57 protein-coding genes and 1 tRNA gene (1 of these 58 only partly in view) are annotated in these 55392 nt (G+C 60.6%); 15 read left to right on the plus strand and 43 right to left on the minus strand.

The window, feature by feature from the left end; translation table 11 throughout:
- Positions 1-172 precede the first annotated feature (172 nt).
- The 3 genes from ABI546_RS12470 to ABI546_RS12480 all read right to left on the minus strand — a co-directional run bounded on the left by ABI546_RS12470 (position 173) and on the right by ABI546_RS12480 (position 2575).
- On the minus strand, positions 173-445 hold the full coding sequence (locus ABI546_RS12470) for a hypothetical protein (RefSeq protein WP_348046909.1): 273 nt from the start codon (positions 443-445) through the stop codon (positions 173-175).
- Positions 446-828: 383 nt separating this feature from the next.
- On the minus strand, positions 829-1482 hold the full coding sequence (locus ABI546_RS12475) for a glutathione S-transferase family protein (RefSeq protein ID WP_348046910.1): 654 nt from the start codon (positions 1480-1482) through the stop codon (positions 829-831).
- Positions 1483-1681: 199 nt separating this feature from the next.
- The gene (locus ABI546_RS12480) at positions 1682-2575 is read right to left on the minus strand and encodes a LysR family transcriptional regulator (protein ID WP_348046911.1); all 894 of its coding nucleotides are present in this window, start codon (positions 2573-2575) and stop codon (positions 1682-1684) included.
- 125 nt (positions 2576-2700) lie between these two features.
- Between ABI546_RS12480 and ABI546_RS12485 the strand changes: the two genes are divergently transcribed.
- The 3 genes from ABI546_RS12485 to ABI546_RS12495 all read left to right on the plus strand — a co-directional run bounded on the left by ABI546_RS12485 (position 2701) and on the right by ABI546_RS12495 (position 5234).
- Complete coding sequence (locus ABI546_RS12485; protein ID WP_348046912.1) at positions 2701-2967, plus strand: DUF1127 domain-containing protein; 267 nt, start codon at positions 2701-2703, stop codon at positions 2965-2967.
- A 68-nt stretch (positions 2968-3035) separates the two neighbouring features.
- Positions 3036-4124: a PLP-dependent cysteine synthase family protein gene (locus ABI546_RS12490; protein ID WP_348046913.1), complete on the plus strand. Its 1089-nt coding sequence runs from the start codon at positions 3036-3038 to the stop codon at positions 4122-4124.
- Positions 4125-4139: 15 nt separating this feature from the next.
- The gene (locus tag ABI546_RS12495) at positions 4140-5234 is read left to right on the plus strand and encodes a carotenoid 1,2-hydratase (protein WP_348046914.1); all 1095 of its coding nucleotides are present in this window, start codon (positions 4140-4142) and stop codon (positions 5232-5234) included.
- Between the two features lie 50 nt (positions 5235-5284).
- Here the strand turns inward: ABI546_RS12495 and ABI546_RS12500 are convergent, their stop codons facing one another.
- Positions 5285-5686 carry a hypothetical protein gene (locus ABI546_RS12500; protein ID WP_348046915.1) on the minus strand — a complete coding sequence of 134 codons (402 nt, stop codon included), beginning with the start codon at positions 5684-5686 and terminating at the stop codon, positions 5285-5287.
- Between ABI546_RS12500 and ABI546_RS12505 the strand changes: the two genes are divergently transcribed.
- The 3 genes from ABI546_RS12505 to ABI546_RS12515 all read left to right on the plus strand — a co-directional run bounded on the left by ABI546_RS12505 (position 5685) and on the right by ABI546_RS12515 (position 7691).
- Positions 5685-6587, plus strand: a complete 903-nt coding sequence (locus ABI546_RS12505; RefSeq protein ID WP_348046916.1) for a LysR family transcriptional regulator — start codon at positions 5685-5687, stop codon at positions 6585-6587. The genes ABI546_RS12500 and ABI546_RS12505 overlap by 2 nt on opposite strands.
- 78 nt (positions 6588-6665) lie before the next feature.
- Entirely contained in the window at positions 6666-6959 is a 294-nt protein-coding gene (locus tag ABI546_RS12510; RefSeq protein WP_348046917.1) for a YciI family protein, read from the plus strand.
- 120 nt (positions 6960-7079) lie between these two features.
- Entirely contained in the window at positions 7080-7691 is a 612-nt protein-coding gene (locus ABI546_RS12515; RefSeq protein ID WP_348046918.1) for a hypothetical protein, read from the plus strand.
- Positions 7692-7757: 66 nt separating this feature from the next.
- Here ABI546_RS12515 and ABI546_RS12520 read toward each other — a convergent pair whose 3' ends face one another.
- From ABI546_RS12520 to ABI546_RS12555, 8 genes are all read right to left on the minus strand, one after another.
- Positions 7758-8474 (minus strand): hypothetical protein, encoded by a 717-nt coding sequence (locus ABI546_RS12520; protein WP_348046919.1) that lies wholly within the window; start codon positions 8472-8474, stop codon positions 7758-7760.
- Positions 8475-8608: 134 nt separating this feature from the next.
- Positions 8609-8881 carry a hypothetical protein gene (locus tag ABI546_RS12525; protein WP_348046920.1) on the minus strand — a complete coding sequence of 91 codons (273 nt, stop codon included), beginning with the start codon at positions 8879-8881 and terminating at the stop codon, positions 8609-8611.
- 186 nt (positions 8882-9067) lie between these two features.
- Entirely contained in the window at positions 9068-9457 is a 390-nt protein-coding gene (locus ABI546_RS12530) for a GNAT family N-acetyltransferase (protein ID WP_348046921.1), read from the minus strand.
- 65 nt (positions 9458-9522) lie between these two features.
- Positions 9523-10077, minus strand: a complete 555-nt coding sequence (locus tag ABI546_RS12535) for a GNAT family N-acetyltransferase (protein ID WP_348046922.1) — start codon at positions 10075-10077, stop codon at positions 9523-9525.
- 90 nt (positions 10078-10167) lie between these two features.
- Positions 10168-10866 carry an enoyl-CoA hydratase/isomerase family protein gene (locus ABI546_RS12540; RefSeq protein ID WP_348046923.1) on the minus strand — a complete coding sequence of 233 codons (699 nt, stop codon included), beginning with the start codon at positions 10864-10866 and terminating at the stop codon, positions 10168-10170.
- A gap of 552 nt (positions 10867-11418) precedes the next feature.
- Complete coding sequence (locus ABI546_RS12545) at positions 11419-11871, minus strand: DUF3592 domain-containing protein (RefSeq protein WP_348046924.1); 453 nt, start codon at positions 11869-11871, stop codon at positions 11419-11421.
- Positions 11872-11947: 76 nt separating this feature from the next.
- Positions 11948-12214, minus strand: a complete 267-nt coding sequence (locus ABI546_RS12550; RefSeq protein ID WP_348046925.1) for a hypothetical protein — start codon at positions 12212-12214, stop codon at positions 11948-11950.
- 427 nt (positions 12215-12641) lie between these two features.
- The gene (locus tag ABI546_RS12555; RefSeq protein ID WP_348046926.1) at positions 12642-13070 is read right to left on the minus strand and encodes a DUF3806 domain-containing protein; all 429 of its coding nucleotides are present in this window, start codon (positions 13068-13070) and stop codon (positions 12642-12644) included.
- 514 nt (positions 13071-13584) lie between these two features.
- Here ABI546_RS12555 and ABI546_RS12560 point away from each other — a divergent pair.
- Positions 13585-14028 carry a PaaI family thioesterase gene (locus tag ABI546_RS12560; RefSeq protein WP_348046927.1) on the plus strand — a complete coding sequence of 148 codons (444 nt, stop codon included), beginning with the start codon at positions 13585-13587 and terminating at the stop codon, positions 14026-14028.
- Positions 14029-14038: 10 nt separating this feature from the next.
- Here ABI546_RS12560 and ABI546_RS12565 read toward each other — a convergent pair whose 3' ends face one another.
- The 5 genes from ABI546_RS12565 to ABI546_RS12585 form a co-directional block, all read right to left on the minus strand.
- The gene (locus tag ABI546_RS12565; RefSeq protein ID WP_348046928.1) at positions 14039-14170 is read right to left on the minus strand and encodes a hypothetical protein; all 132 of its coding nucleotides are present in this window, start codon (positions 14168-14170) and stop codon (positions 14039-14041) included.
- Positions 14171-14243: 73 nt separating this feature from the next.
- On the minus strand, positions 14244-15812 hold the full coding sequence (locus tag ABI546_RS12570; protein ID WP_348046929.1) for a DHA2 family efflux MFS transporter permease subunit: 1569 nt from the start codon (positions 15810-15812) through the stop codon (positions 14244-14246).
- Between the two features lie 78 nt (positions 15813-15890).
- Positions 15891-17303, minus strand: a complete 1413-nt coding sequence (locus ABI546_RS12575; RefSeq protein ID WP_348046930.1) for an HlyD family efflux transporter periplasmic adaptor subunit — start codon at positions 17301-17303, stop codon at positions 15891-15893.
- Between the two features lie 42 nt (positions 17304-17345).
- Positions 17346-18875 (minus strand): efflux transporter outer membrane subunit, encoded by a 1530-nt coding sequence (locus ABI546_RS12580; RefSeq protein WP_348047140.1) that lies wholly within the window; start codon positions 18873-18875, stop codon positions 17346-17348.
- Positions 18876-18963: 88 nt separating this feature from the next.
- Positions 18964-19497 carry a MarR family transcriptional regulator gene (locus ABI546_RS12585; RefSeq protein WP_348046931.1) on the minus strand — a complete coding sequence of 178 codons (534 nt, stop codon included), beginning with the start codon at positions 19495-19497 and terminating at the stop codon, positions 18964-18966.
- A gap of 79 nt (positions 19498-19576) precedes the next feature.
- Here ABI546_RS12585 and ABI546_RS12590 point away from each other — a divergent pair, with 79 nt between their 5' ends.
- Both ABI546_RS12590 and ABI546_RS12595 read left to right on the plus strand, forming a co-directional pair.
- Complete coding sequence (locus tag ABI546_RS12590) at positions 19577-21361, plus strand: ABC transporter transmembrane domain-containing protein (protein WP_348046932.1); 1785 nt, start codon at positions 19577-19579, stop codon at positions 21359-21361.
- A gap of 191 nt (positions 21362-21552) precedes the next feature.
- Complete coding sequence (locus ABI546_RS12595) at positions 21553-22869, plus strand: Glu/Leu/Phe/Val dehydrogenase (protein ID WP_348046933.1); 1317 nt, start codon at positions 21553-21555, stop codon at positions 22867-22869.
- 242 nt (positions 22870-23111) lie between these two features.
- Here ABI546_RS12595 and ABI546_RS12600 read toward each other — a convergent pair whose 3' ends face one another.
- The 25 genes from ABI546_RS12600 to ABI546_RS12720 all read right to left on the minus strand — a co-directional run bounded on the left by ABI546_RS12600 (position 23112) and on the right by ABI546_RS12720 (position 47271).
- Positions 23112-23624: a DUF1178 family protein gene (locus ABI546_RS12600; RefSeq protein WP_348046934.1), complete on the minus strand. Its 513-nt coding sequence runs from the start codon at positions 23622-23624 to the stop codon at positions 23112-23114.
- A 20-nt stretch (positions 23625-23644) separates the two neighbouring features.
- Positions 23645-24259 carry an NUDIX hydrolase gene (locus ABI546_RS12605; protein WP_348046935.1) on the minus strand — a complete coding sequence of 205 codons (615 nt, stop codon included), beginning with the start codon at positions 24257-24259 and terminating at the stop codon, positions 23645-23647.
- Positions 24256-24558, minus strand: coding sequence for a DUF2818 family protein (locus ABI546_RS12610; RefSeq protein WP_348046936.1), 303 nt, complete (start codon positions 24556-24558; stop codon positions 24256-24258). The genes ABI546_RS12605 and ABI546_RS12610 overlap by 4 nt, the downstream gene beginning before the upstream one ends.
- A gap of 8 nt (positions 24559-24566) precedes the next feature.
- On the minus strand, positions 24567-26069 hold the full coding sequence (gene nuoN / locus ABI546_RS12615; RefSeq protein ID WP_348046937.1) for an NADH-quinone oxidoreductase subunit NuoN: 1503 nt from the start codon (positions 26067-26069) through the stop codon (positions 24567-24569).
- A 30-nt stretch (positions 26070-26099) separates the two neighbouring features.
- On the minus strand, positions 26100-27575 hold the full coding sequence (locus ABI546_RS12620) for an NADH-quinone oxidoreductase subunit M (protein WP_348046938.1): 1476 nt from the start codon (positions 27573-27575) through the stop codon (positions 26100-26102).
- Positions 27576-27605: 30 nt separating this feature from the next.
- On the minus strand, positions 27606-29630 hold the full coding sequence (gene nuoL, locus ABI546_RS12625) for an NADH-quinone oxidoreductase subunit L (protein ID WP_348046939.1): 2025 nt from the start codon (positions 29628-29630) through the stop codon (positions 27606-27608).
- Between the two features lie 144 nt (positions 29631-29774).
- Positions 29775-30083: an NADH-quinone oxidoreductase subunit NuoK gene (gene nuoK / locus ABI546_RS12630; RefSeq protein ID WP_007864437.1), complete on the minus strand. Its 309-nt coding sequence runs from the start codon at positions 30081-30083 to the stop codon at positions 29775-29777.
- Complete coding sequence (locus ABI546_RS12635) at positions 30080-30733, minus strand: NADH-quinone oxidoreductase subunit J (protein WP_348046940.1); 654 nt, start codon at positions 30731-30733, stop codon at positions 30080-30082. Before ABI546_RS12635 ends, nuoK begins: the two co-directional genes overlap by 4 nt.
- Positions 30734-30777: 44 nt before the next feature.
- Entirely contained in the window at positions 30778-31275 is a 498-nt protein-coding gene (gene nuoI / locus ABI546_RS12640) for an NADH-quinone oxidoreductase subunit NuoI (protein ID WP_348046941.1), read from the minus strand.
- Between the two features lie 139 nt (positions 31276-31414).
- A complete protein-coding gene (gene nuoH, locus ABI546_RS12645) occupies positions 31415-32488 on the minus strand; it encodes an NADH-quinone oxidoreductase subunit NuoH (protein ID WP_348046942.1) in 1074 nt (357 codons plus the stop codon).
- The gene (gene nuoG / locus ABI546_RS12650) at positions 32485-34641 is read right to left on the minus strand and encodes an NADH-quinone oxidoreductase subunit NuoG (RefSeq protein WP_348046943.1); all 2157 of its coding nucleotides are present in this window, start codon (positions 34639-34641) and stop codon (positions 32485-32487) included. The genes nuoH and nuoG overlap by 4 nt, the downstream gene beginning before the upstream one ends.
- Before the next feature lie 19 nt (positions 34642-34660).
- Complete coding sequence (nuoF, locus tag ABI546_RS12655) at positions 34661-36055, minus strand: NADH-quinone oxidoreductase subunit NuoF (RefSeq protein ID WP_348046944.1); 1395 nt, start codon at positions 36053-36055, stop codon at positions 34661-34663.
- The gene (nuoE, locus tag ABI546_RS12660) at positions 36052-36546 is read right to left on the minus strand and encodes an NADH-quinone oxidoreductase subunit NuoE (protein WP_348046945.1); all 495 of its coding nucleotides are present in this window, start codon (positions 36544-36546) and stop codon (positions 36052-36054) included. The genes nuoF and nuoE overlap by 4 nt, the downstream gene beginning before the upstream one ends.
- Positions 36547-36563: 17 nt before the next feature.
- Positions 36564-37817 (minus strand): NADH-quinone oxidoreductase subunit D, encoded by a 1254-nt coding sequence (locus ABI546_RS12665; RefSeq protein ID WP_348046946.1) that lies wholly within the window; start codon positions 37815-37817, stop codon positions 36564-36566.
- A 129-nt stretch (positions 37818-37946) separates the two neighbouring features.
- Positions 37947-38558 carry an NADH-quinone oxidoreductase subunit C gene (locus ABI546_RS12670; protein WP_348046947.1) on the minus strand — a complete coding sequence of 204 codons (612 nt, stop codon included), beginning with the start codon at positions 38556-38558 and terminating at the stop codon, positions 37947-37949.
- Positions 38559-38560: 2 nt separating this feature from the next.
- Positions 38561-39040, minus strand: coding sequence for an NADH-quinone oxidoreductase subunit B (locus tag ABI546_RS12675; protein WP_092126779.1), 480 nt, complete (start codon positions 39038-39040; stop codon positions 38561-38563).
- Positions 39041-39088: 48 nt separating this feature from the next.
- Positions 39089-39448, minus strand: coding sequence for an NADH-quinone oxidoreductase subunit A (locus tag ABI546_RS12680; RefSeq protein WP_348046948.1), 360 nt, complete (start codon positions 39446-39448; stop codon positions 39089-39091).
- Between the two features lie 98 nt (positions 39449-39546).
- Positions 39547-39631: transfer RNA gene (locus ABI546_RS12685), tRNA-Leu, on the minus strand.
- A 115-nt stretch (positions 39632-39746) separates the two neighbouring features.
- Positions 39747-40163 carry a preprotein translocase subunit SecG gene (gene secG, locus ABI546_RS12690; RefSeq protein ID WP_348046949.1) on the minus strand — a complete coding sequence of 139 codons (417 nt, stop codon included), beginning with the start codon at positions 40161-40163 and terminating at the stop codon, positions 39747-39749.
- A 33-nt stretch (positions 40164-40196) separates the two neighbouring features.
- The gene (tpiA, locus tag ABI546_RS12695) at positions 40197-40955 is read right to left on the minus strand and encodes a triose-phosphate isomerase (RefSeq protein ID WP_348046950.1); all 759 of its coding nucleotides are present in this window, start codon (positions 40953-40955) and stop codon (positions 40197-40199) included.
- A 7-nt stretch (positions 40956-40962) separates the two neighbouring features.
- Positions 40963-41949 (minus strand): NAD(P)H-quinone oxidoreductase, encoded by a 987-nt coding sequence (locus ABI546_RS12700; RefSeq protein WP_348046951.1) that lies wholly within the window; start codon positions 41947-41949, stop codon positions 40963-40965.
- Positions 41950-42032: 83 nt separating this feature from the next.
- Positions 42033-44150: a polyribonucleotide nucleotidyltransferase gene (gene pnp / locus ABI546_RS12705; RefSeq protein ID WP_348046952.1), complete on the minus strand. Its 2118-nt coding sequence runs from the start codon at positions 44148-44150 to the stop codon at positions 42033-42035.
- 220 nt (positions 44151-44370) lie between these two features.
- Positions 44371-44637, minus strand: a complete 267-nt coding sequence (rpsO, locus tag ABI546_RS12710) for a 30S ribosomal protein S15 (RefSeq protein WP_348046953.1) — start codon at positions 44635-44637, stop codon at positions 44371-44373.
- Between the two features lie 134 nt (positions 44638-44771).
- Positions 44772-45959 carry a pyridoxal phosphate-dependent aminotransferase gene (locus tag ABI546_RS12715; protein WP_348046954.1) on the minus strand — a complete coding sequence of 396 codons (1188 nt, stop codon included), beginning with the start codon at positions 45957-45959 and terminating at the stop codon, positions 44772-44774.
- A gap of 46 nt (positions 45960-46005) precedes the next feature.
- Positions 46006-47271, minus strand: a complete 1266-nt coding sequence (locus ABI546_RS12720) for a branched-chain amino acid ABC transporter substrate-binding protein (RefSeq protein ID WP_348046955.1) — start codon at positions 47269-47271, stop codon at positions 46006-46008.
- A 141-nt stretch (positions 47272-47412) separates the two neighbouring features.
- Here ABI546_RS12720 and ABI546_RS12725 point away from each other — a divergent pair, with 141 nt between their 5' ends.
- On the plus strand, positions 47413-47814 hold the full coding sequence (locus tag ABI546_RS12725; protein WP_348046956.1) for an Hsp20/alpha crystallin family protein: 402 nt from the start codon (positions 47413-47415) through the stop codon (positions 47812-47814).
- Positions 47815-47964: 150 nt separating this feature from the next.
- Here ABI546_RS12725 and tsaD read toward each other — a convergent pair whose 3' ends face one another.
- On the minus strand, positions 47965-49008 hold the full coding sequence (gene tsaD, locus ABI546_RS12730) for a tRNA (adenosine(37)-N6)-threonylcarbamoyltransferase complex transferase subunit TsaD (RefSeq protein WP_348046957.1): 1044 nt from the start codon (positions 49006-49008) through the stop codon (positions 47965-47967).
- 84 nt (positions 49009-49092) lie between these two features.
- On the opposite strand from tsaD, the gene ABI546_RS12735 reads away from it, so the two are divergent.
- The 5 genes from ABI546_RS12735 to nirB form a co-directional block, all read left to right on the plus strand.
- Positions 49093-50304, plus strand: a complete 1212-nt coding sequence (locus tag ABI546_RS12735; RefSeq protein WP_348047142.1) for a nitrate- and nitrite sensing domain-containing protein — start codon at positions 49093-49095, stop codon at positions 50302-50304.
- A gap of 385 nt (positions 50305-50689) precedes the next feature.
- Positions 50690-51946, plus strand: coding sequence for an ABC transporter substrate-binding protein (locus ABI546_RS12740; protein WP_348046958.1), 1257 nt, complete (start codon positions 50690-50692; stop codon positions 51944-51946).
- Between the two features lie 45 nt (positions 51947-51991).
- Positions 51992-52963: a nitrate ABC transporter permease gene (gene ntrB / locus ABI546_RS12745; RefSeq protein WP_348046959.1), complete on the plus strand. Its 972-nt coding sequence runs from the start codon at positions 51992-51994 to the stop codon at positions 52961-52963.
- 107 nt (positions 52964-53070) lie between these two features.
- On the plus strand, positions 53071-53883 hold the full coding sequence (locus ABI546_RS12750) for an ABC transporter ATP-binding protein (RefSeq protein WP_348046960.1): 813 nt from the start codon (positions 53071-53073) through the stop codon (positions 53881-53883).
- Positions 53884-53932: 49 nt separating this feature from the next.
- On the plus strand, positions 53933-55392 hold the 5' portion of the coding sequence (nirB, locus tag ABI546_RS12755) for a nitrite reductase large subunit NirB (protein ID WP_348046961.1). It continues 988 nt past the right edge of the window; only the first 1460 of its 2448 coding nucleotides appear in the window; its start codon is at positions 53933-53935; its stop codon lies beyond the right edge, outside the window.

A 55392-nucleotide genomic window follows, 5' to 3' on the forward strand; every position in this document is an offset into this window, starting at 1 on the left:
TGACTCTTGAGGTAGCGAGACAGGCGTTACTTGGTCGTGTTGAATTGACATGGATAGGCACTCCGTGCGTCGTCTGAGGTCTAACGTAAAAATGACCGGGCCACCACCATTCGCGGCGAAGCCGCTTCCTGCAGGTGTGGGTCCGTGTCGATTGACATGTTAAGCCTTGCGCTCATTCGCTTGAACTTGGCTGGCGGTTGTGGCCACACTTCAACTCAAGGGTCCCTTGCATTACCTTGAAGATTGCAGTGTCCTCGCAGTACACCTGGGAAGACCCGTCCCACTCAACTAAATTGAACCACGGAGTCGCCGCATCACCTACGGCGATGATCTCAAGCGCTTCTCCCGGTAGCAACGTGAAATCCTCGCCCCAGGGTTCTACGGCTACGACATGGCATACACCTCTGTGGTTTTGAACGCCAATCTTTGAAGTGATAACTGCCATGGACGTCTCCGAGGTTTAACGTGATATCAAAGTCGATTCCACTACGTATGGCGGGTCAACCTTGGCGCTGTGAAAAAACTGTTTCTGCATGTTGTTGATTTATAACCGGTTTTTCCACTCCCGCCGTTGCGAGGTCGGTCAACGGTCCCTGATACGCAGCAGAATCAACCGATAACATGGCAGCGGTGCTGAGTATCAGATTCTGAAGATTGATCTGAAACGCGCGTGTCTAGGGCATTCATCGATAAAAGTCCAACTTTTTTCAGATGTAACAGCCTTGGCAAACGCAGCAAAATTCCAATCCCTACGTCAACTTGGAGTGACGTTCTGAACGGCTGCGAAGGACCGAATAGGACCCAGAGCAAGCCTTTGTCAGTCGGCCGCTAGCTGCCAGTAAAAACCGCCAATTGCGCATCGAAAGCACGCTGGTAGGCGGGCCGCGCCTCGCCGCGGGCGACATAGGCACAGAGGTTGGGATATTTCTCCAGCAAGCCTGATCCGTTCAGCCTACGCAGCACCGTCACCATCAGCAAATCACCGGCGCTGAACGCACCGTCGAGCCAATCGGCGCGCCCGAGCCGGCTGGAAAGTTCACTCAGCCGGACATGAACACGATCTTCGAGAACAGGCAGGCGCTCTGCATGCCAGGGCTTGCCTTGCTCCAGGACAACAGCCATTGAGCGGTCGACGATGGGCGGCTCCACCGTGTTGAGCGCCGCAAACATCCACGTGATCGCCCGTGCGCGGGCATTCGCCTCGTCAGGCAGCAGGCCTTTATGGCGCTCTGCGATATGGAAGACGACCGCCCCCGATTCGAACAGCGCCAGGTCGCCTTCTTCATAGGTCGGAATCTGCCCGAACGGATGAAGCGCACGATGCGCGGCCTCCTTCATCGCGCTGAACGACACAAGACGAACCTTGTAAGCCTGGCCCACTTCTTCAAGCGCCCAGCGAACGCGCATGTCTCGCGCCAGCCCTCTGCCGCGATCGGGCGAGCGTTCAAAGGCCGTAATGGTTGGGGTTGTCGGAAGGGACACGGTGATTTCTCCTTTTACTGGATGTCTGGCTAACTGCTTGGTTAAGTGCATGGTGATGGCGGATAGGCAAATTACCGCTTATCTACCAGACGACGTTCGGGGCGGGTCGAAATCGACATCTCTGAAACATTTTTTTGCTAACTTTCAAAGGTCGCACCTCAAACGACGTGGCTGCGACCGGTCGGCGCTCTCCCCCAGCTCAAGCCTGGCGAAACTTCCCAAGCGTCTTGAGCAGGTTGCGTGTAGCGCCATCGAGCACGGCAAGTGGCCGGTGGACCATGGCGGTATGACGAACTAGCGCGGGTTTCAGCGGAACCAGCTGCACATCGTGCCTCACATTGGACTCCTCCAAAGACTGCTCCCTGGGCAACACCGCGGCGCCGTAACCGGCCGCCACCAGGCTCTTGATCGCTTCGGAATAGTTGAGCTCGATGCGCGCACGCGGCGAGAAACCCGCATCGGCAAACCAGGCCATGGTCATGCGGTACATGTGGGTGGGCGTCTCATTGAAGATCAAGGGGCGCGTGGCCAGCCAGGCGGGGGTGGCATGTTTGGGCGCCTTCCAGCGCTTGGGTACAAACGCCATCATCGGGTCGCTGCGCCAGTGTGTGATCACCATGCCGCGCTGCGCGGGCGGGGGCGTGGCGACGAGGCCGACGTCGAGCGTGCCGTCGGTCAGCCGCTGCAGGGTGTCTGCCGAGCCGAGGATGCTGACCTCGACATCGATATCGGGATGCGCCTGCTCCATGGCCTTGAGCACCTGCGGCAAAAAGTACACGAGCACCCCGGTAGTGGAGCCCAGGCGCACGCGCCCGGTGCGGCCCTCGACGTGGCGCTTCACCGCATCCACGGCCTCGTCGGCATCACGAAGCAGGCGGCGGGCCCGCTCAACCAGCATGGCCCCGGCCGGCGTGGGCTCAACACGCCGGCCACCGCGTACCACCAGGGGCGTACCCAGGCGGCTTTCAAGCTCGCTCACATGCAGGCTCACGGTGGGCTGCGCCAGGTGCAGGCCCTGCGCCGCCGCAGAAAAAGTGCCCAGGTCGGTGATGGCCACCAGGGTGCGTAGCTGGTCCAGATTCAGTTCGCGCATAAAAACCACCTTATCAGTAATCCTGATAGTTTTTATCAGAAAACTCAACTTCCACAATACCGGAATAAATTGCACCATGGCGCCTGACTTGATTCATCGCGTTCACCCCACCCAAGGAGCACCCCATGCCTTCCGCCGCCATTCCCACCGTCACCTCTGGCTTCAGCCTGCGGGCAGGCAGCCTGGCCGGCCTGTCGGTGGCCATGCGCGGGTTGATCCGACGCCTGAGCGACGCCTGGTTCAGGGAGGTGCCGTCAGATGGCGCACCACGCGAGCCAGCGCCAACCCGCCTGCAGCGCGATGAACTGATGGCCATGAGCAGCCATGAGCTGAACGACCTGGGCGTTGGCCGCTGCGAAATCCCGGCGCTGTTTGGCGAAACCTCGCTGTAGCGTGCCCGCCGCCTGGCGCCCGGCCGCGCGTTTTGGCACGCACCGGTCTTGCTGCGAGAATCGGACGGATGAACGCCCCCACCGCATCGCACACACCCGACGACTCCTGGCTGAGCGCCGCGATCGCCCGCATCGAGGCCGACTACCAGCGCAGCGCTGACACGCACCTGATCCCGCTGCCCCTGCCAGCCTTTGCCGCGCGCGGCATCGACTTCTACCTCAAGGACGAATCGACCCACCCCACCGGCAGCCTCAAGCACCGGCTGGCGCGGTCGCTCTTTTTGTATGCACTGTGCAATGGCCTGATACATCAGCGTTCTACGGTCGTTGAAGCGTCCAGCGGTTCCACGGCCGTCAGCGAAGCCTACTTTGCGCGCTTGCTGGGGCTGCCCTTCATTGCGGTGATGCCGCGCAGCACCTCCCCCGAGAAAGTGGCACAAATTGAGTTTTACGGCGGGCGCTGCCACTGGGTGGAAAGCGCGGTGCAGGTGTACGACGAGGCACGCCGACTGGCGGCCGAAACCGGCGGCCACTATATGGACCAGTTCACTTACGCCGAGCGCGCCACCGACTGGCGCGGCAACAACAACATCGCCGAAAGCATGTTCAGCCAGATGGCGCACGAACGGCATCCGGTGCCGCGCTGGATTGTGGTGGGCGCCGGCACAGGCGGCACCAGTGCCACCATTGGGCGCTATGTGCGCTACCAGCGCCACAAGAGCCAGCTCTGCGTTGCCGACCCGGCCGGCTCGGTGTTTGGCGACTACCACCGTACCGGCGACGCAAGCCTCACGGGTGCGGGCTCACGCATTGAAGGCATTGGCCGCCCGCGCGTGGAGGCCAGCTTTATCCGCACGGTCATAGACCGCATGATTGAAGTGGCCGACGTGGACTCGCTGGCCGGCATGCATGCGCTGTCGCAGTTGCTGGGCCGCAAGGTCGGGCCGTCGACCGGCACCAACCTGGTGGGCATGCTGACGTTGGCCCACGAGATGCTGGCGCGCGGCGAACAAGGTTCCATCCTGTCGCTGCTGTGTGACTCAGGCGAGCGCTACCTGCCCACGTACCACAACGCCGCCTGGGTCAGCGAAAAGGTGGGTGACTGCACGGCGGCGAACGAGCAGATCAACCGGCTGATGCGGCCTGCGCAGGCCTGAGCCACCGAACCTGCCATGCACACGCCGCCCCTATTGCCCGCCGGGTTAGCAAGGCGCCATTTGCTGCTGGGGGGTGCTGCCGGACTGGCGGGCTTGGTTTCTGCGGCCCATGCCCTGCCGGCCCAAACGCTGGTGTTTCCGCGCGACCGCGGCGCGCACCCCGGTTTTCGTACCGAGTGGTGGTACATCACCGGCCAGGCCACGGCCAGCCATGACAGCAAACGTCTGTTCGGCTTTCAGCTTACTTTCTTTCGTTCACGCGTGGACGGCACCCAAGACATGGCATCGCGGTTTGCCGCCAAGCAACTGCTTTTTGCGCATGCCGCAGTGACGGACGTCCAGGGCAAAAAGCTCTGGCATGACCAGCGTATCGCGCGGGATGGGTTTGGCATCGCGGCGGCCAGCGAAACGGACATGGCCATCAAGCTGCGCGACTGGTCCCTGACGGCCGATGGCACGCGCTACACGGCAGACCTTTCTGCCAGCGACTTCGCGCTCAAGCTGCAATTTGAGGAAACGCAGGACGTGCTGCTGCAAGGCAACAAAGGACTGTCGCGCAAAGGCCCTGAGGACAAGCAGGCCAGCTACTACTACAGCCAGCCGCAACTCGCCACGCGTGGCAGCCTGCAAGTCAAGGGCCAGGCTTTCGACGTGACCGGAAAAGCGTGGCTGGACCACGAATGGAGCGAAGAAATCCTGCATCCCGACGCATTGGGTTGGGACTGGATCGGGATGAACCTGCTGGACGGAAGCGCGCTCACTGCGTTCAGGCTGCGGGGCAAAGACGGCAATGCGCTGTGGGACGGGGGTTCTTTTCGCTCCCCCAAAAGCGGGCTCTACACCTTCAGCCGGGGCGAAGTGATCTTCAAGCCCGTACGCCACTGGAAAAGCCCGCTGACCCAAGCCACCTACCCGGTGGAATGGATAGTTCGCACACCGGCAGACTTCTACACGGTCAGGGCCGTCATTGACAACCAGGAGCTGGACAGCCGCCAGTCAACGGGTGCCATTTATTGGGAAGGTTTGAGCGAGCTGATCGACAGCAACGGCAAGCTTGTGGGCATGGGCTACCTGGAGATGACGGGCTACGCGCAGCGCCTGAAGATCTAGCGCGAAAAAACGGCGCTGGCCGCAGTTGCGGCGCAGCGCCTTTGGGCGTATCAGTAGTCAGCGCGAATCAAACGCTGGGCGCGCGCACCCATGTTGCTGCGGATATGCGCCGGCAACCACGGGTAGGGCTGAGCGGCCGAAGGCTTTGCCGCAGCGGCGCCAAAAGATGCGTTTGCCAACAGGATACGCGCGCCATCCACCACATTGCGAATGAAAGAAGAAGCCGGCAACGCGCGGTTGTCGATCGAGGCGTTGGCTGAATTGGCGAAAAGTGCAGTGCGTGTCATGGAAGGTCCTTTCAGAGTGACATGACCGGCAGAAAGAAAGATCGCCGAAACAGAGGTCATGGCAGAAATATAGGGTTTACGAGTATAAAAGTAAAATGACTTATATTCAGTTTGAGTGCAAAAATTTTGCTCTCTGAAATACCACCGAAACGGAAATGCGCTCATGGACATCAACCTCGCCCGTACCTTTCTCGAGATCGTTTCCAGCCACAGCTTTGTTCAGGCCGCGGAGCGGCTGCATGTGACCCAGACAGCCGTCAGCGCGCGCGTCAAAACGCTGGAAGACCTGCTGGGCCGAAAGCTTTTTGTGAGGAACAAGGCCGGCGCCTCACTGACGGCGGCGGGTGAGCAGTTTGTCCGGCATGCCATGACACTGGTGCAGGTATGGGAGCGCGCCCGACACCAGATGGCGGTGCCGACCGGGCGGCGGGCATTGGTCACGGTAGGTTGCGAAATCAGCCTCTGGCATCCGTTGATGCTGGACTGGCTGTTATGGATGCGCAAAAGCGCGCCCGACCTGGCCCTGCGGACCGAAGTCGGCGTTGCCGAAGACCTGCTGGAGCGTGTGGCCCATGGAACGCTGGACATCGTGATTGCCTACGCACCGCGACAACGTCCGGGCCTCAGGATCGAGCTATTGATCGAGGAAAAACTGGTGCTGGTGACCACATCCCCGAAACTTGAGACGCCGCAGCCGGCCGACTATGTGTACGTGGACTGGGGACAGGAATTTTCGGCACAGCACAGCCTGGCGTTTCCCGAACTTTCAAGCGTCGGCGTGTCGTCCAGCCTGGGGCCGCTGGGGCTGGAGTATCTGCTTGCCGTGGGCGGGGCCGGCTATTTCCGGCAGAACGTGGTGCGCAACCACATCAAGGAAGGCCGCCTGTTCAGGGTGCCCGGCAAACCCGAGTTTCTGTACCCTGCCTATGCCGTCTATGCCGCGAATGCGGACATGAAGGTGCTGGAGCCTGCACTGGCCGGTTTAAGGCAGGTGGCGGCAGGCGGCCAAAGCGGCAAGGCACGGGCTGCCCGGCTTCCAAAGGTAGCCCGTAAAGCCAAGCCCTGATCGGCCTGAGACGTCGCCATCACGTTGCGACAGCCCCGTAAACTTGTTCATCAATTGATTTTGCAAAGGAAGACGCCGATGCGCTGGATAGCCCTGTTTGACGACACGCCCGACATGCTGGCCATCCGGCAGGCGCGAGAACCTCTTCATCTGGCCTACCTGCGTGAGCACCAGGATGAAATTTTGGTGGCGGGCGGCTTGCGTGAGGCACCCGGTGGCGGGTTTGTCGGCGGGCTCTGGGTGATGGAGGTTGAATCCAGGGAACGCGCTGCGACGCTTGTGGAAAACGACCCGTACTATGTTCCGGCGCATCGCAGTTATCGCCTGTTGACCTGGGGCAAAGCCTTGGCCGAAAGACAGGTCATTTTGTAAGCCAGCGTACCGGGGCACCGCCATCGACAAGAATGGTGTCACTACACTCAGCTACGCTGGCAAAGCTTTTCGCTCGCTTCCCCGCTTACACACGCACTCACTCACGCAACCAGGTTTGCCATGGAATTCTTTACCTTGGTGGTCTTTACCACCATCGCCCTCTTCGCCCTCAAATGGAAAGAGGAACGTCAACGCATCGCACTGCTGGGCAGCCATCTGGGCCACTACCAGATTGAAAAGCTCATGGAGACGCTGGCCGGCGGCTACCTGCGCGCACTCGGTGAAAAAGAGCCGGCGCGGCGCGAACAGGTCTGGCAGCAACTGGCCAATTCCGAAGGGCAACTTGCGGCCCAGTTCAGCAAATTTGCGGCAGAGTTTGCCAAAGTGCCCGAGCCGGCGGCCCGGGTCAGCCGCCTGCCCATAGGCCTGCCATTCATTACCCAGGCCCTGCCGGCCATGACATTCGACATGCGCCAAGCCCTGGCGATCCACGCTGCCGGTATCGCGCGTGTGGCCCAAAATGCCGCAGAACTCAGCCCCAAGGCCAAGGCGTTCACGATGTCAGCAGAGCTCTTTTTGATGCAACACACTTGCCACTGGTTTTGCAAATCGAAAGCCATCGCATCGGCCCGCGTGCTGGTGCGGCACCAAACACCGCATACGCAGCTGGTGGAGTCGGTGTCGCCTGAGACGCGTGAAGCTTATAGGGCGCTCACGGGTGGCGGCAGATAAACACAGGGCGGCGCTGCGCTTCCCGGAGCATGCCTTCCTATAAGCTAATAAACCACTTCATGACGCCTAGGGTCTCGCAACAATGGTCCTCACCTCTTCATTGAGACGAAGAACTTCCGAGCTTGTTGTCGCTCCGACAGATATCGCATCCAGGCCCTCGACCATCTTGCATTTGAAAGTCGTATCCGCCTGCCTGTTGCACTCCATGACACCGCGAAGATTGCCATCTGCCTTGAAGCGCGCAGGATGAAAGACATAAGTGAAGTCTGAGGGATCTTTCGGGTAGACAGTTCGATCCAGGAGATCATCCGGAAATTTCTTCTCGGTCATTTCCCTGATGAGATAGGCCATACGAGCCCCAAGTTGCGGCATCGCTTGTTTGGTATCTTTGTTGTGTGCACCGTGCAGGCCAATCATCGTTTTGGCCAGCGGGCTGCCGTCACTGTAGTAGCGGTTTACCCCTCCAAGAAAAACCAGTCCGCATGCAGACTCACATCTGCCTGACACCGCAGTGTCGAGACCGGCCTCTCGAATGCGCCGGGCAAGTTCTTGCCCATTCCAGAGATCACCGCCGGGGCTGTTGTGAAGCAAAACCAGTTTCACCCGATTCGTAGCAACCTGGTCCTTGAAGTGGGCAACGTCATCGCCGAGCACAGGTCCCGACATGATCAAGGTATCACCAATGAGATTGAAGTCCATGGCCACAGCCGACGTGACTGCGAGCTGAAACGCCATTACTGCGAGCCACTTCTTGCGGTTGAACGCCATTCTTTTTGTCTTCATGGATGGACTTAGTTTAAAAAATGACCGGGCAACGTGAAAGTGATCGGCGACCAAGAAGAAGAGACGGTGCAGCCAGTGAACGCCCATGGCCGTCCATGTCGATCATGCAGTAATTGGATAGTCAGCATAAGTGATCAGCTACCGAGAACCCCCAGAAATACGAGAAGTGCAGCCAAGCCTAAGGCGGCGGAAATGGAGCGCACAGGCAGCGACACAAGCCAATAGAGCGGCGCGCAAGCTCGAAACAATGCACCTCGAAGGCCACCCGCATGAATCTCCTCACGAAGTTCAGCGTCTTTTCGAGAAATCTCATCGCGCTGCTGGTCGGTGAACCAACCGATACACCAAACGACATACGCACCGTAGGTAAATCCGCACACCGAAAGGAATAGGAAGACCTGAGTCATAGCTGCGCCTTACGCAAAAATAACCGGACCGCCACCGCTTGCGGCGAAGCCGCCTCCTGCAGGTGTAGATCTGCCACTTCCGCTATTTCCAATAATCACGATGCGCATACCACTCAACTTGAAAATGAGTACACCAACAGCCTCCGCCAAATGGCCGCGTCAATTGGCATGCCAGGTCCTCGCGCGCTACTCACGTTGACGTTCCATTGCGGCAGAAGACAAGTTAAAACCCAATTTTGAGAAGAACTCGGGAGCGTCCGGACGTCCGGCACGAAGCACCCACGTGATGCCGCTCTCCTCACCGAGAACTAGGCGTACCAAGGCCGCACCAACGCCCTTGCGCTGATGCTCCGGAGCGACCACGACCATAGAGAGATAGCCATTCGACAAGCCGTCCGTGATGCCGCGGGCAAAGCCCACAACTTCGCCGGCGACGACCGCTACGGCCACACGCTGGGAATTGGCGACTAGCAGAGAGAACCACTCAGGCGAACCGATACGATGCTCCCAACCGTTAGCGCACAAGAACTGACGGATCGGCTCAATTTCAGACGGTAGCGGCGCGCGTATTTGCATGAGACTTAAGGTCGAAGTTGAGCCGCGGACCGAGCTTACCAAGAACTACTCGCTCGAGAAACAGGTTAGAGCGCATTTTCCTCCGCCCGACACTTGGCATACATGAAGCACGCTCTTGGTTCCAAAGAGATATTCGGATGGATGGTGTGACGCTCAAGGCGGCCCTCCCGATCGAAACCAGATTTCTCCAGCGCGCGCTGCGACGGAATGTTCTCGGTGTCACACGTTGCTTGAATTCTAAACAAGCCGGGTACCTGAAGCGCGGCACTCGCCAATGACTGGATTGCCTCCGGCATAAGGCCCCGGCCCCAGTGCGAAGGCGCCAAAACGTACCCAATGTCAACGGTGGCGTCTTGTATTCGCGCCTCAAGCATTCCAATCGCTACGTCAGAGTGCTGCTCGGTGATGACATATGGCAGACGAATTCCTGTCTTCCAAGCCGTAATGCACGAGGCAATAAATTCACGCGTAACAGATTCCGACGCATGAGGCCGCCAGATCATGAATCGGCAGACCTCCGGGTCTTGGGCATACGACCGGAACACGGTGCCTGCATCGGCCATCACGGGGCGACGCAATTGAAGCCGTGGCGTTTCTAGCGTTTGTGGCAAAAGAGACATCAATGCGATTTAACGTAGGAATGACCGGATCACCGCGATTCTCGGCAAAACCGCCGCATGCAGACATGGGTCATGTGTCGATGGTAGGCGTCATTGAGGGCCGAGAAGACGCTGGGCTCCATTCTCTTCTTCAATAGCTCGATCAAATGCAGCCAGTCCAAGCAGATTGAAGACACGCTTGAACTGAGCAGCGACAACGGGTTTCAGTGTCGCCAATTTCACTGCGGCATTCCACGATGCTTCATCCAGGCCTGAGTCTTCTACGACCTTCCACACGAGACCCCAGGCCAATGCCTGGTGAGCGGTGAACTCTTCACCCAAGAGGGTAAGCGCCTTCGCGCGAGCAAGTCCGACCGCCGCCGGCAGTGTGACACTGAGGCCCCCGGTGACAAAAACGCCGAGGGACGCCTCAGGCAGCTTGAAGCGAGTCGTCTCGGCAGCGATGACGACATCGGCGTCGAGCATCCACTCGAACCCGGCTCCAACGGTCCAACCGTGCACTTCAGCCAGGACCAGCTTCGGATTTCGGACAATGGACTGAGCCACAGCTTGAACAAGCACCAGGTCGTCTTCGGTTGGAGGGGCGCCCACATCACGCCCAGCGCAGAACGCGCGACCATTGCCGCGCAGCCGTATTACCCGCACTGTTTCGTCTGTAGCTCCGGCCTCAAGCGCTTGAAGCAAGCTCCTGGATAGGTCGTTGTCGACCGCGTTGAGTTTTTCCGGGCGATTCAGCGTCAAGGTCAGGACGCCATCGCGCGAATTCGTGAGAAGTTTCGGTTCGGACATCGGGTTTGGTGTGAGGTGATTGATCTGCAAAATTCGGAATGATGCCTAACTGGCCAGCTTCTCAATGTTGTACACCATGCAGCACAGATTCCACTGCATGCTCACCTTATCACTCCACCGGTGGTTCAGGCGGCTCAATCGCTTGTTGTGCAACGCCTTAGCTTTGGCCTCGCACGCGAACTGCGACAAGAGGAGCGACGAATGTGACCACCAGAACCAGGGGCCAGAGATTCCCATTCTTGAACGTGTACGCCTCAAGAAGCTCAGACCAACTGCGGTGCTGCAGGAGCCGCCCGAAGCCGAACTCGAATACAAGCGTAAGGCAAAGCCAGAATAGGCCGAGATACAAGCAATGTGTGACTTGAAGACTGCCGAGCCGCGGAACAAGCATGAATGAAACGGCAAGGATGCAGGCCGACAAGAGTAAGCCACTTAGTACCAACGCGACGGGATTACCAAAGTTCGGAATCAGGACTGCCTCACGAACAGCGCCGTTAAGTACGGCGCAGATCAAGATGAGTACCCAGATGCCGATTGCTTTGAAGATGAGCATCAGCTCACACGCTTTGAAAAGAAGAAGCGAAGAACCAACATTGCCAGTCCCGCAAGCAACATATAGCGACCAACTCCTTTCTGAGCATCAGAGGAGTCATCTTGGTTGATGTCTTGAAGCGTGCTGGGCGCTTCGGGAAGATAGCGGACCGTCATAGCCCCTGGGCCTGGTTTGTTTCTCAAGGTACGCCCAAGGTCTGCAGGAACGCCTACTTCGGTCCGAATTTCGCGACCATCTTCCGTGGTAAAGCGGACGTGCGCTGTGTACTGGCTATCAGCGTGGTTAGTCTTCTTCTCCTTCCACTCCAGCTTGGTGATATCGGCCTTGGTCGTCTTGCCGTGATCACGCAAGGCCGCGAATTTGACTGCGTTCTTGTGGCCGGCATACGTGAGAAAAATGCCGAACACAACAAGACAGATCGCGACAATTGGGCTAAAAAAGATGCGGAACATAGGTGATTCTCCGAGGCTTAACGTTGGAGCCAAGAGATGCCGCAGGCATCCGACTTGGGCGAAATGTTAAGTTGCATTAGTACGCGCCTCCTTCGGGAACTTCACCACTCTCATTCGGGACTTTACCCTCAGCAATCCGCAATTGCTCCTCGTGTGGAAATGGCCATACGTCGATAGCGTCCCCCGGTTCCGTTTCTGATTCGAGGAACTCCAAGAACTTTTCAAAATCTCCGAAACCCAGCGGCGTCGGTGAACGGGAGCCAAAGTAGTGCCAGTGGAGAACCGCGATGTGGCCCACCGTATCAAGGTGCTCGCGTATCGCATTTAGTTGCGCAGCACTCATGATGTTCACCCCAACTTTGGACCACTTAGGCGCTTCCATCATTGCAATTTAACGTTTGACGTGAGGGGCAGCGCAAAGGGCGCGGAGGGGCCTTTGTGATGTCCCCTCGGTGGAGGGGTTAGAGCGCATTTTATGATTCACGGAACATCCTCCAGACTCGGCGTGCGGCTAGTACCCACAGCAAGGACCAGAAGTACTGGGCCAGGCACGCAATGACAAAACCAACCAAGCCAAGCCGATTAGCCAGGGCGTCAAATACGTACAGAAACGGTGCAATGCCGAATAGCCCAACAAAGTGGAGTGCAAGCGAATCTATCCCATAAGGGATCCAAAGAGCTCCGAATGCAAGGAACTGTGGCAAGGCTACCAAGGCGCCCACCCACGCGGAGGTTTTCAGCTCCTGCCTCACGATTCGCGCCCAGGCATGTTATGCATCTTCATCGATTTCCCGTCTGATCTGATCCAGTTGTTCGAGCAACCCGTCGTAAAGAGCGCGCACATTCACTTCGATCTGATCTTCCACGCGTTTCGAAATCATCGTTTGGGGAAACACGCGTATGGACGTCTCCCCATAGCGGATCGCTGGATCGCGCCCATACTCGTCTTCGACCATCCACCAGTCGTAGTTCTCGTTTGCATTGACAAATACTTTGCCGAATGCCAAACCAAGCGCTTGAAGCGAATATGTGGCTTCGCGCTCGACCAGATTTCTATCGATCACCTGCTGCAACAACGCAAGATCCGACAATTGCCCTTCGAGGTGTTTTCCCAAGGCCGAGTAGACAAGATCGTCGGCATGCACAAGCCGTTCAGCAATCCATCTCACGTCTTTCTTGTTCGGAGGCTCAATCTTCATTTCGGAGCGCCTGATGCATAACGTAATTCAGACCGCGAAACTGCGGTTTGACTTGGCGACTGAGGTTTAACCCGGACATACAAATTTCCCAAAAACTCTTTATCTACTGGGTTGCCAACGTGCATTCTGTATACAGCCACAAATGCTTTTTATGAGACCCGATGAAGCCTCCGCTGCAATCAATCCGTTTGCTTCGCCAAGTCAGGGAACGGATTTGTTACCTGCACTATAGCCTCGGCATTGAAAAGCTTTGTGTGTACTTGATTCGTCTTTTCATACGCTGGCATGGCTTGACGCGTCCGCGCGACATGAATGCCATAAACCGAGGATCAACAGCAGAAAGACCAGTGCCGAGATACAGAGCACTTCACAAGCCACCAGCATCCAGGCCCGCCAATCGACCAGACGATTGATGGCATCCAGACTCGATCACGTTCCCAGCGCCCTCCCCTGCCGCATCGGGTTGTCGCTCACGCTACAGCGCACAGCTGCAGCCCGTCCTATATTTCCATTCATGAGCGAACAAACACTCCTTAACACCCTGCAGGCCGTGAACCAGAGCGCATCGTTCAACCGGTGGGCGGGCTTCCAGGTCACGCATGCTGCAGCCGGCGAAGCTGAGCTGCGCATGGACTGGCGAAAAGACGACATGGGCCAGTACTCGGGCTACCTGCACGCAGGCCTGATCGGTGCAATGCTGGATACGGCCTGTGGTTACGCTGCAGCCACTGTGGCTGGCCGGGTTCTGGCGTCAAACTTTTCGGTGAACTGCCTGGCGCCGACCGTGGGCCGGAGCTTTGTGGCGCGCGGGCGTGTAGTGAAGGCCGGGCGCAAGCAGGTGTTTGCCAGCGCGGAGCTTTATGCCGAGCAGGATGGCGGCGAGTTGTTGCTGGTGGCCACCGGCAATGCAATCCTGGTGCCTGTAGAACCGCAGGGAGTACCCATTTCGGGCGCCTGATCAGGGGCTATCAGCCCTCATATGAGAGTACTGCCAAACCAAGCGCAGGAATCACGATCAGGCCGCTTTCCTGGCTGGCGGAATAGAACGAGCCCCGGGTGCTCATGGCCTTGCCGATGCCGTTCCTCAGCGCCTCGTCCATGCTCGGCCACTAATTTGATAGCAATCGAAAAGGGCGCCCATGGCGCCCTTTTTTTCGCAAGCTCATCGCCGCCTCAATGCGCCCCAGCCGCCGCGTCCGCACTCCCCGCCCCCGCCTTGGTGTGTCTTGTCAAAAACACCAGCGGAATCAGCAACAGAAAGATCAGCGAGGACGCATAAAACACGTCATTGGCGGCGAGCATGTAGGCCTGCTGGTCAACCAGGCGGTTGATGGTGCCCAGCGCCTGGTCGGGCGAAAGGCCGGCGCCGGCCAGGCCGGTGAGCGCGCTGTTGGTGGCGCTGCTGCCCTGGTTCACGTACTCGCTGATCTGGGCGTGGTGCATGGCGGCGCGGTCTTGCCAGATGGTTGTGGCGATTGAGGTGCCGAAGGATCCGGCGGTGATGCGCACGAAGTTTGACAAACCCGAAGCCGCAGGAATCTTGTCTGGCGAGATGCCCGACAGCGTGATGGTGACGAGCGGGATGAAGAAGAACGCCATCGCCACACCCTGGATGATGGTGGGGATCATGATGGTGCGGAAATCAGCCTGCGTGTTGAAATTGGACCGCATCCACAGCACCAGCGCAAACACCATGAACGCAAACGCGGCGAAACGGCGCGGGTCGACCTTGGCGATATTTTTTCCGACCACGGGCGACAGCAGCAAGGCGAACAGCCCCACGGGCGCGAGCACCATGCCGGCCTGCGTGGCGGTGTAGCCCATGTATTGCTGCAGCCACAGCGGCAGCAGTACGACGTTGCCGAAAAAGAGGCCGTAGCCCACCGACAAGGCCAATGCACCGGCCCAGAAGTTGCGCTTCTTGAACAGCGTCAGGTCCACCACGGGGTGCTCTTCGGTGAGCTCCCAGATCACAAAGGCAATCAGGCCCACCAGCGCGATGATGCCCAGGGCGATCACTTCACCGGAATGGAACCAGTCGAGCTCCTGCCCCTTGTCGAGCATGATTTGCAGCGAGCCGACCCAGACCACCAACAGCGCCAGCCCCACCGAGTCGATGGGCAACTTCTTGGTGGGGCTTTCCCGTTTTCTGAAGATGCTCCAGGTGATGAAGGCGGCGGCAAAGCCGACGGGAATGTTGATATAGAAAATCCAGGGCCAGGAAATGTTGTCGGTGATCCAGCCGCCCAGCAGCGGCCCCATAACGGGCGCGACTAGCGTGGTCATGGACCAGAGCGCCATGGCCAGCCCCGCCAGCGCTTTCGGGTAGCTTGAGAGCAGCAGCGCCTGCGACAGCGGGATCATGGGCCCGGCAACCAGGCCCTGCAGTACGCGCAGAAAAATCAGTGTCGTCATGTTGGGCGCCAGGCCGCACAACCACGACGTGAGCACGAACAGCATGACGCTGGCCGTGAACAGACGCACCTGGCCGAAGCGCTGCGACAGCCAGCCGGTGAGCGGTACGGCGATCGCGTTGGCCACGCCAAAGCTGGTGATGACCCAGGTGCCCTGGTTGGGGCTCACGCCGAGGTCGCCGGCAATCGCGGGCAGTGACACGTTGGCGATCGAGGTGTCGAGCACGTTCATGAAGGTCGCAGCCGACAGGGCCAGCGTGCCCCACAGGCGCGCCGAGCCTGTCAGCGGCGGCGGTTGGATATAAGCAGAAGCGGGTGCGGAAGCCATGAAAGCCTTGCGAATAAGGGGCTGGTGGAAACCGCTGCGGGAAATAATCGCTGCGGTGACGCGTGCTGGGTGTGTGGCTTACGGTGCCGTACGGCCGGCCAGCGACAGCGTGTGGCTGAACGCGAGGTGCTGCGCATCGCTGCCAGCCTGGGCAGGCGACACGGCCCCGCCCGGCGCAGGGGTGGGCTTGGCCACGCTGGCGGCCTTGGCCAGTTTCACGGTCTTGCCGATGTTGGCGCTGATCACGCGTTGCACGTCCTTGTCGGCGGAATCGTCCTGTGCGCCGTAGGTTTGCGTGTGCGCGACGGCAGCGTCGCGCGGCGCATCGGCCAGCGTCTTGCCGTCCTTGTTGCTCACGTCTACCTCCGCGTCCATCGACAAACCCACGCGCAGCGGGTTGTCGGCGAGCTGTTTGGCGTCGAGCGCGATGCGCACGGGCACGCGCTGCACGACCTTGATCCAGTTGCCGGTGGCGTTTTGCGCGGGCAGCAGCGAGAAAGCCGCGCCGGTGCCAACACCGAGCCCGGCGACCTTGCCCTTGTATTCCACCTTCTTGCCGTAGAGGTCGGCCACCAGCGTCACGGGCTGGCCGATACGGATATTACGCAGCTGGACTTCCTTGAAGTTAGCGTCGACCCAGACCTGGTTGAGCGGGATGATGGACATCATCGGCGTGCCGGCGGCCACGCGCTGGCCGAGTTGCACCGTGCGCTTGGCCACATAACCATCTACGGGCGCGAGCAAACCGGCGCGCTGCGTGGCCAGGTAGGCCTCACGCACCTTGGCTGCGGCCACCTGCACGCTGGGGTGTTGCTCGACGCTGGTGCCTTCTGTCAGGGCCTGGTTGCTGATGAGCTGCTCGCGCGCAGCCACCACACCGGCTTGCGCAGCGGCCAGCGCGCTTTTGGCGGTGGCCAGCTGCGTCTGCGCGTGGTTGAGTTCTTCTTTTGACACCGCGCCGTTGCCGGTGAGCGATTGGCGGCGGTTCAGGTCGTCGCCGGCGCGGGCAATGTCGCTTTGCGCCTTGACCACATCGGCATCACGCAGGGCGATCTGGGCGGACAAGGTGCCGTTGTTGGCATAGAGCGTGCGCACCTGGCGCACGGCTTGCGCCAGCGCAGCCTCGGCCTGCTCCAGCGCGACCTTGGCGTCGGCCGGGTCGAGCTGCACCAGCGGCTGGCCGGCTTTCACAAAGTCGGTGTCATCAGCCATGATGGCCATCACGGTGCCGCTGATCTGCGGCGTGATCTGGATGACGTTGCCCTGCACATAGGCGTTGTCGGTGGACTCGTAATGGCTAGCCACCAGGTATTCGTACGCCCCCCAGCCCAGCCCGGCAACAACCACCACGGCCGCCAGTGCCGTCAGCGCTTTTTTGCGTTTGGGGTTTCCGGCGGGCGGCTGCACTGGGGGCGTGGCGCCGGTAGGGGCGGCAACCGGCTGTCCGGTCACATCAGAGGCGGGGGAACTGGTGGATGGTGTGTCGTTCATGATGCGTTTCTTGTGGAAGTTGATGCAGTAAACCGTGTCGGATTAATGCGTTGCTGGCTGATTTTTTGAATCAAAACTGGCCGCAGCCCAATCAGGACCTGCGCCAGCAGCTATTGTTTTTGTAGCGCCTTGTACCTGCTTCGCCTGTGCCGGGGCGGCGCTGTAGCCGCCGCCCAACGCGCGTATCAAGGCGACCTGTGTGTCGAGCGCGCGGGCCGAGAGGTCTACCGCCAGGCGGCGCTGTGCCAGCACGCTGGTTTCGGCGGTCAGCACATTGAGGTAAGTGCCAAGGCCCGCCTTGTAGCGCTGCACGGCGATGTCATAGGCGCCTTCTGCGGCTTCCTGCGCAGCGTGCTGCTCGGTTTGCTGGCGCGTGATGGCTTGCGAAGACGCCACCTGGTCAGCCACATCGCGCACCGCGTCGATCACGGCGGCGTTGTAGCTTTCCACAGCGGCGTCGAGGTCGGCGGTTTTGCCGCGCAGGTTGGCGCGCAGGCGGCCCGCGTCAAAAATTGGGAGGCGCAAGGCCGGCCCGACGCCCCACTGCTGGCTGCCGGAGTCAAGCAACCGGCCCAGGCCAATGCTGGAAAAACCGGCGAAGGCGACCAGGTTGACGTTGGGATAAAACTGGGTTTTGGCGTTGACCACGTCTTTGGTCGAGGCCTCGACGCGCCACCGCGCGGCGGCGATGTCGGCGCGCCGGCCTAGCAAGTCGGCAGGGATAGCCGTGGCAGTTGCTACGTTTTTAATAGCTGCTTGCGCTGGTAGCGTAGGGGCTGCAGTGCCATTTGGCTTACCAATCAGGGCATCCAGCGCATTGCGGGTAAGGGCCATTTGCTCCTGCAGGGTTTCAAGCTGCAGGCGCGCTTCAGGCAGGCCGCCTTCACTCTGGCGCAGTTCCAGGCGGGTGTCCAGGCCGGCGTCAACGCGGTCGCGCACCAGCTTGAGGGTTTCGTCGCGCTGGGCCAGCGTCCGGCGGGCCACATTCACCTGCTCGTTCAGGCGAACCAGCTGAAAGTAGCTGCGAGCCACATTGCTGGCCAGAAGCAACCGGGCAGCCTGGGCATCTGCCGCGGCCGCACTGGCAGTGCCCAGGGCGGCATCCAGCGCTGCGCGGTTCTTGCCGAAGAAATCAAGCTCCCAGCTCACCGCGAGCTGCGCCGTACCGCTGTTGCGGATGGAGCCTGCCAGCGGCGCGGGCACGGCCCCGTTGGCGGTGTATTGCTGCCGTGTCAGGTCGAGTTGCCCGGTGACTTGCGGCAGCGTGGCGGCATCTGCGACCTCGGTGACTGCCAGCGCGCGCGCCAGGCGGGCCTGGGCCAGCTTGAGGCTGGGGCTGGTTTGCAAAGCCTGGTCGACGAGGCTGTTGAGCTGGGCGTCGCCAAATTCCCGCCACCAGTCGGCAGCCAGCGGCGCCTGGGCTGGCGTTAGGCCGGCGTCGGCAGGCAGGCCGAGCGAAGGTGCGTCACGCAGGCTGGACTGCGGCGCGATGCCCGACATGTCGGCACAACCCGTGAGGCCGGTGGCCATCAAGCCCACAGCCACCACGCTGGCTGCAGCGACAAGGGCCATCTGAAAAGAAGCGCGCCAGAGCGGCAGGCGCGGCGCGGCGTCCTCGGGTTGGCTAGCGGAAGCGGAAACGCTGCAAAGGGCGTTGTGGTTATTTGTCATTTTTTTCATTCACTGCTTGAAGGGTGTGCGCAGTAGCAAGGATGCGGCGCAGGTAGCCCTTGAGGTTTTGCCACTCCTCGACCGAAAAGCCGGCCAGGTGGGCGTTTTGCACGCGGCTCAGCGCGGCGGGAATTGCCTTGGCGGCCTCGCGGCCTTCAGGCGTCAGTTCGATGTTGACCACACGCCTGTCGTCACTGGAGCGGATGCGGCGGCAAAAACCCTTGGCTTCGAGCCGGTCCAGCAGGCGCGTCATGGAGCCGGCGTCAAGCTGGCAGACACGGGCCAGTTCTGCCACCGTGGAGGCTTTTCCGAGGTAAAGCTTGAGCATGGGCACCCACTGCGCGTTCGTCAGACCCTGCGGCTCCAGTTCACGTGCGACTTCCTGCGAGACGCTGTTGAGAATCTGGCGCATCAATGCGCCGGTGCTCTGTCCGGCGTCGTAATCCGCCGCGCAATAAAACTCCGCCGGCAACCCGCACAGGGAAGTTTCAGGCGCTTGCGGAGGGGTGGTTTTCGATTTCATGGACACGAATAATACATGCCTAGACAAACATTGTCAAGGCTGTCTTTGTGCAGACATCTTTTATGGCTAAACTCCCCGCATGGCTACCTCCTCCCTTTCCAATGCGCCCAAAGGCGCACCCCGCTCGCTCTCCGGCCTGGTTCCTTTCTTGCGCCCCTACTGGGGGCGAATTGTTCTGGCGATGTTTTTCCTGGTGATGGCGGCAGTTGCCACGCTGGTGTTTCCGCTGGCCCTGCGCAGCCTGATTGACGGCGGGCTCAGCGCGGCGGACAAGGGCCAGCAACTGATGGCGCTGCGCACCCATTTCTTTGAACTGTTTGGCGTGGCGGCAGCGCTGGGTCTCTTTTCCGCAGGTCGTTTTTATATGGTCAGCTGGCTGGGCGAGCGCGTGACGGCGGACTTGCGCAATGCGGTTTATGCGCACGTGGTGCGGCAAAGCCCCGAGTTTTTTGAAACCACGCAAACCGGTGAAGTGCTCTCACGCCTGACCGGCGACACGACGCTGGTGCAAACGGTTGTGGGGTCATCACTCAGCATGGGCCTGCGCAATGCCGTGATGGGTGTGGGCGCACTGGGCATGCTGGTCTACACCAACCCCTACCTCATGGTGCAGGTGCTGGTGGTACTGGTGTTGATCGTTGCGCCCTCGGTCTGGTTTGGCCGGCGTGTGCGCAAGCTGTCGCGCGCCAGTCAGGACCGCGTGGCCGACTCCAGCGCCATTGCGGCCGAAGTGCTGAACGCGATTCCTGTGGTGCAAAGCTACACCGCCGAAGGCCGCGAGGCCGCGCGCTTTGACGCGTCCACCACCAACGCCTTCAACACCGCGATCCGCCGCACCAAGGCCCGCTCGGTGCTGGTGGCCTTCATCATCATCGCCACATCGGCAGCGCTGCTGTGGGGCCTGTACCAGGGCACGCAGGCAGTCATGCGGGGTGACATCACGGCGGGGCATCTGGGCCAGACTGTCGTTTACGTGATCATCCTGGCCAGCGCAGCGGCCGTGCTGGGCGAGGTCTATGGCGACCTGCTGAGGGCGGCCGGTGCCACGGAACGGCTGATGGAGCTGCTGACGTCGCGCTCGCCCGTGACCTCGCCGGCGAACCCGGTTCCCGCCCAGCTCACGCAAGCGGGAAGCGCCGTCAAATTTGACGCCGTGACGTTTCACTACCCGTCGCGGCCCGCACAGGCTGCCCTGACAAACTTCTCCCTCAGCGTGTCATCCGGCGAAACGGTGGCCATCGTGGGGCCCAGCGGCGCGGGCAAGAGCACGGTGTTTCAGTTGCTGCTGCGGTTTTATGACCCGGCCTCTGGCCACATTGAACTGGATGGCGTGCGAACGGCCGACATGGCGCTGCACGATTTGCGGCAACGCATCGGCATCGTGCCGCAGGACGCGGTAATTTTCTCGACCAGTGCGCTGGAAAACATCCGCTACGGTAAACCCGGAGCCACTGACGAAGAAACCCGGGCGGCGGCCAAAGCGGCGTTCGCGCACGAGTTCATCACCGCCCTGCCCGAGGGTTACGACACCTTTCTCGGCGAGCGCGGCGTTCGGCTCTCGGGCGGCCAGCGCCAGCGCATCGCAATTGCGCGGGCGATGCTGAAAAACTCCCCGCTGCTGCTGCTGGATGAAGCCACCAGCGCGCTGGATGCCGAAAGCGAACGCATGGTTCAGGCGGCCCTGGAGTCGGCCATGAAAGACCGCACGACCCTGGTGATTGCGCACCGGCTGGCCACGGTGCAGCAGGCCGACCGCATTCTGGTGCTGGACCACGGCCAGCTGGTGGAACAAGGCACCCACGCCGAACTGGTGAATCGCGGCGGTGTGTATGCGCGGCTGGCGGCGCTGCAGTTCTCGGTGTAAATGACTTTTGGGGGCCGTCTCAGGCGGTTCCGCATCATCAGCGCGAATCTGGCGCCAAATCCAGACTATGCATTTTTTGCATAAACATGGATCAACAATGCCTTGGACTATTTGAGCAGAGGCTCTTAAGCTCCGTGCACTGATCTTCCCCGCAGATTTTTCCCGCAAGAAATCCCACCAGGAGTTTTTCAATGTCACACGCAGCTGCTTCGTCGTCCCCCTCCCCCGCCGGATCCCATCCGCTTCCGTCCTACCTGCAGGCCGACAACCTCGGCCCCTGGGGCAACTACCTGCAGCAGGTCGACCGGGTCATTCCGCATCTGGGCAGCCTGGCGCGCTGGGCTGAAACCCTGAAGCGCCCCAAGCGCGTCCTGATCGTGGACGTGCCCATCCACATGGATGACGGCACGGTCGCGCACTTTGAAGGTTATCGCGTGCAGCACAATGTTTCGCGCGGTCCCGGCAAGGGCGGTGTGCGTTTTCACCAGGATGTCACGCTGTCTGAGGTGATGGCCTTGTCGGCCTGGATGTCGGTCAAGAACGCGGCAGTGAACGTGCCTTACGGCGGCGCCAAAGGCGGTATCCGTGTCGACCCGAAAAAGCTCTCACGCGGCGAACTTGAGCGCATGACGCGCCGCTACACCAGCGAGATCGGCATCATCATCGGCCCCAACAAGGACATCCCCGCACCGGACGTCAACACCAACGACCAGATCATGGCGTGGATGATGGACACCTATTCGATGAACACCGGTTCGACATCGACCGGCGTCGTCACAGGCAAGCCAGTGGACCTGGGCGGCTCGCTGGGGCGGAGGGAAGCCACCGGACGCGGCGTGTACACCGTGGGCGTCGAGGCGGCCAGGCACATCGGCATGGACATCAGCACCGCGCGGGTCGCCGTGCAAGGCTTCGGCAACGTAGGCGGTGTGGCGGGCAAGCTGTTTGCCGAAGCCGGCGCGCGCGTGGTGGCGGTACAGGACCATGGCGGCACCATCTACCGCGAAAGTGGGCTGGATGTACCCGCCCTGCTCAAGCACGTGGAAGCCAACGGCAGCGTGGCCGGGTTTGCACCAGCCGAGGTGATCGCCAATGACAAGTTCTGGGACGTGGAGTGCGACATTCTGATTCCGGCGGCGCTTGAGCAGCAGATCACCGCAGAAAACGCAGGCCGCATCAAGGCGCGCATGATTATTGAAGGCGCCAACGGCCCGACGACACCAGCTGCCGACGACATCCTTCATGACCGCAACGTGCTGGTGCTGCCGGACGTGATCGCCAATGCCGGCGGCGTGACGGTCAGCTACTTTGAATGGGTGCAGGACTTTTCAAGCTTCTTCTGGGACGAAGAAGAAATCAACGCACGCCTGGTCAAGATCATGAAAGATGCGTTTGCCGGCGTATGGGCCGTGTCACAAGACCAGAAGGTCAGCCTGCGAACAGCCACCTTCATCGTGGCCTGCAAACGAATCCTGCATACACGCGAGTTGCGCGGCTTGTACCCCTGAGTTGCTGTACGGAAGCGCTGCATCAATGCGGCTCTTTCTTTCCCAGCAAGGGCCGCGGGACTGGCTTAGCCAGACCGCAGGCGCAGCGGCCCCCTCGGGGCTGGAGCCTGCGGATCCAAAGCTGCTTGAGCAGCTTTGGACAGGCGACAGAGGCGAAGCGTCTCGCGAGCCGCGGCCTGCAAGGCCTCGGGAGCTACACGCAGTGAGCGACCGTGGGGGCCACGTTGACCGTGGGGGTCATATCACTGCAGCGTTTCCTTGACGCCGGGCAATAAGGGCAAAGGCATGACGTCTATGCCCTCTTCGATCAGTTCCACGGCTTCGCGTGCACTGGCTTGGCCGCGAATGCTGCGTGCCTCAACTTCGCCATAGTGCATGCGGCGGGCCTGTTCCGCAAAACGCTCTCCCACGTCTTCGGTATGCGCCATGACATGGCGCACGGCTTTCAGGAACGCAGCCTGCTCGGCCTGGCCCATTCCGGTTGGCGTTCCCGTCGTGGCGACAGCGTTGCTACCCGCCCCCTGCGCCGGGCCTTGGGCGACAGCTTGCGAAGCGGCAGGCTGGCTGGCCGCGCTTGTGGGTTCGTGCACTCCCAGGTTGAGGCGCGGCGCGCTGGGAAGTTTCTGGATGCTTTTGTCGGCACACATCGGGCACTCGACCAAACCACGCGACAGCTGACTCTGGAAGTCGTCCTCGGACGCAAACCAGCCTTCAAATGAATGCTGGTGCGCACACTGGAGATTCAGGACTTTCATGGCCGGATTATCACCGGGGATCAAATCGTTGCAGCTTGCCAGTCCAAAGTCCACGCACCGGACAACACGTTCTGCAACCACAGTGCCCCCGTCAACGTTTTTGCGTCCGTGACCTTGCCGCTTGCGCACCACGCCAGAAGCTCGGCAGTGGTGGCGGTAAACACATCCAGAAATTCGCCAGCATCGAGCTTTCTCGGCCCCAGGGTCAGCCCGCGCGCGAACCAGATGTCAATAAATTCGGTGGAATAAGAAATCACCGGGTGTAGCACACCCGCCCTCGCCCATTCACGTGCGGTGTAGCCGGTTTCCTCCAGCAATTCACGCTGCGCGCAGGCCAGCGATGCCTCGCCGGCGTCAAGTTTGCCTGCCGGGAACTCCAGCATGACAGCCTGCACCGGATAGCGGTACTGCCGCTCCAGCACCAGGCGCCCATCGTCGAGCTGGGCCACGATCATAACGGCGCCGGGATGAATCACATACTCGCGCGTGGCTTCAGTGTTGTCAGGCAGTCTGACCGTATCGCGCATGGCGTGCAGGAAACGGCCCTTCAGAATTTCGACAGAGTCCACCCGGGTCTCGACAAGGTGCGAGTCGGCTACGGTGGCTGCTTTATCGATGCCGGGCGGCGCTTTCATGGGCGGTGTTTAAACAGGTAGCGCCAGGTGAACCCGGGAAACGCAAAAGTAATGAAGAGCGTGCCCGTGATGGCATAAAACTCCCAGCCCTGCGGGGCGATCTGGCCGGTAAGCTGCTCCAGGTACAGGCCCAGCCCACCGACAAGGTGGTACCAGACCACCATCTCCCCCACACGAATGGCGAGGTTTTTGGGTTGCTTGAGTGCATAGACCGCGAAGAGGCGGTTGCTGATGAAAGGCAGGTTGGCCACTAGCAAGGCCAGCAGCACAACCAGCCAGACCGAGGCTGTTTGCGTCATGAAACGGTTCAGCTACCCAGTGACTTGACGATGCTGCTGATCGACTGAGCGCAAAGCGTCATCAAGCCGCCGGGCGCCATGCCCAGAATCAGGAGGAGCGCACCGTTGATCGCCAAGACCACCTTGGCATCCGTCGGCGCGGAGACCGGCTGCGCGTTATGAGCCAGGGGCGCGTCAAAGTACATGACCTTGACCACACGCAGGTAATAAAACGCGCCGACCAGCGACATCATCACCGCAAAAATGGCCAGCACAATATAGCTGGTTTGTTGCGACGAGATCAGCGCCTGCAGGACAGAGAGCTTGGCATAGAACCCCACCAGCGGCGGTAAGCCGGCCAGCGAGAACATGCTCATGGCCATCACACCGGCATACAGGGGGCTGCGCTGGTTCAAACCGGCCAGATCCGTGATCTCTTCGGATTCGTGCCCGGCACGCGCCAGCAACATGATGATGCCGAAAGCACTCAACGTGGTCAGGACATAGGTCACGGCGTAGAACATCGCCGCGCTGTAAGCCGATTCGGTGTTGAGCTGGTTGCCGTTCACCACGCCAGCCAACAAGCCGAGCAACAGGAAACCCATTTGTGAAATGGTGGAAAACGCCAGCATGCGCTTGAGGTTGGACTGGGCCACCGCGGCAAGGTTACCCACCAGCAAGGACCCAATGGCCATCAAGCCCAGCATCTGCTGCCAGTCTATTGCCAGCGGCAGCAGGCCTTCGACCAGCAGGCGGATGCAGATGGCAAATGCCGCGAGCTGCGGGGCACCGCCGATCAAGAGCGTCACCGCAGTTGGGGCGCCCTGGTAGACGTCAGGCAGCCACATGTGAAAGGGCACAGCCCCGAGCTTGAAGGCCAGGCCCGCAACAATGAACACCAAGCCGAACACCAGCACCTGGTGTTTTACCTGGCGGCTGGCGATGGCATTGAACACTTCGTTGAGATCCAGCGAGCCAGTCGCGCCGTACAACATCGACAGGCCATACAACAGGAAACCCGACGCCAACGCACCCAGCACAAAATACTTCATGGCCGCTTCAGTGGCTGTGGCGTTGTCGCGGCGCAGTGCCACCAGCGCATAGCTCGAAAGCGTCAGCAGCTCCAGCCCCATGTAGATCACGAGGAAGTTGTGGCCCGAGATCATTACGAACATGCCCAGCAACGCGAACAGGCTGAGGGTGAAGAATTCGCCCCCGCGCAGCATGTCTCGCTCTGCCGCGTAAGGCCGGCCGTACACCAGCGTCACCATCAAGGTGATGCAGGCGAAACACTTGAGCCAGCCGCCCATGGGGTCACTGACCACCATGTTGCCAAAGCCATAAAAGGTTTGACCGCCAGATGCGTAGGCGGCTTCCATGGCGCCCACGACGGCCAGGGTCAACAGCGTGAGCACATACGTCAGGGTGCGCTGCGGCGTCTTGACGCCCAGGTCCACGAGCGCAATCACGCAGGCCATGATCAGGAGGACGATTTCGGGGTAAACCGCGATCCAGGATAGTTTGTCGATCATCTGAATTCTTTGTAGTTGCTCAGTTCAGCTTCAGTTCAGCTTGGAGACTGCGACATGCTTGAGCAGATCAGCCACCGAAGTGTTCATCACGTCCGTAAACGGTTTGGGATAGATGCCCATGTACAACACGGCAATCGCCAGCAAAGCCAGCATCAGGAACTCGCGGCTGTTGATGTCTGTGAGCGCCTTGACATCGTCGTTGGCCACGGGGCCGAGGTAGACGCGTTTGTACATCCACAAGGTGTAGGCCGCGCCAAAGATAAGTGCCGTTGCTGCGGCGCCGCCTATCCAGAAGTTGTATTTGGTGGCGCCCAGGATCACCATCCATTCGCCGACGAAACCCGCCGTGGCCGGCAGGCCGCAGTTGGCCATGGCAAACAGCAGTGCAAACGCCGCGAACTTGGGCATGGTATTCACCACACCGCCGTAGCTGGCAATTTCGCGCGAATGGACGCGGTCGTACAACACGCCGATGCACAGGAACATGGCGCCGGAAACAAAGCCGTGGGCAATCATCTGCACCAGACCGCCGGAGACGCCCAGGTCATTGAAGATAAAGAAGCCCAGCGTGACAAAGCCCATGTGAGCCACGGACGAATAAGCCACCAGCTTTTTCATGTCCTGCTGCACCAGAGCCACCAGCCCCACATAAATTACTGCAATCAATGACAGTGCAATCATCAACCAGGCCCACTCGTGCGAGGCGTCTGGCGCAATCGGCATTGAGAAGCGCAGGAAGCCATAAGCGCCCAACTTGAGCATGATGGCGGCCAGGACGGCCGAACCGCCGGTAGGTGCCTCAACGTGCACATCGGGCAACCAGGTATGTACCGGCCACATCGGCACTTTCACGGCGAATGCGGCGAAGAACGCGAAGAACAACAGCGTCTGCACGGTGCTGCCCAGCGGTAGCTTGTGCCAGATCAGGATGTCGAAACTACCGCCCGATTTGTTGTACAGGAAGATCAGCGCGACCAGCATCATCAGCGAGCCGAGCAGTGTGTACAGAAAGAACTTGAACGCCGCGTAAATCTTGTTGGGTCCGCCCCAGATACCGATGATGAGGTACATCGGGATCAGCGTGGCTTCGAAGAAAACGTAAAACAGAATTCCGTCAAGAGCCGTGAACACGCCGATCATCAGCCCGCTCAAGATCAAGAAAGAAGCCATGTACTGATTAACGCGCGTGGTGATGGCTTCCCAGCTGGCGATGATGACCACCACATTGATAAAAGCCGTCAGCAACACAAACCACAACGAAATGCCGTCTACACCCAGGTGGTAGTTGACGTTAAAGCGCTGGATCCAGCTGCCCTTCTCCACAAATTGCATGGCCGAGGTGTCCAAGGCAAAGCCGCTGTACAAAGGCAACGTGACCAGAAAACTGATGACCGCACCCATCAGCGCGATCCAGCGAACGCTGCGCGCCTGCTCATCACGGCCTAGCGCCAGCAGAACCACACCGAAAACAATCGGCGTCCAGATCGCAAGACTCAACAAACCCATTCTTGTTCTTCCTTGTTTTTGTTGAACTGATCAGCGGTTGAGCCAGACGAAGTACGTCATCAACACAAACACGCCAATGATCATGCCGAAGGCATAGTGATAGATGTAGCCGGACTGCAACCTGCGCACGAAGCTGGAAACCCAGCCAACCAGTTTCCAGGAGCCATTGACCAACGCGCCGTCGATCAGTTTCTGGTCGCCACCCTTCCACAACGCTGTGCCCAGAAGCCGTGTGCCGCGAGCCAGCACATTTTCGTTGAACCAGTCGAGGTAGTACTTGTTTTCGAGCAAGGTGAATACGGGCATGAACATGCGCTTGATCGCGGCCGGCAGCGCGGGGTTGATCATGTACATGTACCAGGCCAGCACTGAACCCGACAGGGCCAGCCAGAACGGCGCGGCAGTGAGACCATGCAAAGCCATCTGGGCCGGGCCGTGGAACAACTGCTTGAGCTCTTCCATGGCGGGGTGTTTTTCCAGATTCACCAGGATGGAATCCTTGAAGAACTCGCCGTATAGCATGGGCTCTATTGTCATGAAGCCGATCACCACGGACGGAATCGCCAGCAGAATCAGTGGCACCGTTACCACCCAGGGAGATTCGTGCGGCTCGTGGTGTTCGTCATGGTGGCCGTGGTCGTCGTGGCCATGGTGATGCGCATCGGGGTTTTGGTCAAAACGCTCCTTGCCGTGGAACACAAGGAAGTACAGGCGGAACGAATAAAAAGCCGTGACGAAGACCCCGGCCAGCACTGCGAAATACGCGAAACCAGAACCTGCCAGATGGCTTTCGTGCACGGCTTCAATGATGCTGTCCTTGGAGTAGAAACCTGCAAACAGCGGTGTGCCGATCAGGGCCAGCGTGCCCAGCAGCGAGGTGATCCAGGTGATCGGCATGTACTTGCGTACGCCACCCATCCAGCGGATGTCCTGGTTGTGGTGCATGCCGATGATGACCGAGCCTGCAGCCAGGAACAGCAGCGCCTTGAAGAAGGCATGCGTCATCAGGTGAAACACCGCGACGGAATAGGCAGAGGCACCCAAAGCGACCGTCATGTAACCCAGCTGCGAGAGCGTGGAATACGCGACCACGCGCTTGATGTCGTTTTGGATGATGCCCAAAAACCCCATGAACAAGGCGGTGATCGCTCCGATCACCATGATGAAGCTGAGCGCAGTGTCGCTCAGTTCAAACAGGGGCGACATGCGGGCCACCATGAAAATTCCGGCGGTCACCATGGTCGCGGCGTGAATCAGCGCGGAGATCGGGGTCGGGCCTTCCATGGAATCGGGAAGCCAGACATGCAGCGGGAATTGCGCCGATTTACCCATGGCGCCGATGAACAGACAGATGCAGATCACAGTCACCAGCATCCAGCCGGTACCCGGAAAGCTCAGTTTCGACAGCGCGTCGGCCTTGGCAAAGGCTTCTGCGTAGTTCAGCGTGCCGGCATAAGCGGCGATCAGGCCGATGCCGAGGATGAAGCCGAAGTCGCCTACGCGGTTGACGAGGAAGGCCTTCATGTTCGCAAAGATAGCGGTGGGCTTGTTGAACCAGAAGCCAATCAGCAGGTAAGAGACGAGACCCACGGCCTCCCAGCCAAAGAACAGCTGCAGCATGTTGTTGCTCATCACCAGCATCAGCATGGAGAAGGTGAACAGCGAGATGTAGGCGAAGAAGCGGTTGTAGCCCTCGTCTTCTTCCATGTAGCCGATGGTGTAGATGTGCACCATGAGCGACACAAAGGTCACCACGCACATCATCATGGCCGTGAGGCCGTCGACCAGGAAGCCGATTTCCATTTTCAGGCCGCCCACGTTCATCCAGGTATAGAGCGTTTCATTGAACCGCGCGCCATCGATGGCCACACTCTTGAGCGTCATGGCCGAAATGACGAAGGCCACCAGCACGCCGAGGATTGTAAGGGTGTGCGACAGGCGCCGGCCTATCCAGTTGCCACCGAAGGAGGTGCCGAGGATACCTGCCGCCAGGGCACCGGCCAGGGGTGCCAGCGGAACGGCCAGTAGAGTTGAAGCGTTGAGGGTGGATGCCATATCAGTTTTTTTCCGCCGAGCAAGTTGCGCAGGCAAACAAGAAAGCCCTGCCGGGGCCGCCACGGAACCGGCTCTGCCGGGCCGTCAGCGGCGCCCCCTTGAGGGGGAGGCGGCCGGAGGCCGCTTCGGGGGGGAACGTCATCTTTAGCCTTGGAGCGTGTTGAGTTCGTCTACGTTGATGCTGGACTTGTTGCGGAACAGCAGCACCAGGATGGCCAGGCCGATGGCCGATTCGGCCGCCGCGACGGTCAGGATAAAAAACACAAAAACCTGGCCGGCCATGTCGTTCAGGTAATAAGAGAAAGCCACAAAGTTCATGTTCACCGCCAACAGCATGAGCTCAATGGCCATGAGCAGCACGATCAGGTTTTTGCGGTTCAGGAAGATGCCGATGACTGACAGCGCGAACAGCATGGCTCCCAGCGAAAGAAAATGTCCGAGGGTGAGCGTCATGGTTTCTTTTCCTCGGCAGGTGCGGCGGCCGCGGCGACAACCGGTGCGGCCACGACGGATTTCATCTTGACCAGGCTGACGCGGTCGGCGCGCTTGACCCGGATCTGTTCTGAGGGGTTCTGGTATTTGGAGTCCTTGCGTGCGCGCAAGGTCAGTGCGATAGCGGCAATGATGGCCACCAGCAGAATTACGGCCGCCACTTCCAGCGGATAGAGGTATTCGGAATACAGCAGCTTGCCGAGTTCCTTGGTGTTGGAAACCTGCGCACCAATCTGGCCCGCGGCGGTCGCCACCTTGGGAGGCTCACGGAAGCCGCCCATCAGCACATAAGACATTTCCAGCGCGATGATGGCGCCGACTGAACCGGCCAGCGGGAAGTGCCTCCAGAAACCCTTGCGTATGCTGTCGATATTGATGTCCAGCATCATCACGACGAACAGGAAGAGCACCATCACGGCCCCCACATAAACCAACACCAGCGTGATGGCCAGGAATTCGGCTTTAAGCAAGATCCAGACGGCAGACGCCTGGAAAAAAGCCAATACGAGATACAGCGCCGCATGCACCGGGTTGCGCGCGGTAATCACCTTGAATGCTGCAAACAGCAGCACTGCGGCGAAAACATAAAAAAGACCTGTTTTAGCGTCCATGTTGTGGTGGATTCTTTCTTGAGCCAGCAGCCTGGTAAGTGGGTTCAGCGGTACTTGGCGTCTGCCGCGCGGTTGGCGGCAATTTCGGATTCGTAGCGGTCACCCACAGCCAGCAGCATCTCTTTGGTGAAGTACAGGTCACCACGCTTTTCGCCGTGGTATTCAAAGATATGGGTCTCGACGATGGAGTCGACCGGGCAGCTTTCTTCGCAGAAACCGCAGAAGATGCACTTCGTCAGGTCAATGTCGTAACGCGAGGTACGGCGGCTGCCGTCTTCACGCACGTCCGACTCAATGGTGATGGCCATCGCCGGGCACACCGCTTCGCACAGCTTGCAGGCGATGCAGCGCTCTTCGCCATTTTCATAACGGCGCAGCGCATGCAGGCCGCGAAAACGCGGGCTCAGCGGGGTCTTTTCCTCGGGAAACTGGACCGTGATCTTGCGGCTGAACATGTACTTGCCGGTCAGGGCCATGCCCTTGAACAGCTCGGTGAGCATAAAGCTCGAAACAAAATCTTTGACGGAGGCTACGGCACTCATGATGATTTCCTGCGCAACTGGGTCAGACAAGGGCTGCTGTTCAAGCAGGGGCCGCGGGACTGGCTTCGCCAGACCGCAGGCGCAGCGGCCCCCTCGGGGGGCAGTGCATTACACGAAGTGAAAAGCGTGGGGGCCATAGTCACTTCCAGATGTTGTAAGGGGTCTGCATCCAGGCCCCAACGACCACCAGCCAGACCAGGGTCACAGGAATGAAAATCTTCCAGCCCAAACGCATGATCTGGTCGTAACGAAAGCGCGGGAAAGTGGCGCGCACCCACAGGAACATGGTGACCACGACGAATGTCTTGGCGCCCAGCCAGATCCAACCCGGGATGAAGCTCAGGGCTTCAACAGGTGGCAACCAGCCGCCCAGGAACAGCAGCACGGCCAGGATGGCGACCAGCCACATGTTTGCGTATTCGGCGAGGAAGAACATCGCGAAAGCCATGCCCGAGTACTCAACCATATGGCCGGCCACGATTTCAGACTCGCCTTCGACGACGTCGAAGGGGTGGCGGTTGGTCTCTGCCAGGCCGGAGATGAAGTACACGACAAAAATCGGCAACAGCGGCAACCAGTTCCACGACAGGAAAGTCCAGCCGTGGCTGGCCAGCGTGCCCTTGTCCTGGCTCATCACGATGTCCGTCATGTTGAGGCTGCCCGATACCATCAGCACCACCACCAGGCAGAAGCCCATGGCGATTTCGTAGCTGACCATTTGCGCCGAAGCGCGCATGGCGCCGAGGAAGGCGTATTTGGAATTCGACGCCCAGCCGGCGATGATCACGCCATAGACTTCCAGCGAGGTAATAGCCATCAGGAACAGCAGGCCGGCATTGATGTTGGCCAGCGCGATCTCCGGCCCGAAAGGAATCACGGCCCAGGCGGCTAGGGCCGGCATGATGGTCATGATGGGGCCGAGCACGAACAGGCCCTTGCTCGCGGCCGTCGGGATGATGATTTCCTTGGTCAGCAGCTTGAGCGCATCGGCAATCGGCTGCAGCAGGCCGAAAGGCCCGACCCGGTTGGGGCCCAGGCGAATCTGGGTGAAACCGATGGCCTTGCGTTCCCACAGCGTGAGGTAAGCCACGCAACCCATCAGCGGCAGCAGGACGCAGACGATCTTGATGAGCGCCCACAAAACAGGCCACACCGTGGCGGGCCAGATACCGCCCATCAAACCCTGACCGAAAGCGTAAATCGCGTCAATCATGCGACCACTCCTTCCAGCTTGGTTTGAAGGCCGCCGGCCTGGCGGGCATCCGCCGTCAGCTGCAGCGATGTGGCGCGCCTGACCAAGCCGTCAAGCTGATAGATGCTGGCTACGGCCGGCACCTGGGTGTGCGCCGCCGACAGCTGGATGCCGCCCTGCGTGGCATTGCCCAGTTTGCCTGCGGGAAGCTGCGCCGCTTCGGCGCCTGCGACCTGCTTGAGCACGTCTTGCGAGGATTCGAAATCAAAACCGGGCACGCCCAGCAGATTGGCGAGCACGCGCAACACCTTCCAGGCTGGGCGTGTATCACCTAGCGGTTTGACGACGGCGTGAAAGCCCTGCACGCGACCTTCGGCGTTCACAAAGGTGCCAGGGGTTTCGGTGAAAGGTGCAATTGGCAGCAACACGTCGCTAAAGCCCATGTTGGCCTTGAAAGGGCTCAGGGTCACGACCATTTGCGCGGCGTTGAGCGCGGATTTGGCCCTGATGCCTGCGGCCGAATCAAACTCGGGTTCGTTGTTGAGCAGGATCACGGCCTTGAGCTTGCCGTCCAGCATCTGGCCTGCATTGAGGCCCTTGTTGGCGGGCAAGGCACCGGCCAGTTGAGCGCCAACGGTGTTGGCGGCTTCCGTGAGGTAGCCCACGGTGGCGCCGGTCTGCTCGCCTATCCAGTTGGCCAGAGCCAGCAGGCTGGACGCGTTGGCGTGGTGTGCCGCGGCATTGCCCAGCAAGATGGCTTTACGCTCGCCACCCTGCAGGGATTTGGCGATGGCCTTGGCGGCATCGGTGGCCTGGCCGGCGGCGGGCGCCGTGATGCCCTTGTCGGCAGCAATCGCCGCGGCCACATCAGCCAGGGACTGCGCCCAGGCTTCGGGCGCTGCCAGCAGCGTGTTGGCGATGGGCATGGCCCAGGCCTCGGCGTTTGCCAGTTCAGCGGTCGAATTGATGGTGCTCAGCGCCGCGCCCTTGCGGGCGGCCTGGCGGATTCGCTGCGCGAACAGCGGATGGTCCTTGCGCAGGTTGGAGCCGACCACCAGCACACGCTGCAGTTGCGACAGCGATACGATAGAGGTGCCCAGCCAGCGGATGGCCGAAGGCGCGGTGAACTCGGCATTGCGCAGGCGGTAGTCGATGTTGTCGCTGCCCAGGCCGCGCATCAATGACGCAGCAAGGTAAAGCTCTTCGAGTGTGCTGTGCGGGCTGGCCAGCGTGCCGATGCTGTCGGCGCCGTGGTCGGCCTTGATCTGCTTGAGGCCGTTGGCCACGTATTCGAGCGCGGTCTGCCAGTCGACGGTCTTCCATTCGCCGCCCTGCTTGAGCATGGGGCTGGTCAGGCGTTCGTCGCCGTTGAGGGCTTCATACGAGAAGCGGTCGCGGTCGGCGATCCAGCATTCGTTGACGTCTTCGTTCTCCAGCGGCACCACGCGCATGACCTTGTTGCTCTTGACCTGGACGATCAGGTTGGCACCGGTGGAGTCGTGCGGGCTGACCGACTTGCGGCGCGAGAGCTCCCAGGTGCGGGCGCTGTAGCGGAAAGGCTTGCTGGTCAGCGCGCCGACCGGGCAGATGTCAATCATGTTGCCGGACAGCTCGGAGTCCACCGACATGCCGACGAAGGTTTCGATCTCGGCGTGCTCGCCGCGGTGCGACATGCCGAGCTCCATCACGCCGGCCACTTCCTGGCCGAAACGTACGCAACGGGTGCAATGGATGCAGCGGCTCATTTCCTGCATGGAAATCAGCGGGCCGACGTCCTTGTGGAAGACCACACGCTTTTCTTCTTCGTAGCGCGATTCGCTGCCACCGTAACCGACGGCCAGGTCTTGCAGCTGGCACTCGCCGCCCTGGTCGCAGATAGGGCAGTCCAGCGGGTGGTTGATCAGCAGAAACTCCATCACACCCTTTTGGGCCTTGATGGCTTTGTCGTTCTTGGTGCGCACGATCATGCCTTGCGTGACGGGCGTGGCGCAGGCCGGCATGGGCTTGGGCGCCTTCTCCACGTCAACCAGGCACATGCGGCAGTTGGCGGCAATGCTCAGCTTCTTGTGATAGCAGAAGTGAGGAATGTAGGTGCCGGCTTTTTCGGCCGCATGCATCACCGTGCTGCCTTCGAGCACTTCCACCTTCTGGCCGTCGAGTTCTATTTCAACCATATTTTTTTCTTTCCGCAGTTCAGGCTTGCACAGCAGCCGGAACCGAAGCGTGAGGAACCTGTGGTTTGATCATGGCTTCAAACTCATGACGGAAGTGTTTGATCATGGCGCGCACCGGCATGGCCGCCGCATCGCCCAGCGCGCAGATGGTGCGGCCCTGGATGTTGTCTGCTACCGAGTTGAGCAGGTCCATGTCGGTCTGCTTGCCATGGCCGTTATGGATGCGGTCCACGACGCGCCAAAGCCAGCCCGTGCCTTCGCGGCAAGGGGTGCATTGCCCGCAGGATTCGTGCATGTAGAAGTAGGACAGGCGCTTGAGCGACTCGACCATGCAACGGCTGTCGTCCATCACGATCACCGCGCCCGAACCCAGCATGGAGCCAGCCTTGGCGATGGAGTCGTAGTCCATGGTGCATTCCATCATGATGGACGCTGGCAGCACGGGCGCCGACGATCCGCCCGGAATCACGGCCTTGAGCGTGCGGCCTTTGCGCACGCCACCAGCGAGCTCAAGCAGCTTGGAAAACGGCGTGCCCATGGGCACTTCGTAATTACCTGGCAATTCGACGTCGCCCGAGACCGAATAAATCTTGGTGCCACCGTTGTTGGGCTTGCCGCACTCGAGGTAAGCCTGACCGCCGTTGCGGATGATCCATGGCACCGCAGCGAAGGTCTCAGTGTTGTTGATGGTGGTGGGCTTGCCGTAAAGGCCGAAGCTCGCCGGGAACGGCGGCTTGAAACGCGGCTGGCCTTTTTTGCCTTCAAGCGATTCCAGCAACGCCGTTTCTTCGCCGCAGATGTAGGCGCCAAAACCGTGCGAGGCATGGAGCTGAAAGCTGAAGCCGCTGCCGAGTATCTTGTCGCCGAGGAGGCCGGCGGCACGCGCCTCTTCAAGCGCTTCTTCAAAACGCTGGTAGGTCGCGAAGATTTCGCCGTGGATGTAGTTGTAGCCCACGCTGATACCCATGGCATAGGCGGCAATCGCCATGCCCTCGATCACGCTGTGCGGGTTGTACTGCATGATGTCGCGGTCTTTGCAGGTGCCCGGCTCGCCTTCGTCGGAGTTGCAGACCAGGTATTTCTGGCCCGGGAACTGGCGTGGCATGAAGCTCCATTTGAGCCCGGTCGGGAAACCGGCGCCGCCGCGGCCACGCAAGCTGCCGGCCTTGACTTCGGCGATGACCTGGTCGGGCGTCATGCCCTCGCCGCCGTCCTGCTTGAGGATTTTGCGCAGGGCCTGGTAGCCGCCGCGCGCTTCGTAGTCCTTGAGCCGCCAGTTGCTGCCGTCGAGGTCGGCCAGGATTTGCGGATTGATGTGCCGGCCGTGGAAGCAGGTTTGCACGCCAGTGGCCGCGAACTGCGACAACACACTTTGCGCGGCTGCGCTGTTGGGAGACAGGGGTGCGAGCGTCATGGTTGCTTTGCCTCGGCGGATTTGAGACCCTCGATCAGCTGGTCCAGCTTCTCGTTGCTCATGAAGCTGCACATGGTGAGGTCGTTGACCAGCATCACCGGCGAATCGGCGCAGGCGCCCAGGCATTCGGATTGCTGCAGCGTGAACAGGCCGTCGACGCTGGTCTCGCCCATGGCGATGCCCAGCTTGTGCTCCAGGTGCTTGAGGGCCTTGGCACCGTCGCGCAGCTGGCAAGGCAGGTTGGTGCACACATTAAGTTTGTACTTGCCAACGGGACGCTGGTTGTACATGTTGTAGAAGGTGGTGACTTCATGCACGGCGATGGGCGCCATGCCGAGGTACTCGGCCACGACCTTCTCGCTTTCCGCGCTCACGAAGCCGTGCTCTTCCTGCAGGATGGTCAGGCATGCCATGACGGCCGACTGCTTCTGGTCCGCGGGGTATTTGGCGACTTCGCGGTCGAAGCGCGCTCTGGTTTGTTCAGAAATCATGAGAGAAGCCATCCGGTTTAGCGATCAATCTCGCCGAACACAATATCCATGGTGCCGATCACGGCCACCGCGTCGGCAATCATGTGGCCGCGCGACATTTCGTCCATGGCGGCAAGGTGCGGAAAACCCGGCGGACGGATCTTCAAGCGGTAGGGCTTGTTGGCGCCGTCGCTGACGATGTAGATGCCGAATTCGCCCTTGGGGTGCTCGACCGCCGCGTAGGCTTCGCCTTCGGGCACGTGAAAGCCTTCGGTGAAGAGCTTGAAGTGGTGGATCAGCTCTTCCATGTTGGACTTCATGGATTCGCGGTCGGGGGCGGCGACCTTGTGGTTGCTGGTGATCACAGGGCCGGGGTTCACGCGCAGCCAGTCAATGCACTGTTTGATGATGCGGTTGGACTGGCGCATCTCCTCGATGCGGACCAGGTAGCGGTCGTAGCAGTCGCCGGTCTTGCCGACCGGGATGTCGAAGTCCATCTTGTCGTAGACGTCATAGGGTTGCTGCTTGCGCAAGTCCCAGGCGAAACCCGAGCCCCTGAGCATGGGGCCGGTGAAGCCGAGGTTGAGGGCGCGCTCGGGCGATACGACGCCCACGCCGACGGTCCGCTGCTTCCAGATGCGGTTGTCCGTCAACAAAGTTTCGTATTCGTCGACGTAACCCGGAAACTTGTTGGTGAAGTCTTCAATGAAGTCGAGCAGCGAGCCCTGGCGGTTTTCGTTCAGCGCTTCAATGGCCTTGGCGTTTTTGACCTTGCTGACCTTGTACTGCGGCATGCTCTCGGGCAGATCGCGATAGACGCCACCCGGACGGAAATAGGCTGCATGCATGCGCGCGCCGGAAACAGCCTCGTACATGTCGAACAGCGCTTCGCGTTCGCGGAAGCAGTAAATCAGGATGTTCATCGCGCCGCAGTCGAAACCGTGCGCGCCCAGCCACAGCAGGTGATTGAGCAGGCGCGTGATTTCAGCGTACATCACGCGGATGTACTGCGCACGAATCGGTACGTCAACGCCGAGCAGCTTCTCGATGGCCAGGCAGTAGGCTTGCTCGTTGGACATCATGGAGACGTAGTCCAACCTGTCCATGTAAGGCAGCGACTGGATGTAGGTCTTGCTCTCGGCAAGCTTTTCGGTTGCGCGGTGCAACAGGCCGATGTGCGGATCGGCGCGCTGGATCACTTCGCCGTCGAGCTCTAGCACCAGGCGAAGCACACCGTGCGCCGCAGGGTGCTGTGGCCCAAAGTTAAGCGTGTAGTTTTTGATTTCAGCCATGTTATTAAAGCTTCCCCCCGAAGCGGTCTGCGGCCGCCTCCCCCTCGAGGGGGCAACACCAGTGGCCCGGCAAAGCCAGCTCCACGGCGTTCACTTGAAAAAGCCCGCCCATCACAAAACACTCATGTTTCATGATGCCAAGCCGCCGTAATTGTCTTCACGGATCACGCGCGGCGTGATCTCGCGCGGCTCTATGGTGACCGGCTGGTAAATCACGCGCTTTTGCTCGGGGTCGTAGCGCATTTCCACATGACCCGAGGTCGGGAAGTCCTTGCGGAAAGGATGGCCGATGAAACCGTAGTCGGTCAAGATGCGGCGCAGGTCGTTGTGGCCTTCAAAGATGACGCCGTAGAGGTCAAAGGCCTCGCGCTCAAACCAATTGGCCGAGTTCCAGATGCCGTTGAGCGAGTCCACCACGGGAAAGTCGTCATCGGGGCAAAAGACCTTGAGACGCACACGCTGATTGAGACTGACCGACAGCAGGTGCGACACCACGCAGTAACGCAGGCCGTCGTACTGGCCATCCTTGTATTCGGAATAGTCGACGCCGCAGAGGTCGATCAACTGCTCGAAGCGGCAAGCGGGCGCATCACGCAGCAAAGTGGCGACCGCCAGGTAATCGACGGCGGAGACTGTGAGGGTAATTTCGTCAAGCGCGATCTTCAGGCTTTTGACCTTGTCACCGAGCACCGCGCGAATCGTCTCGGCGAGTTGCTCCATGGAAACAGGAGAAGAGGACATGCTTATGCCCTCGCAATCGTGTTGGTGCGTCGAATTTTTTGCTGCAACTGGATGATGCCGTACATCAGCGCTTCCGCCGTGGGTGGGCAGCCGGGTACGTACACGTCGACCGGCACGATGCGGTCGCAGCCGCGAACCACCGAATAACTGTAGTGGTAGTAGCCACCGCCGTTGGCGCACGAGCCCATGGACAGCACCCAACGTGGCTCGGACATCTGGTCGTAAACCTTGCGTAAGGCCGGGCCCATCTTGTTGCACAGCGTGCCGGCCACGATCATCAGGTCGGACTGGCGCGGACTGGGACGGAACAGCATGCCGAAACGGTCAATGTCGTAACGGGCCGCGCCCGCATGCATCATTTCGACCGCGCAGCAAGCCAGGCCGAACGTCATGGGCCAGAGCGAACCTGTCTTGGCCCAGTTCACCACCGAGTCGTAACTCGTGGTCATGAAGCCTTCGTTGAAAACACCTTCAAGTGACATACCCGTACCTTTGTGGCGAGACTCGCCTAGAGAACCCTCGGGATCTTTTTATTCCCAGTCCAGCGCACCTTTTTTCCACTCGTAGACAAAGCCCACGACCAGAATGCCCAGGAAAATCATGACGGACCAGAAACCGACAGGACCGATATCCTTGAGCGCCACGGCCCAGGGAAAGAGGAACGCGATTTCGAGGTCAAAAAGAATGAAGAGGATGGCGACCAGGTAGTAGCGCACATCGAATTTCATGCGGGCATCTTCGAAAGCCTCGAAGCCGCATTCATAGGGGGAGTTTTTTTCACTGTCTGGCCGCACGGGACCCAACAAACGCCCCAGGACCTGAGGCACCACGCCGACACCCACACCGACCAGAATAAACAGGAGAACAGGAAGGTATTGATCGAGGTTCATCGTGGATTCAACTTCTGAAAAGCCACTGCGCGGCCTGTTTCAGCTTGCCGTTTGAGCCGACAACATCACCGCAGTGCGGTTGCCGATGCTTGTCAATCTGGTGCGGACGGCGAGACTCGAACTCGCACACCTTTCGGCACTACCCCCTCAAGATAGCGTGTCTACCAATTTCACCACGTCCGCGGTATTTAACTGCCTGGATGGCATGAGGAACCTTGCGGTTTTTGGCTTTCCAGGCAGTCTTAGAGTTTACCCCGAAATATTGCCCCTCCCGACTGCGGGCGGCAGCAAAATCTCGTTATTTCGTCGGGATTTGCGCAGCGCCGGATGCTGCGGGTGCGGGCGGGACAGGAACTGCTGTGCCGGCGCCTGAAGGCACGGAGGTTCCCGGAATCTGGGCTGCACCGGAGGCCGCCACCGCAGGCGCGGGAGCGGTCACGGCTGCACCGTCCAGAACACTGGAACCGGTACGCGCGGGCGCGTTGCCAAAATAAGCCAGCAGCAAAGTGCAGGCAAAAAACAACGCGGCCAGGACGCCCGTGGTGCGCGACAGAAAATTGGCACTGCCGCTGGCGCCGAAAAGGCTGCCCGAGCCGCCGCTGCCAAACGCTGCGCCCATGTCGGCACCCTTGCCGTGCTGCACCAAGATCAGGCCAATCATGCCAAGCGCCGACAGCATTTGCACAGCGAGGACAATGGTTAATACAACGTTCATATCTACTCCTAAATTAATAGCGGGCTGCGCTCGTCAGTTGCGGGCTGCAGCAATAATTGTCAAAAAATCGGGGGCTTTGAGCGACGCACCACCGATCAGGCCCCCATCAATGTCAGGCTGGGCCAGCAGGGTGGCTGCATTGGAGGCATTCATGCTGCCGCCGTACAGGATTTTCACGCGGGCAAACTGATCGGTCGCCGCCTTCAACTGGCCTCTCAGCACGTGATGCACGGCCTGGGCTTCTTCGGGCGAAGCCGTCTTGCCGGTGCCGATAGCCCACACGGGCTCATAAGCCACGACGATTTCGCTGATGCAGTGACCGTTGGTGTGAATCACCGCAGCCAGCTGGCGCTTGACGACTTCTTCGGTATGGCCGGACTCACGCTCGGCCAATGTTTCGCCCACGCAAACGATGGGCGTGATGCCCGAAGCCAGCGCGGCCTTGGCCTTGTCGGCCACCAGCGTGTCGGTCTCGCCGTGGTATTGGCGGCGCTCCGAGTGGCCCACAATCACAAAACGGCAGCCGAATTCTTTGAGCATGGCGGCGCTGACCTCACCCGTGTAGGCACCATTGGCATGGTCCGACACATCTTGCGCACCCAGTTCAATGCTCGACAGCGTAGGTTTTGCCGCCCGCAGCAACTGGACCTGCGCCAGATACGGCGCGGGAACACATACAGCCACCTCGCACGCCGGAGGATTGACCAAGCCCTGCGCCAGCGCATCCAGCAAAGCCGCGTTGGCCTCGAGGCCTCCGTTCATCTTCCAGTTACCTGCAATGAGCTTCTTCATGCCGCCGTTACCAGGTTAAAACAATTTTGCCGATGTGCTGATTCGATTCCATCAGCGCATGTGCGCTGGCGGCATCGGCCGCGGCAAACGTGCTGTGAATCACCGGTTTGACCGCACCGCTCGCGAGCAATGGCCAAACCTTGTCTTTCAGCGCAGCCGCAATCGCGCTCTTGAATTCGACAGAACGTGCGCGCAGGGTCGAGCCGGTGACGGTCAATCGTTTGCGCAGCACCAGCCCGGCATTGAGTTCGGATTTGACGCCGCCCTGTATCGCGATGATGACCAAGCGGCCATCTTCAGCCAGGCATTCCACCTCACGCGCCACGTAGCCGCCCGCCACCATGTCGAGAATGACGTCAACGCCTCGCCCACCGGTCAATGACTTCGCCTCCACCGCAAAGTCACTGGTCTTATAGTTGATGGCATGGTCGGCCCCCAGGGCCACACAAGCAGCACATTTTTCGTCGCTGCCGGCAGTCACCAGCACGGTAGCGCCCATGGCCTTGGCGATCTGGATGGCCGTCACGCCGATGCCGCTGGAACCGCCTTGAATCAGCAAGGTTTCACCAGGCCGCAGAGTGGCCCGCTCAAACACATTGCTCCAGACCGTGAAAAAGGTTTCGGGCAACGACGCCGCTTCAATGTCGCTCAGTCCCGGAGGAACTGGCAGGCACTGCCCCACCGGGGCAACACACAACTCCGCATAACCGCCGCCCGCAACCAGCGCACAGACGCGGTCACCGACGCCGAGGCCAGCCACAGCCATGGCTGCAGCATCACCCGAGACGATCACGCCCGCGACTTCAAGCCCCGGAATATCGGACGCACCGGGCGGCACCGGGTAATGACCCATGCGCTGGAGAACATCAGGACGATTGACGCCGCTGGCGCTCACGCGGATCACTACCTCGCCAAGGCCTTCGACGGGCGCCGGGCGTTCGCCCGGGCGCAACACCTCAGGTTTGCCGTAAGCGGTAATTTCAACAACTTTCATGGGATGCCAAGGTCTAAGGTATTTTGGGCTGCTAACGCCCGGTAGACGGGCGCGAGCAGCTACAAAATCAATAGCAGTACGAATTAACCCCGATCCTGGTCCTGAGCGGGGCGGTCAAGCAAAGCTTTCATCGACAGCTTGACGCGACCCTTTTCGTCCGTCTCCAGAACCTTGACTTTGACGATCTGGCCTTCGCTCAGGTAGTCGGTAACCTTTTCGACGCGCTCGTGGGCGATCTGGCTGATGTGCAGCAGGCCGTCCTTGCCGGGGAGCAGGTTGATCAGTGCGCCGAAGTCCAGGATCTTGGTGACCGGGCCTTCGTACACCTTGCCGATTTCGACTTCGGCGGTGATCTCGGCGATGCGGCGTTTGGCTTCATCGGCCTTGGCGCTGTCGTTCGACGCGATGGTGATGGTGCCGTCTTCCTCGATGTTGATCTGCGTGCCGGTTTCTTCGGTCAGCGCGCGAATGACGGCGCCGCCCTTGCCGATCACGTCGCGGATCTTCTCGGGGTTGATCTTCATGACGTAGAGGCGAGGTGCGAAGTCGGACACTTCAGCCTTGGCTTCGCCCATGGCTTCCTGCATCTTGCCCAGAATGTGCATGCGGGCTTCCTTGGCCTGAGCCAGTGCGACCTGCATGATTTCCTTGGTGATGCCCTGGATCTTGATGTCCATCTGCAGCGCAGTGATACCGAAGGTGGTACCGGCAACCTTGAAGTCCATGTCACCCAGATGATCTTCATCACCCAGGATGTCGGTCAGCACGGCAAAGCGGTTTTCTTCCTTGATCAGGCCCATGGCGATGCCGGCCACGTGAGCTTTCATCGGCACGCCGGCGTCCATCAGCGACAGGCAGCCGCCGCAGACCGAAGCCATCGACGAGGACCCATTGGACTCGGTGATTTCAGACACCACACGCATGGTGTACGGAAATTCTTCCTTCGTGGGCAACACGGCGATCAGCGCGCGCTTGGCCAGGCGGCCGTGGCCGATTTCGCGGCGTTTTGGCGAGCCGACACGACCCGTTTCGCCTGTGGCGAACGGAGGCATGTTGTAGTGCAGCATGAAACGGTCTTCGTAGTCGCCTGACAGCGCATCGATGCGCTGTGCATCACGCTCGGTGCCCAGCGTGGTCACGACCAGCGCCTGGGTTTCGCCACGCGTGAACAAGGCCGAGCCGTGGGTGCGCGGCAGCACGCTGTTGCGGATTTCAATTGCGCGCACGGTGCGCGTGTCGCGGCCGTCGATACGCGGCTCGCCGGCCAGGATCTGGCCGCGGACGATTTTTGCCTCGATGTCGAACAGCATGCCGTCAACAGCCACGCCGTCGAATTCGACGCCCTCAGCCTTCAGGCCGGCTTTGGTCCAGGTGGTCACTTCGCGGGTGGCATGGGTGCGCGCCTGCTTGTTGCGGATCTGGTAAGCGGCTTGCAGTTTTTCTTCGGCCAGTGCTACCACCTTGGCTATCAGCACTTCATCCTTGGGAGGAGCGCGCCAGTCCCAGACCGGCTTGCCGGCATCACGAACGAGTTCGTGGATCGCATTGATGGCAACGTTGCCTTGCTCATGGCCAAACACGATGGCGGCAAGCATGATTTCTTCAGACAGTTGCTGGGCTTCGGACTCGACCATCAGCACAGCAGCTTCGGTACCGGCCACAACCAAGTCCATCTTGGATTCTTTGAGCTGCGTCTTGCCGGGGTTCAGAATGTACTGGCCGTCGATGTAGGCAACGCGTGCAGCACCGATGGGGCCGTTGAACGGAATGCCGGAAATTGCCAGCGCTGCGCTGGAGGCGATCAACGCAGGGATGTCGCCTTCGACTTCTGGGTTCAGTGACAGCACATGGATCACGACCTGCACTTCGTTGAAGAAACCTTCAGGGAACAGCGGGCGGATCGGGCGGTCGATCAGGCGGGACGTCAACGTTTCAAATTCGCTGGGGCGGCCTTCGCGCTTGAAGAAGCTGCCGGGAATACGGCCGGCGGCATAGGTTTTTTCCAGATAGTCGACCGTCAGCGGGAAGAAATCCTGGCCGGGCTTGGCTTCGGTCTTGGCGACCACGGTGGCCAGCACCACGGTGCCGTCCATGTCCAGCAGCACAGCGCCACCGGATTGACGCGCCACTTCGCCGGTTTCCATCGTGACCTTGTGCTGGCCCCATTGGAAGGATTTGGTGACTTTGTTGAAAATGCTCATGTTCTTATCTCCACTAAATTCACGCACTTGAGGCAGTGCGGGAGGCCCGGAGTGGCGGCTGGCTGAACACGATGCCATTCCACAAAATGCCTGAGATCAGGGACCAGCCCAGGACTTTTTTTGTGGAATGACACAGCGCGTGCTCGTTTTGCCTTGCTCCGAAGTAAAAAGCGCCTGAGCTAGTGAACTAACTCAGGCGCTTTCAAATCGTTGTTACCGATTACTTGCGCAGGCCAAGCTTGGCGATCAGCGCGGTGTAACGTTCGGCATCTTTGGACTTCAGGTAGTCCAGCAGCTTGCGGCGGCGGCTCACCATGCGCAGCAGACCGCGGCGGCCGTGGTGATCTTTGGCGTTGGCCTTGAAATGGGGGGTCAGTTCGTTGATGCGGCCGGTCAGCAGCGCCACTTGAACTTCAGGGCTACCGGTGTCGCCGGCGGCACGTGCGTTGGCCTGAACGATTTCGGCCTTGATTGATTTTGCAATCATGTTTTCTCTTTCTTGCACCGAAGTGCGCTTGCGAGCGAAGCAGCGTTCCCGATATGGGAGTTGAATAACCGCTTTCGTCGTGTTCCGGCAGCCAAACGCCCAAAAAAGGACCTCAAACTGCGCAGAGCCTTGGATTATAGCCCAAGCCAGCGCTGGAGGCGCTCCACCCCTTGCCCCAGCCTGGCGACGTCCTGGCTGGCGAAACACCAGCGTAACCAGCCCTGGGCCTCAGGCCCGGGGTTGACCATAAAGGCATTGCCGGGCGCCAAACCCACCCCCCCCTCCACCACCAGGCGTTTGGCAGTCTCCAGAGAATCCCCAAACCGCGCCTGGTCTTCCAGCCTGAAAAAGGCGTACATGCCGCCTTTGGCAGGGGCCAGCTGCACACCCGGCACCGCTTGCAGCAAAGGCACCAGGGTGTCGCGGCAGGTTTTGAGGTGGGCGACCACCCGCGGCGTGATGTCGGCCGTGCGCTCGATGGCCACCAGTCCGGCGCGCTGCACAAACACCGGCGCGCAGGAGGTGTTGAATTCCACCAGCTTGCTCATATGCGGGGTCATGGCCGGCGGCATCACCAGCCAGCCCAGGCGCCAGCCGGTCATCAAAAAGCTCTTGGAGAAGCTGTGGACGACCACCAGACGGTCCTCTGGCGCCGCAATATCCAGAAAGCTCGGCGCGCAACCGTTGGGGGTGGGTTCGTAATACAGCCGCTCATACACCTCATCAGCCAGGATCCAGGTGCCGGTTTTGCGGCAATGGGCCAGGATAGCCTCCTGCTCGGCACGCGACAGCGTCCATCCGGTGGGGTTGTTCGGCGCGTTGACGATCAGGAGCTTGGTATTCGGCGTGATGGCCGTCAGCAGTTCAGCGACATCGAGTCGCCACTCGCCAGCCACGGGCTTGAGGCTGACGCACGTCACCCGCGCACCCATGATGGCAGGCTGCGCCGTCAGGTTGGGCCAGACCGGCGTTACAGCCACCACCTCATCGCCCGCATCGACCAGCGCCTGCACTGCCAGCATCAGCGCATTGACGCCGCCCGACGTGACTGCGATGCGCTCGGCCGTGATGGACGCGGCGCCCGAACAGCGCAAGCCTGTCGCATAGCTGGCAATAGCCTCGCGCAATTCCGGCAGGCCCAGGTTCTGCGCGTAAAACGTTTCGCCTTGCTGTAGCGACGCAGCCGCCGCCTCGCGAATAAAAGCGGGCGTGACTTCGTCACTTTCACCAAACCAGAACTTGAGCACATCGCTGCGCCCCATGCCCGCGTTGGCCACCTGGCGGATCATCGATTCTTCAAGGTTTAAAACAGCCTGTCTCATGGAAATGCTCGATCTGCCTGCCGGCGTCAGTCAATAAGGAAAAATCTCAGGGCCGGACCATTTTGCAGCTGCTCGGCTGCTCGGCCCGTTCAGACGAAATCGTCTTGATGACGCGAAAGCCGTAACCCGAGCCTTCCACATCAAACTTCACGCCCGGCGCGCCTTGTTTGCCCATCAGCGCCACCAGCAGCGGCTGCTGGAACTGGTGGTCAGCGGTGCGCATCGTGCCTTTGTGGCCGGCGAAAGTGACGGCAGTGTGCTCCAGTTGCGCGGCCACCGCGCCCGCGTCGGCGCTTCCCGCCTTGTCAATACTTTGAGCCAGGGCTTCAACCATGAGCTGCATCCGCATATGCACATAGTCGTCCTGCGGCTTGGGAAAACGCTGGCGGAAAGATTGGTAAAAAGCCTCGGACTGCGCACCAGCTTCATTGGGGAACCAGTCAGCCACCGCGAGGACCTTGCCCACACCCGCGTCGCCCAGCGCACCCGGCACGCCCAGCGCGTTGCCGTAAAAAGTGTAGAACTTGCCTTCGAAGCCAACCTCTTTGGCCGCCTTGATCAGCAGCGTCAGGTCGTTGCCCCAATTACCCGTCAGCACCGCCTGCGCGCCGCTGGCCTTGATCTTCACGGCGTGGGGAATGAAGTCCTTGACACGGCCCAGCGCATGCAGCTCGTCGCCCACGATTTGCACATCGGGTCTTTGTACGCCCAGCTGCTTGCGCGCCTCGCGCAGCACCGCCTGGCCGAAGCTGTAGTCCTGGCCGATCAGGTAAATGCTTTTGAGCGCCTTGTCGTCCTTGAGCACATCCATGAGCGCGGCCATGCGCATGTCGGCATGCGCATCAAAACGGAAGTGCCAGTAGCTGCATTTTTCATTCGTCAGGATAGGGTCGACCGCCGAATAGTTGAGGAACAGCACGCGTTTGTTCGGCTCGCGCTCGTTGTGCTTGTTGATGGCATCGATGAGCACTGCAGCAATGGCGGACGAGTTGCCCTGCGCCACGATGGTCACGCCGTCATCGATTGCCGAGCGCAAGGCCGCCAGCGCCTCTTCGTTCTGGCCCTTGTTGTCGTAGCGCTCCACAACCAGGTTGCGCGGCCCGCCGGCCAGCTTCACGCCGCCACGCGCGTTGACGCGCTCGGTGGCCCAGACCAGATTTCGAAACACCGCTTCGCCGGTATTGGCAAACGCACCCGACAGGCTTTCGATCAGCGCAATGCGCACCGGCGGCAGGTTGGTGGTCTGTGCACCAGCGGCCAGCGAGGCGCAAAGACATAGGGCCGTGAACAGGCGTTTCAAGTGTTTCCGCATAAAAAAATAGACCCTTGCCTTTTGCTTGATTTGGCTTGAATAAACCGCCGGCATACCAAATTGGAATCCATGCGGCAATCACGGTGAACGCCGCGCAGTGTAAGGGGAAAACGCCCCTTGTTAACCCATCAAGGAATCAACATGTTTTACTCTCTCGCCAACCGCCCCGCCCGCGCATTTCATCGCCACTACGCGCCCGTCGTGAGCAACGGCGCACTGGAAAACTTCCTCAACGACACCTTCTCTTCACTGTCCGACACCGGCGCCGCCAAGGCCGCCAGCGTGGAAGACCTTGAAAAGGCCTACACCCTGCAGCTCGACGTTCCGGGACTGGCCCGCGAACAGCTGGACATCGGCATCGAGGGCGACGTGGTCCGCGTGTCCAGCAAGGAAGACGCGCCCCGCAAGGTCAAGGCCGCCTGGCGCTTCCCGGTGGAAATCGACACCGCCAATAGCAGCGCGAAGCTGGAAAACGGCGTGCTGACTTTGACGCTGGGTAAGAAAGTGCCCGTCAGCAACGTAGCGCGTCTCGATATCCAGTAATCGCTGATCAAGCCGAGTATCCGCCGGAATGTTTCCGGCGGGCGCCCCTCAGGGAAATGCCCTCCTGGAGGGGCGGAAGCTACAGCAGCCAGGGCCGCGGAACTGGCTTGGCCAGGCCGCGGGCGCAGCGGCCCCCTCGGGGGCAGGGGGCTACGCGGAGCGAGCGACCGTGGGGGCGAGAGGCCAGCGCGGCTTCACGTCAAAGGTGTAGCCGTGTTGCAGCGTTTCCAGCCCTGCCTGCAACCGCATGGCGGCGGCCAGGGCAATCATGGCGCCATTGTCGGTGCACAAATGCAGCTCGGGGTAATGCACGCGGATGCCGCGTTGTTTACACATCGCATTGAGCTGGCTGCGCAGCAAGCTGTTGGCACCCACGCCGCCGGCCACGACCAGGCGCTTGAGCCCGGTTTGGGCCATGGCGGCCAGTGATTTTTTGACCAGCACTTCCACGATCGCAGCCTGCGTGGACGCCGCCAGGTCGGCTTTGCGGCTGTCCAGTTCGGCGCCCAGTTTTTTGGCCTGCGTGAGCACCGCGGTCTTGAGCCCGGCAAAGGAAAAATCGAGGTCACCGCTGTGCATCAGCGGCCGCGGCAGTTTGAAGGCGGCGCTGTCGCCGCCTTCGGCGAGTTTCGATAGATGCGGCCCGCCCGGGTAAGGCAGGCCCATGAGCTTGGCCGACTTGTCAAAAGCCTCACCTGCCGCGTCGTCAATGGTTTCGCCGAGCAATTCGTAGCTGCCCACGCGGTCCACCCGCATCAGCTGGGTGTGGCCACCCGACACCAGCAAGGCCACAAAAGGAAATTCAGGGGGGTCGGCACTCAGGAAGGGCGAGAGCAAATGGCCCTCCAGGTGATGCACACCCATGGCCGGCCTGCCCAGCGCCGCCGCCAGCGAGCAGGCTACGCCCGCGCCCACCAGCAAGGCGCCCGCGAGGCCCGGCCCGCGCGTGTAGGCCACCACATCGACCTGCGCCAGGCTGCTGCCGGCCTCGGCCATCACCTGGTGCGTCAGCGGCAGCACACGGCGGATGTGGTCGCGGCTGGCGAGCTCGGGGACCACGCCGCCATAGGCCTGGTGCATGTCGATCTGGCTGAATAGCGCATGCGACAGCAGGCGCGGCACCCCGAGGCCCTCGGCACGCGCCAGCGCCACACCTGTTTCATCGCAAGAAGACTCGATTCCCAATACCAGCATGCGCGCAAGTGTAAAGTGTCCCTGCACGCCAGGGCCTTGCAGGGTCTTGCGGCACGGATGTTGCTGCCCTCCAAAAAAACCATGATGAAGTCCGGACTCAGTTTTCTCGTCGCTGCCCGCCAATGTGAAATCGGCGAACTCGAACAGCTTGCACTCACCAGTGAGCTGGTCAATGCCATAGGCCGCCTGATCCACGCGCTGCAAAGGGAACGCGGTATTTCCAACGTGTTCCTCGGCTCGCAGGGCACACGCTTTGCCGATCAGCGCCTGCAGCAGGTCGCTGAATGCGGGCGGGTCCAGCAGTTCGTGCTGCAGCATTTCGACGCGCTGGACACCGACCCCGCGCGCGTGCGCAACGGCGCGCGTCTGTTCAGCCGCATTGCCTTCGTGCTGCACGCGCTGGATGCCCTGCCCGCCTTGCGCCTGCGTGTAGCCGCCCAGGAGACCACGCCCGGCGAAGCCACCACGGCCTTCACGCGCTTGATCGCCGGATTGCTGGTTGTCGTCTTCGAAGCGGCCGACAGCGCCACCGACCCCGAAATTTCCCGCGTACTGGTGGCCATGTTCAACTTCATGCAGGGCAAGGAGTTCGCGGGGCAAGAGCGTGCCTGCGGCGCCGCCACCTTCGCCTCGGGCCACACGGACACGGCGCGACAGCAGCAGTGGCTGCACCTGATCGAATCGCAGGAGCGCTGTTTTGAGGTGTTCACCGATTTCGCGGACCCAGCAGTCCTCAATGCCTGGAACGTCGCCCAGCCGGTCGAATCCATGGCCGAGCTGGAGCGCCTGCGCCGCACAGGCTGTGCCCCAAATGCCGGCGGCAAGCTGGACGCCAACCTGAGCCAGACCTGGTTTGACTGCTGCACCCAGCGCATCGACGCCATGAAAACGGTGGAAGACCTGCTGGCGGCAAATCTGCGCGGCCTGTGCGAACGCAAAATCGCCCAGGCGCATGACGAACTGCGCGACCAGAAGGCCATCCTGGACGAACTCTCGCGCCAGGCCGATGCCGGCCCGCATGCGCCTGCGCACTACGGGCCGCAGGTAGAACGCTCCATCCTCGGCCTGGTGCAGGAGCAGGCCCACCGCCTGCAGGTCATGAGCGACGAACTGGAAACCGTGCGCGCCGCGCTCAACGAACGCAAGGTCGTGGAACGCGCCAAAGGCCTGCTCATGGCCACACGCAAGCTCAGCGAAGACGACGCCTACAAGATGCTGCGGCAAACGGCCATGAGCCAGAACCGCCGGCTGCTGGACGTGGCCGAATCCGTCCTGGCGATGGCCGAGTACCTCTAGCGCGGCTTCACGCGACGTCACGCAGCCTGCCGCCGCGCACGCCAGCCTGCTGCACTGCACAAATCCCGTGCCTGCAGCCTCGCCGCGCACCACGATGGGAGCACCAAGACCTCGTCATACCCCACCGACCCTACGGCCAAGATCCTTGTTTTTAAAGGAAAAACCCGGCATCACCCCACACGCAACCCTACTGGCACGCTTTCTGCTTGGAATATTGCCAAGTTGAGCCAAAGTCGGCTCGACAGCAGGTCTTCCAAGGCTTGTCCCGGACAACGGCGTCCATCTCTTACCCGCTTAACGCAGGTGAAAGGTGGACGCCGTTTTTGTTTTTCAGCGTGTCTTTTTCTTTTTTTCTTCTCTTCCTTCTTTGCCACAGGAGTTCAGCATGACGCAGCAGTCTTACGGCCCCTTCAAACCCGCCCGCCGCGATTTCATCAAAAAAGCCAGCGCCGCCGGCAGCGCCGCGCTATTCACCGGCATGCTTCCGGGCGGGGCCTGGGCCGCTGGCTCCGATGCGCCGGAAAAGAAGGAAGTGAAGATAGGTTTCATCCCGCTGACCGATTGCGCCTCTGTCGTCATGGCCTCGGTGCTGGGCTTCGACAAGAAGTACGGCGTCAAGATCACTCCATCCAAAGAAGCCAGCTGGGCCGGTGTGCGCGACAAGCTCGTGAACGGTGAACTGGACATGTCGCACGTTCTGTACGGCCTGATTTACGGCGTGCACGTGGGCGCTGGCGGCCCCAAAAAGGAAATGGCCGCGCTGATGGGACTCAACCGGAACGGCCAGTCCATCACACTCTCAAAGGCCCTTGCCGACAAGGGCGCAGTTGACGCACCTTCCCTGGCAAAAGTGATGGCGAAGGAAAAACGTGAATACACCTTCGCGGGCACCTTCCCCACGAGCACCCACACCATGTGGCTCAACTACTGGCTTGCCAGCGCTGACATCAGCCCCATCAAGGACGCCAAGGTCATCGTGGTGCCACCGCCGCAAATGGTCGCCAACATGCGCGTCGGCAACATGGACGGCTTCTGCGTGGGTGAACCCTGGGGAGAACGCGCGATTATCGACAAGGTAGGCGTCACGGCCATCACCACGCAGGACATCTGGAAAGACCACCCCGAAAAAGTATTGGGCACGCGCGCGGAGTTCGTCAAAGCGAACCCCAACACCTGCCGCGCCGTGATGATGGCCGTGATGGAAGCCAGCCAGTGGATTGACGCCAACCTCTCCAACAAGATGAAGATGGCAGAGACCGTCGCCGAGAAGTCTTACATCAACACCAGCGTGGACGCAATCAACCAGCGCATCCTGGGCCGCTACCAGAACGGCATGGGAAAGACCTGGGACGACAAAAACCACATGAAGTTTTACGACGACGGCCAGGTGAACTTCCCTTACCTTTCCGACGGCATGTGGTTCCTGACGCAGTTCAAACGCTGGGGCATTCTCAAGGAGCATCCGGATTACCTCGCGGTGGCCAAACAGATCAACCAGATCGATCTGTACAAGGAAGTCGCCGGTGCCATGAAGGTCAGCGTGCCCAAGGACGTCATGCGCAGCAGCAAGCTGTTTGACGGCACGGTCTGGGATGGCAAAGACCCGAAGAAGTACGCCGACGGCTTCAAGGTCCACGCCTGAGCCCACATCCCGCCCTCCTCCACCCCTACGCAAAGAGGTCACGCCATGGTCAGTGCCGTATTCCACAGTCCGCTTGAAGCCCCACCCGTGACCCGTAGCGGCGACAAAACCCGGGCCAGGGAAGCCGGCGCCCCACAACCAGAGGCCGCGGCCCACACCGACATGACACAGCCCACCATCACCCAATCACCGGCCCAGGCTGGCGCCGCCATCCCGGTGGTGCGCGCGTCCTGGGATGTATCGTTTATCTGGCTGAGCATCCTGCCGCCCTTGCTGGGCCTGGGCCTGCTGGCGCTGGTGTGGGAGCTGGTCTTCATGGGCACGGGCGGCAGCATCCCCTCGCCCCGGGACACTTTTGTGCAGGCGGTACAGATCTTCAGCGACCCTTTCTACAGCAAGGGCCCCAACGACCAGGGCGTGGGCTGGAATGTGCTGTCTTCGCTCAAGCGCGTAGCCATTGGCTTCGGCCTGGCGGCCGTCGTCGGCATCCCTGTCGGCTTCCTGATCGGCCGCTTCAGCTTCCTGAGCCGCATGTTCAACCCGTTGATCAGCCTGTTGCGCCCGGTCTCGCCGCTGGCCTGGCTGCCGATAGGCCTGCTGGTCTTCAAGGGCGCCAACCCGGCCGCCATCTGGACCATCTTCATCTGCTCGATCTGGCCCATGATCATCAACACCGCCGTCGGCGTGCAGCGCGTGCCGCAGGACTACATGAACGTGGCGCGCGTGCTGAATCTCAGCGAATGGAAGATCGTCACCAAGATCCTCTTCCCCGCCGTGCTGCCCTACATGCTGACCGGCGTGCGCCTGGCCGTCGGCACAGCCTGGCTCGTCATCGTCGCAGCCGAGATGCTGACCGGCGGCGTCGGCATCGGCTTCTGGGTCTGGGACGAGTGGAACAACCTCAACGTCAAGAACATCATCATCGCGATCTTCGTGATCGGCATCGTCGGCCTGCTGCTGGAGTTCGCCCTCATCAAGCTGGCCACGGCCTTCACCTTTGAAGAAGTCAAGAACTAAGAAAGTTCCCCCGAAGCGCCTTCGGCGCCTCCCCCTCAAGGGGGCACCACCAGCAGCCCGGCAAAGCCGGTTCCGCGGGTGGTCCTCCTAAAAACCGGAGCCACATCATGAGCGAATCTTTCAGCACTAAATACATCGAGATCCAGGGCGTCGAACAGACCTTCAAGACCAAGAAAGGGCCGTTCTGCGCGCTGAAGAACATCAACCTGACGGTCGCCCGGGGCGAATTCGTCGCGCTGATCGGCCATTCGGGCTGCGGCAAATCCACCCTGCTCAACCTGATTGCCGGCTTGACTACGCCCACCGAGGGCAGCCTGCTGTGCGCCAACCGCGAAATTGCCGGACCCGGCCCCGAGCGTGCAGTCGTATTCCAGAACCATTCGCTGCTGCCCTGGCTCACCTGCTTTGAAAACGTCTACCTGGCAGTTGAACGGGTTTTTTCAGCCACGGAAAACAAGGCCCAACTCAAGGCCCGCACTGATGCTGCACTGGCCATGGTCGGGCTGACGGCCGCAGCGCAAAAGCGCCCGGGCGAGATTTCTGGCGGCATGAAGCAACGCGTCGGCATTGCACGCGCGCTGTCCATGGAGCCCAAGGTGCTGCTGCTGGATGAGCCTTTCGGCGCCCTTGACGCACTGACCCGCGCCAAGCTGCAGGACGAACTGCTGCAAATCGTCGCCACCACGCAAAGCACAGTGGTCATGGTGACCCACGACGTCGACGAAGCGGTTCTCCTGAGCGACCGCATTGTGATGATGACCAATGGCCCCTCGGCCACGATTGGCGAGGTGCTCGCCATCGACCTGCCGCGGCCGCGCAGCCGGGTGGAGCTGGCCGAAAGCACGCAATACCTGCACTACCGCAAGGCGGTGATCGATTTCCTCTACACGCGCCAGGCGCATGTGGAAAAGGCCGCCTGAGCCTGTATCCCAGAAACCCCAATACAGAGACAAACCCAAGGAGACCGCGATGGACATGCGAGTCAAGGAAAAGCAAAAACTGGTAATGGTCGGCAACGGCATGGCCGGCGTGCGCACGCTCGAAGAGCTGCTGAAAATCGCGCCCGGCATGTACGACATCACCGTCTTCGGCGCCGAGCCCCATCCCAACTACAACCGCATCCTGCTGTCGCCGGTGCTGGCCGGCGAGCAGACGCTGGACGAGATCGTGCTGAACTCCTGGGACTGGTACAAGGACAACCACATCACGCTGCACGCCGGCAAAAAAGTGGTGGAAGTCGACCGCATCAAGCGTGTGGTCCGCGCCGAAGACGGCACTGAAGAGGCTTACGACCGCCTGCTGATGTGCACCGGCTCCAACCCCTTCATCCTGCCGGTTCCCGGCAAGGACCTGCAAGGCGTGATCGCCTACCGCGATATTGCCGACACCAACGCGATGATCGATGCGTCCGTGAAATACAAAAAAGCGGTCGTCATAGGCGGTGGCCTGCTGGGCCTGGAAGCGGCCAACGGCCTGATGCTGCGCGGCATGGAAGTCACCGTGGTGCACGTCATGCCCTGGCTCATGGAGCGCCAGCTCGACGACGTGGCGGGCAAGCTTCTGCAAAAATCACTGGAAGACCGCGGCCTCAAGTTCATGATCGGCGCGCAAACACAGGAACTGGTAGGCGGTCAGGACGGCCGCGTGACCGCGATCAAATTCAAGGATGGCACTGAAGTGGCCACTGACCTCGTTGTCATGGCAGTGGGCATCCGGCCGAACACACAGCTCGCAGAATCCATGCGCCTGCACTGCAACAAGGGAATCGTGGTCAATGACACCATGCAGACCGTGACCGACGCGCGCATCTACTCGGTCGGCGAATGTGCAGCGCACCGGGGCATCGCCTATGGCCTGGTGGCACCGCTGTTCGAGCAAGCCAAGGTCGCGGCCAACCACCTGGCGCAATTCGGCATAGGCCGGTATTCGGGCTCGCTCACGTCCACCAAACTGAAAGTCACCGGCATTGACCTCTTCAGCGCCGGTGAATTCATGGGCGGCAACGGCGCCGAAGAAATTGTGATGAGCGACCCGTTCGGCGGCGTCTACAAAAAACTCGTTATCAAGGATGACAAGCTGATCGGCGCCTGCCTGTACGGCGACACGGTTGACGGCAGCTACTACTTCAAGCTGCTGCGCGACGGCCGCAACGTCAGCGATATCCGCGATAAGCTGATCTTCGGCGAGTCCAACCTCGGCGACGCCGGCCACGAAGGCCAGAACAAGGCCGCACTGATGGCCGACGACGCGGAAGTCTGCGGCTGCAACGGCGTCAACAAGGGAACCATCTGCAAGGCCATCAAGGAAAAGGGCCTGTTCACGCTCGATGAAGTGCGCAAGCACACCAAGGCCAGCGCATCCTGCGGGTCCTGCACCGGATTGGTCGAACAGATCCTCATGTTCACCGCGGGCGGCGACTACTCGGCCAC

Origin of the sequence: Polaromonas sp., from assembly GCF_039932935.1 — a bacterium.
GTDB lineage: Bacteria > Pseudomonadota > Gammaproteobacteria > Burkholderiales > Burkholderiaceae_C > Polaromonas.

Excerpts from the sequence above, each read along its gene's own strand:
- ABI546_RS12485 (WP_348046912.1), top strand. The coding sequence starts at position 2,701 with ATGCCTTCCGCCGCCATTCCCACCGTCACCTCTGGCTTCAGCCTGCGG.
- nuoN (WP_348046937.1), bottom strand. The coding sequence starts at position 26,069 with ATGATCGACAAACTATCCTGGATCGCGGTTTACCCCGAAATCGTCCTC.
- ABI546_RS12525 (WP_348046920.1), bottom strand. The coding sequence starts at position 8,881 with ATGACTCAGGTCTTCCTATTCCTTTCGGTGTGCGGATTTACCTACGGT.
- secG (WP_348046949.1), bottom strand. The coding sequence starts at position 40,163 with ATGAACGTTGTATTAACCATTGTCCTCGCTGTGCAAATGCTGTCGGCG.
- ABI546_RS12550 (WP_348046925.1), bottom strand. The coding sequence starts at position 12,214 with ATGAGTGCTGCGCAACTAAATGCGATACGCGAGCACCTTGATACGGTG.
- pnp (WP_348046952.1), bottom strand. The coding sequence starts at position 44,150 with ATGAGCATTTTCAACAAAGTCACCAAATCCTTCCAATGGGGCCAGCAC.
- ABI546_RS12665 (WP_348046946.1), bottom strand. The coding sequence starts at position 37,817 with ATGGCTGAAATCAAAAACTACACGCTTAACTTTGGGCCACAGCACCCT.
- nuoI (WP_348046941.1), bottom strand. The coding sequence starts at position 31,275 with ATGAGTGCCGTAGCCTCCGTCAAAGATTTTGTTTCGAGCTTTATGCTC.
- nuoL (WP_348046939.1), bottom strand. The coding sequence starts at position 29,630 with ATGGCATCCACCCTCAACGCTTCAACTCTACTGGCCGTTCCGCTGGCA.
- ABI546_RS12480 (WP_348046911.1), bottom strand. The coding sequence starts at position 2,575 with ATGCGCGAACTGAATCTGGACCAGCTACGCACCCTGGTGGCCATCACC.
- ABI546_RS12530 (WP_348046921.1), bottom strand. The coding sequence starts at position 9,457 with ATGCAAATACGCGCGCCGCTACCGTCTGAAATTGAGCCGATCCGTCAG.
- ABI546_RS12580 (WP_348047140.1), bottom strand. The coding sequence starts at position 18,875 with ATGGCCCTTGTCGCTGCAGCCAGCGTGGTGGCTGTGGGCTTGATGGCC.
- tsaD (WP_348046957.1), bottom strand. The coding sequence starts at position 49,008 with ATGCTGGTATTGGGAATCGAGTCTTCTTGCGATGAAACAGGTGTGGCG.
- ABI546_RS12470 (WP_348046909.1), bottom strand. The coding sequence starts at position 445 with ATGGCAGTTATCACTTCAAAGATTGGCGTTCAAAACCACAGAGGTGTA.
- rpsO (WP_348046953.1), bottom strand. The coding sequence starts at position 44,637 with ATGATTGCAAAATCAATCAAGGCCGAAATCGTTCAGGCCAACGCACGT.
- ABI546_RS12520 (WP_348046919.1), bottom strand. The coding sequence starts at position 8,474 with ATGAAGACAAAAAGAATGGCGTTCAACCGCAAGAAGTGGCTCGCAGTA.
- nuoH (WP_348046942.1), bottom strand. The coding sequence starts at position 32,488 with ATGATTGACGCGATTTACGCTTTCGGTCAGGGTTTGATGGGCGGTATC.
- ABI546_RS12715 (WP_348046954.1), bottom strand. The coding sequence starts at position 45,959 with ATGAGACAGGCTGTTTTAAACCTTGAAGAATCGATGATCCGCCAGGTG.
- ABI546_RS12590 (WP_348046932.1), top strand. The coding sequence starts at position 19,577 with ATGGCTACCTCCTCCCTTTCCAATGCGCCCAAAGGCGCACCCCGCTCG.
- ABI546_RS12490 (WP_348046913.1), top strand. The coding sequence starts at position 3,036 with ATGAACGCCCCCACCGCATCGCACACACCCGACGACTCCTGGCTGAGC.
- ABI546_RS12570 (WP_348046929.1), bottom strand. The coding sequence starts at position 15,812 with ATGGCTTCCGCACCCGCTTCTGCTTATATCCAACCGCCGCCGCTGACA.
- nuoG (WP_348046943.1), bottom strand. The coding sequence starts at position 34,641 with ATGGTTGAAATAGAACTCGACGGCCAGAAGGTGGAAGTGCTCGAAGGC.
- ABI546_RS12750 (WP_348046960.1), top strand. The coding sequence starts at position 53,071 with ATGAGCGAATCTTTCAGCACTAAATACATCGAGATCCAGGGCGTCGAA.
- ABI546_RS12680 (WP_348046948.1), bottom strand. The coding sequence starts at position 39,448 with ATGAACCTCGATCAATACCTTCCTGTTCTCCTGTTTATTCTGGTCGGT.
- ABI546_RS12675 (WP_092126779.1), bottom strand. The coding sequence starts at position 39,040 with ATGTCACTTGAAGGTGTTTTCAACGAAGGCTTCATGACCACGAGTTAC.
- ABI546_RS12495 (WP_348046914.1), top strand. The coding sequence starts at position 4,140 with ATGCACACGCCGCCCCTATTGCCCGCCGGGTTAGCAAGGCGCCATTTG.
- ABI546_RS12700 (WP_348046951.1), bottom strand. The coding sequence starts at position 41,949 with ATGAAAGTTGTTGAAATTACCGCTTACGGCAAACCTGAGGTGTTGCGC.
- nuoF (WP_348046944.1), bottom strand. The coding sequence starts at position 36,055 with ATGACGCTCGCACCCCTGTCTCCCAACAGCGCAGCCGCGCAAAGTGTG.
- ABI546_RS12515 (WP_348046918.1), top strand. The coding sequence starts at position 7,080 with ATGGAATTCTTTACCTTGGTGGTCTTTACCACCATCGCCCTCTTCGCC.
- ABI546_RS12505 (WP_348046916.1), top strand. The coding sequence starts at position 5,685 with ATGGACATCAACCTCGCCCGTACCTTTCTCGAGATCGTTTCCAGCCAC.
- ABI546_RS12610 (WP_348046936.1), bottom strand. The coding sequence starts at position 24,558 with ATGACGCAAACAGCCTCGGTCTGGCTGGTTGTGCTGCTGGCCTTGCTA.
- nuoK (WP_007864437.1), bottom strand. The coding sequence starts at position 30,083 with ATGACGCTCACCCTCGGACATTTTCTTTCGCTGGGAGCCATGCTGTTC.
- nuoE (WP_348046945.1), bottom strand. The coding sequence starts at position 36,546 with ATGATTTCTGAACAAACCAGAGCGCGCTTCGACCGCGAAGTCGCCAAA.
- ABI546_RS12510 (WP_348046917.1), top strand. The coding sequence starts at position 6,666 with ATGCGCTGGATAGCCCTGTTTGACGACACGCCCGACATGCTGGCCATC.
- ABI546_RS12565 (WP_348046928.1), bottom strand. The coding sequence starts at position 14,170 with ATGGACGAGGCGCTGAGGAACGGCATCGGCAAGGCCATGAGCACCCGG.
- ABI546_RS12585 (WP_348046931.1), bottom strand. The coding sequence starts at position 19,497 with ATGAAATCGAAAACCACCCCTCCGCAAGCGCCTGAAACTTCCCTGTGC.
- ABI546_RS12595 (WP_348046933.1), top strand. The coding sequence starts at position 21,553 with ATGTCACACGCAGCTGCTTCGTCGTCCCCCTCCCCCGCCGGATCCCAT.
- ABI546_RS12670 (WP_348046947.1), bottom strand. The coding sequence starts at position 38,558 with ATGTCCTCTTCTCCTGTTTCCATGGAGCAACTCGCCGAGACGATTCGC.
- ABI546_RS12620 (WP_348046938.1), bottom strand. The coding sequence starts at position 27,575 with ATGGGTTTGTTGAGTCTTGCGATCTGGACGCCGATTGTTTTCGGTGTG.
- ntrB (WP_348046959.1), top strand. The coding sequence starts at position 51,992 with ATGGTCAGTGCCGTATTCCACAGTCCGCTTGAAGCCCCACCCGTGACC.
- ABI546_RS12575 (WP_348046930.1), bottom strand. The coding sequence starts at position 17,303 with ATGAACGACACACCATCCACCAGTTCCCCCGCCTCTGATGTGACCGGA.
- ABI546_RS12735 (WP_348047142.1), top strand. The coding sequence starts at position 49,093 with ATGAAGTCCGGACTCAGTTTTCTCGTCGCTGCCCGCCAATGTGAAATC.
- tpiA (WP_348046950.1), bottom strand. The coding sequence starts at position 40,955 with ATGAAGAAGCTCATTGCAGGTAACTGGAAGATGAACGGAGGCCTCGAG.
- ABI546_RS12555 (WP_348046926.1), bottom strand. The coding sequence starts at position 13,070 with ATGAAGATTGAGCCTCCGAACAAGAAAGACGTGAGATGGATTGCTGAA.
- ABI546_RS12535 (WP_348046922.1), bottom strand. The coding sequence starts at position 10,077 with ATGTCTCTTTTGCCACAAACGCTAGAAACGCCACGGCTTCAATTGCGT.
- ABI546_RS12500 (WP_348046915.1), bottom strand. The coding sequence starts at position 5,686 with ATGAGCGCATTTCCGTTTCGGTGGTATTTCAGAGAGCAAAATTTTTGC.
- ABI546_RS12540 (WP_348046923.1), bottom strand. The coding sequence starts at position 10,866 with ATGTCCGAACCGAAACTTCTCACGAATTCGCGCGATGGCGTCCTGACC.
- ABI546_RS12600 (WP_348046934.1), bottom strand. The coding sequence starts at position 23,624 with ATGAAAGTCCTGAATCTCCAGTGTGCGCACCAGCATTCATTTGAAGGC.
- ABI546_RS12605 (WP_348046935.1), bottom strand. The coding sequence starts at position 24,259 with ATGAAAGCGCCGCCCGGCATCGATAAAGCAGCCACCGTAGCCGACTCG.
- ABI546_RS12725 (WP_348046956.1), top strand. The coding sequence starts at position 47,413 with ATGTTTTACTCTCTCGCCAACCGCCCCGCCCGCGCATTTCATCGCCAC.
- ABI546_RS12720 (WP_348046955.1), bottom strand. The coding sequence starts at position 47,271 with ATGCGGAAACACTTGAAACGCCTGTTCACGGCCCTATGTCTTTGCGCC.
- ABI546_RS12740 (WP_348046958.1), top strand. The coding sequence starts at position 50,690 with ATGACGCAGCAGTCTTACGGCCCCTTCAAACCCGCCCGCCGCGATTTC.
- ABI546_RS12560 (WP_348046927.1), top strand. The coding sequence starts at position 13,585 with ATGAGCGAACAAACACTCCTTAACACCCTGCAGGCCGTGAACCAGAGC.
- ABI546_RS12545 (WP_348046924.1), bottom strand. The coding sequence starts at position 11,871 with ATGTTCCGCATCTTTTTTAGCCCAATTGTCGCGATCTGTCTTGTTGTG.
- ABI546_RS12635 (WP_348046940.1), bottom strand. The coding sequence starts at position 30,733 with ATGGACGCTAAAACAGGTCTTTTTTATGTTTTCGCCGCAGTGCTGCTG.